Genomic DNA, 57671 nt, shown 5'->3' on the forward strand with positions numbered 1-57671 from the left:
CACAAACGGATCAACGAGGCCCTCGCTTCATGGCCTCCGAAGGTTTCGGACTTACTCATCTAGGGGTTGAAGCACTCTCTGCCGGAACGGTCGGCGGACGCGTAGTAGCAGGCGCGGAGGCGGGAGGGCTGAGGGGCGGCGATCATGGGTGTGGTGACGAGGTCCTCGACGGTGGAGTGCCGCGTCGCCGTGTTGCTGCGGGAGCGCTGGCCCGGAGAACTGATCTCGATGCGGAAGCCGTCGTGGGTGGGCCGGGCACGGATCCAGCCTGCCTGGCACCGGGGGCTGAGGCGCAGTTCGAGGCGGGTCCCGTCCGTCGCGGTGTAGGACGCCAGGGTCTTCGGGTCCTCGCACGCGGTGGTCCTGGGGTCACGGCCGGCACACGACGTCAGCCGGCAGATCGGCGGGAGGGGCGCCGTGGATGCCGGGGCGGCGTTGTGGGACGTGTGGTAGAGCGCGGCCGGAACGATCATCATGGCTGAAGCGAGGAGCACGCCGATCACCGTGACGACGGGGTGTGCGCCGATCCTTTCGGAGGCGGCCAGCAAGAGGGCGTGTACGGGTCCGGGCGTCTGCCGCGCTACCGGCTCCGGAACGGGGCCCGGTGCTCGGAGCGCGGCCTTGCTCGACACGTACCCGGCGGAGGCGGGGAAGACCTCTCCCGGCGCGGTGATGTCCAGGTCACGTCCGCTCCAGACCGCTTCGGCGCGCGCCCACCGTTCCAGGATGCCGGCGTCGGACGACCGCACTGCCAGGCGGAGGGCCTCGACGGCGTGCCGGGGCGGGAACTGCTTGCCGTTGAGGTAGCGCTCCCAGGAGGATTTGCTGATGGCGGTCAACTCGGCCAGTTCCGCCAGCGTCAGTCCGCTGCGGTCCTTCAGTTCCCGCAGCCCCTCGACCAGGCTCGCGCAGGCCTCCGGCAGAGTGGGGGGCAGCGGGCGCGGGCGTGTTCCCTTCGCGTACTTCTTCATCGTCGAAACCCCCGTTCCGGCTTTCCGGTCAGTGATCACCGCGCATGCCGCAGCAGGCGCCAGGTCTCCTCTCCCACGACGCCGTCGGCGGGTATGTGCCCCTGCCCTTGCAGCCGTTCGACCTGGGTCTGTGTGCGGGGCCCGAAGTACCCGTCGACATCGCCCGGGGACAGCTTGTGGCGGAGCAGCAGGCACTGCACCTCCGCGGCGTCCGGACCGGTGCTGTTGAGCATCACCCGACGGGACGACGTGGTGCTGTTCCCGCCGAACAGCAGATCGCCGCGCCGTGTGTAGTGGCACTCGTACTTTCCGGCACCGGAGCCGGACCCCCCTGCGGAACCGGGCGCCGGGCGGTGGGTGTCGAGGACCAGCGCCACGGAGACCACGGCGGAGAAGAGGACCGTTCCCACGGTCAGGGACAATGCCGCGACGCGCATCCGCGGGCCGCCGGTGACCGGGCCGTTCTTCGCCCGTTCCGGCTGGTGCCCGACGGCAGAAGTGCCGTCCTCAGCCGTCTTCCACGTCTTTTCCGCGGCGTCGCGCAACGCCAGCAAGGGACCGGCATCCTCGTCGGCGATCCGGGCCAGCGCCTCGACCGCCGCCGCGGGAGGAAAGGCCGTGCCGTTGAGATATCGGGCCCATGACGAGGCACTGAAATAGGTTTTCGCCTGGAGGGCTTTCAGCGTCAGCCCGCTGTGGTCCTTCAACTGCCGCAGCGTGCTGACGAACCGCCGCCCGTTGTCGTCCAATGACGGGGGCAGTGCTTTCCACCTCACCCTGCTCCTTCCCGCGGTGCCGCTCCTGCCGAGTATGGCCAGTGCCGGCGCTGGTGCGAGGGCTTCCGTAAGTGCACATTTGCGCGCGGACGGATTCCGGTCAGCGGCGGGCCCGGCGCGCCGGGGCGGGGGCCGAGCGCTCCTCGGTCACCGGCGAGAAGCCGAAGGGCTGTCCCGGGACTTCGCAGCGTCGGGCGAATCCGCAGGTGACCGGCCTGAGAAATCCCGGGACGCCGCTGGGTGCCCCATGCGCTGGTGGTGCGGCCATGCCGACGCCATGCTCGTTTCCGGCGCAGATCGCCGCAGACGCCGTGCTGACGTCCGCCGTGAAAGGGGACCTGATCCATGCGTGTTCCGACGCGCACCCGCAGGGCTGTCGTCTTCTCCGCGGCACCCGTCACGCTCAATTGCGCGGCGGACGGCTGTTCGAAGACCTGAAGCAATTCGACCGGTTCTGCCGCAGCGGTCCTTCCGCTGACGGAGTCGTCGGGCCCTACGGGCTGCGATGCGCAGCAGCCGGAAATCCAGTCGGCCGAAATCCAGTCAGCGGAAATCCATGGGAAAGGAATCGAAATCATGCTCACCACCACTCCGAGGCCCCGCCGGAGCCTGGCCGCGTCCGTGCTCCTCGCCACGGCCCTGGCCGCCGGCATCACGGCGGCCGACGTCACCACTGCCGCGGCGACGGCCTTGCCCGGCGCCGCGCGTGCGGGCTCCACCGCCGACACCGCCGTGCGGGCGTCCTGGCCGACGGTCAAGTCCGGCCAGCGCGGCGTGGACGTGGCCACGGTCCAACTGCTGCTGACCGCGCGGGGCTACACGCTCACCGCCGACGGGATCTTCGGTTCGGGTACCGCCGCGAAGGTCAAGGCCTTCCAGCGGGCGAAGCACCTCACCGCCGACGGCATCGTCGGACCCCACACCTGGACCAAGCTGGTCATGACGGTGAAGTCCGGTTCCAGGGGCGCGGGCGTGAAGGCCGTGCAGCGCCAGCTCACCGACAACGGCTACTCCGTCACTGTCGACGGGGTGTTCGGTTCAGGTACCGCCGCGAAGGTGAAGGCATTCCAGCGGGCGAAGCACCTCACCGCCAACGGCGTCGTCGACGTCCAGACCTGGGCCGCCCTGGTGAGGGGCGGAGGCGGCGCCGGTGGCGGCGGCAAGCTCAGTGACGCGCAGGCCGCGGCACGGCTGAGGGCGGCGGGCATCACCCGTTCTTCCTCGGGCAACTGCACCAACCGCCACAACAAGAACTGCACCAGCCTCCAGGACATCCGGGCCCGCACTGTCGACGGGGTCATCGCGCTGAAGCGGAAGAGCGGCTGCCGGATCGTCATCACCGGCGGCACCGAGGTCGGCCACGCGGGGGGTACGTACAGCCACTGGAACGGCTACAAGGTCGATGTGGCCCGCACCTCGTGCGTCACCGACTACATCCACGCGCACTCCAGGAAGCACCACAAGCGCGGTGACGGCGCCTGGGTGTGGCGCGTCACCTCCGGCGGCAGGACGGTCATCGACTACGCCGACGAGAACTGGGCCAACCACTGGGACATCACGTACTACTGATGCCTTCCCGAGGTGCCCGGCCTGCCCCGGATACCGGCCGGGCACCGCCTCTCCCGCCCCGGGCTCCACCCGCCCGCGCAGGCGGTCACCGGGACATTACCCACCACGGCGGCGGCCCCGCCGCCGGCTCCTGACCCCCGATCCGACGTGGAAAGGCATCCCATGAAACACCTCGCAACCGTCCTCCTCGGCACCGGAGCGCTGCTGGCCGGCGGCCTGGTCGCCGCGCCCTCCGCCTCCGCCGCGACCCATTGCCTCGGTTCCTCCTGCAACGGCCTGAACCCCGGCAAGACGACCTGCGCGGACGACGCCCGCACCGTGGCCGAGGGCACCGGTCCGGTCACGGCCATGGAGCTGCGCTACAGCCCCTCGTGCCGGGCCGCCTGGGGCCGCTTCAGGATCAGCGCCCCGTCCGGCTCCAAGATCGTGATCAAGAACAGCCGGGGGAAGCAGTACACGACGTACGGCAGCGGCCACTTCTACAGCGTCATGGTCAGCGACAAGAACGTGAAGGCCTGGGCGTGCGGTACGTGGAAGGCCCGGGGCTCCCACAACGTCGACTGCACCGGAAGCTACTGACGGGCGGCACCGGCCCGGCGGCGGTCCTGCCCGGGTGACTCGGGGTCTGCCCGTCCTGTGCCCCTGTCCCGTCACCGGGGGGCGAAGGCCGGATGCAGGTGCTGGCGGGCCAGCAGGTCCTGTGGACGGTCGCGGTCGCGGACCAGGTACGGGACGCCCTCGTGGACCAGGACCTCGGCAGGACAGCCGTGGCTGAGGAACAGGGTGGGCGAGGCGGTGGGCCCGTACGCGCCGGAACGCAGGATGCCTATGAGGTCCCCGGGGCGCAGGGCGGGCAGTTCCACGTTCTTGCCCAGCAGGTCGTTGGGCGTGCACAGCGGGCCGGTGATCTGCCAGCGTTCGGTGGGAGCGGGAGCCGCGCGGTTCAGCAGCCGCGTGGGGAAGTTCCGTTTGACGAACGATCCGATGCCCACCGCCGCCATGTGGTGGTGGGTGCCACCGTCGGTGACGGCGAAGTTCTCCCCCATGGAGGTCTTGGTGTAGCGGACCCGTGCCATGTAGGTCCCCGCCAGGGCGGTGAGGTAGCGGCCGAGTTCCATGATGACCCGGGTGCCGGTGTGAGCGGCCCGGAAGCGGTTGATGAGGGGCGCGAGGTCGAGTGTGGTCAGGTCCAGGTCGCGTTCGTTGTCGAAGTAGCCGACGCCCAGGCCGCCGCCGATGTCCACGATCTCCAGGGGGAAGCCCAGAGCGGACGCGATCCGGTCGGCCAGTTCCAGGATGCGCGCGGTGTTCTCGGCGACGACCTCCTCGCTCAGGATGCGGGTGCCCATGTAGACGTGGACGCCCATCAGCCGTACACCCGGGTACTTGGCGGCGAGGTCCGGATGGTCCAGGAGTTGCGCCTCGTCGAGGCCGAACTGGCGCGGACGGCCGCCCATCGTCAGCTTCGAACCCTTCACCGTGAAGGAGGGGTTGACGCGCAGGGCCACGTCCACCGTGGTGTTCCTGCGGCGGGCCAGCTCGTCGATCGCCTCCAGCTCGCCGAAGGACTCGCAGACGATGGCGCAGATCCCCGCTTCGACGCAGGCGTCCAGTTCCTCGGAGCTCTTGCCGGGCCCGAGGAAGATGATCTTCTCGGGTGGGATTCCGGCCCGGCGTGCGGTGTGGAGTTCCGTGAGCGAGGAGACCTCGGCGCCCGCGCCGGCGGACGCGAAGACGGCGCAGACCGAGATGTTGGGGTTGGCCTTCAGGGAGAAGAAGACCTCCGCCTCCTCGGGCAGGATTCCCCGGACCGCTGTGAAGTGGTCGGTGAGCACCCGGGAGTCGTAGACGTACAGGGGCGTCCCGAAGGTCTCGGCCAACTCCGTGAAGGCCACGCCCTGCACCGTCAGGCCCTCTGACATGTGAAACCCCTTCGTCCGCATCCGGTCGTCATCCGGTTGGCGACGGCTTGTCCTGGTCACGCGGCGCCGAGCTCGCGCGTGATGGTCGCGGCCAGCCCGGTGGGGGTGGCGTCCTCGAACACCACGGTCAGCAGCTCCGAACCGAGCTGATCGGCCTCGCCGGCGCCGCTGGGCCGGTACCGCTCCGTCAGTCGCGTGATCAGTTCCACGGCGCGCAACGAGTCGCCGCCCTCACGGAAGAAGTCGTCGAACGGTCCGAGCGGGCGGCAGGAGAGAAGCGCACCCATTTCCTCGGAGACGACGGAAACAACGTCCTTCTCTGTGTCACTCACAAAGATCCGAGCCCCTCTCCGGCATCGCCGTCGCGCAGTACACGGATTGCTTGTCATGGCTGACACGACCGGGCCCGCGCTGACCCTCGCTGCCGCTCCACGTGCCGGACCCGCAGCCGTGTGTACTCCAGCAGCCCCCAGTGGCCGTACTCGACGCCGACGCCGGACGATCGTGTTCCGCCGAAGGGGACGTCGTGCCGCAGTTCGCCGTGGGTGTTGACCCAGGTGGTCCCGCAGTCGAGCAGGGCCGCGACCTCGCACGCCGTGGTCTCGTCCCCCCACACCGAGCCACCGAGTCCGAACGGCGTGGCGTTGGCGCGGGCGACCGCCTCGGACACGTCGTCGTAGGCGATCACCGGGATGACGGGACCGAACTGCTCGTCAGCTTCGAGGCGCGTGCCCGCCGGCAGGTCCGTCAGGACGGTGGGTGCGTAGAAGTAGCCGGGCCGGTCGAGCGGGGTTCCGCCGGTGACGACCCGGGCGCCTGCCTGCCGTGCCTGGGTGACCAGCGCGGAGACGTGGTCGCGCTGCTCCCGGCTGACCACCGGGCCCAGGTCGGTGCCGGGCACCGAGCCGTCGCCGATGGTCAGTGCTTCGGCGGCGGCCACCAACGCCTCGACCAGCTGCCCCTGCTGCCGCCGTGACACGTACACCCGCTTGATCGCCGCGCAGAACTGTCCGGCGTTCACCATCGACCGGCGGAAGATCTGCCCGGCCACGGCGGCGAGGTCGGTGTCCGGCAGCACGACGCAGGCGTCGTTGCCGCCGAGTTCCAGCACGACGTGGGTGAAGGACGCGGCCGCGGTCCGCGCGATACGGCGGCCGGAGCCCACCGAGCCGGTGAACGAGACCATGCGCACGTCCCGGTGGCCGGTGAGCGCCGCGCCCACGTCGGCGCCGCCGGAGATGACGCTGAGGACACCGCCGGGCAGACAGGGGCCGATGACCTCCCCCATCCGCAGCGTGGACAGCGGGCACACCGGTGAGGGCTTGAGTACGACGGTGTTCCCGGCCAGCAGCGCGGGCGCGATCTTGACCACCGACAGGATGACCGGGAAGTTCGACGGGGCGACCGCCGCCACCACACCGCGCGGCACCCGTTCGACGACGACGTCGGCACCAGCGTCGTCGGCGGCCCGCTCCGGCGGACCGAGGGTCAGTGCCGCGGTGTGACGGAACCAGTCGCACGCCAACCGCACCTCCGCCGTGGCCTCGTTCAAGGGCTTGCCCTGCTCACGGGTCAGGAGCCCGGCGATCTCCGCGGCGTGCGCGCTCAACGCCGCGCCGCAGTCGCGCAGCAGCCCGCGGCGTGTGTCCTCGCTGAGCGCGCGCCAGGCCGGCCAGGCGGACGCCGCCGCGCCGACCACGGCATCCACTTCGTCAGGGGTGCAGGCCGGGGCGTCGGCGAAGACCTCGCCGAACGCCGGATTCTCCACCGGTATCCGCCCCGAGCCCGCGATCCGGCTGCCGGCCGTCGTCATCGTCACCGTCACCCGTCCAGTGTCGGCAGCCGTGGCCGGCCGGGGGAACTCCTCGTTGTGTCATGCCCTTAGGCGCGCTCGGTGGTGCCTTGCCCGGCGGCCGGGGCCCCGCCAAAGCTGGGGGCCCGGACGAGAAGGGGAGGTCATGTCGCTGCTCGACGCCCACACGGCGGAGGTCCTCGGGATCTCGCGGGGGGCCTGTCCCGGCCTGGTCGGGACCGCCGTCGACGCCCGGCAGGAGCGACGCCCGCACCGGCGCGTCCGCCACCCCGCCGGACCGTGCCCCGTCCGGCTCGTGGACCGTACGGCCGCGGGCACCTGGCACGTCCCACCCGGTCACCTGCTTCCGCGCGCCGTGCGGAGCGGTCGAGCGGGGCTCCGCGCGGACGGCCGGACGCACGCACTGGTGCGCGCGGCGGTGTCCGTCCGCCGTAGCCGGTGCCGTCGGTCCCCGGGCCTCGCCGCCGCGCGCACACCCCGGCACAGCCGCTGACGGCCCCCGTGTGCCAGGAGTTTGTCCAGGGAGCATCAACCGACGACCGGAGGCCGGGCCATGACCGAACGCGTACTGATCACTGGTGGTGCCGGATTCGTGGGACTGCATCTCGCGCGGCGCCTGCTCACGCAGGGCGCCGAGGTGGTCCTGCTCGATGACTTCTCCCGAGGGCGGCGGGACGACGAACTGCTCGCCCTCCAGCGGCACGTGACGGTCGTGGAGCACGATCTGTCCCGTCCGCTCCCTGACGACCTGCTGTCCGGGTCGTTCGACGGCGTCTATCACCTCGCCGGTGTCGTCGGCGTGGCACGTGCCACCCAGTACCCCGCCCAGGTGCTCAACGTGAACCTGCGCGCGGCGCTGCACGTCCTCGACTGGTGCCGCCGTCGGCAGCCGGGCGCCGTGTTCCTCAGCTCCACCAGCGAAGTCGCCGACGGAGCCGCCGCGTTGGGGCTGGTGGACTTCCCCACGTCGGAGGACGGACCCTTCGCGCTGGCCGCCCCGGCTCGGCCGCGTGCCTCGTACGCGTTGAGCAAACTGGTGGCGGAGGTGCTCTTCCGGCAGTGCGCACACGAGTTCCGGGTCAGGGTCGGGCGCTACCACAACATCTACGGCCCCCGCATGGGGTACGAGCACGTCATCCCCGAGTTCATCGAGCGCGGCCTCGGCCGGCTGGACCCCTTCCCCCTGTACGGCGCGACGCAGACCCGGGCGTTCTGCTACATCGACGACGCCGTGGAGGCGACCGTCGCCCTGATGCGGCTGGGCACGGACGAGGCGGTCGTCGCGAACATCGGCAACGACGAGGAGGAGATCGAGATCCGCCGCCTGGCCGACCGTGTCGTGGCACTGTGCGGCTACTCCCCCGCGATGCGGGTCTTCGACGCGCCCTCCGGCTCCCCCCAGCGCCGCCTGCCGGACCTGACGGTGCTCCGGGAGGCGACCGGATACCGGCCGAAGGTCCCCTTGGACGAAGGGCTCCGGCTCACCCACGCGTGGTACGCCGCACACCGGACGCCCGCGGAAGGCCGCCGGTGACCGGGTTCACCGTGCGGGACGGCCGGCTGTGGCGCGACGGGGAGCGGTTCGTCGCGGTGGGGGTGGACTACCACCCGTCGGGAGCGGGCTGCCGCATCTGGACCGACTGGGATCCCGCCGCGATCGAGCGGGACTTGAGGGAGATCGCCGACGCGGGCTTCTCGGCCGTCCGGTTCTTCGTGTTCTGGCGCGACTTCGAACCCGAGCCCGGCCGCTTGCTGCCCGAGGCACTGGCCAGGCTGCGGCACACCGTGGAGTGTGCCGCGAGCGCGGGGCTCGCCTGTGTCGTTTCGCTGTTCACGATCTGGATGAACGGCCAGCTCCTCGATCCCGCCTGGCGGCGCGGCCGGAGCCTGTTCCTGGACGCGGACATGCTCACCCGGCAGGAGGAGTTCGCCGCCGCGGTCGGACGCGAACTGCGCGGTACCACCGCCCTGCTGGCCATCGACCTCGGCGACGAGATCGGCAACGTGTCACCGGATCCGGCGCCGTCCGCGGCGGACGTCGCCGCCTGGCACCACCGACTGGCGGCCGTGCTCCGCCGGGAACTGCCGGGCGTGCTGGTGACACAGGCGAACGACGTCTCCGGTGTGCTCGGCCAGTCGGTGTTCGGGCCCGCCAACTCGGCCGCCCTCGACATGATCTCGGTACACGGGTTCCCGACCTGGTCACCCGGCTCGATCGAGTCGACCGCCGCGTACAAGGCGACGTCCCTCGCCCCCTTCCTCGTGCGCTTCGCCGCCGCGTACGGTGTGCCGTTCGTCGACGAGCTGGGCGCTTACGGCGTCGACGAGGAGGTGGCCGCGCACTACCTGCGAGCTGCCGCGGCCTCCAGCCTGGCGAACGGGGCGGCGGGCGTGCTCGCCTGGTGCTGGCAGGACATCGCGTCCGTCGTCGAGCCCTACTCGCGCCACCCCTCGGAGCGGTTCGTCGGGCTGCGCCACCTGGACGGCACGGCCAAGCCGGCGCTCACCGCGCTGCGGAAGGTGGCCGGGGCGGCGCGGGAGCTGAGCGACGTACGCCGCGGCCGGGCGAGGATCGCGCTCTACGTGCCGGAGCGCACCCGTGCGGGCGGCGCTTCCTACCTGGACCCCGAGCCGGGCACCCTGGCGACGTTCTACGCGCATCTGCTGCTCAAGCGCGCCCACCTCGACGCCGACATCGTCAGCGGCGACCTCGACGGCTACCGCCTGGTGGTGTGTCCGTCGGCCACCATGCTGACGATGACGGACCTGGAACGGCTGCGCCGCCATCTCGACTCGGGCGGGTTCCTCTTCTGCTCGATGGGTGACCGGTTGCACGGCTTCCCCGGCGAGGACATCGCCGGAGCACGACTCGTGGACTTCTCCCTCCTGCCGGACGGGAAGACCGGCTTCCGCTGGGGGGCGGACGCGTGGCCGGTCGACTGGGATGCCGGCCGGGCGCCCGCCGTCACCGTCCGCACGACGACGGGGACGTGCCTGGGGCGCTTCGGTGACGGCACACCGGCACTCGTCCTGAACGAGGTGGGCGAGGGCCGGGTGCTGTTCTGCGCGGCGCCGTTCGAGCGCCAGCTCGACCGGCCGGGCCGGCTCACCTCCGGCAACGCCGAACACCTCTACCGGCGCGTGGCCGAGCTGGCCGGGATCCCCGCGGACGTCGACTGCGCCGATCCGGACGTCGAGATCGTTCCTGACGGCACGGACCGCCCGCGACGCGCCGTCGTCATCAACCATGGCACCGCTCCCGCCCGAGTGGACCTGGTCTGGCGCGCGGGCCGGCAGCACGTACGCGTGCCGGTGAGCGTCGGCGCCAAGGACTGGTGCGTCGTGGACCGCCCGGCGACGGCCGGGTGACCCGGGGCGACCGGCTGCCCACCGTGCGGACCTCCCCGTCCGCACCTGAAGCGAGCACGTGAGTGAAAGGAGTGGTTCCCGTGCGGACACTGTCCGACCCCGTTCTTGCCGGGCTGCGGACCGCGCTCACCGGAGCGCCCGACCGGCCGCTCGTCCTGGTCGGGAACTTCGAGGTGGAGGAGCACTGGGGCGCCTCGGAGCCCGGCCTGCCCCACATGGCCATGAACGGCAGCCGCGCCATCGTCAACCACATGGACGAGCTGGCCCTGTCGCTCGCCGGAGCGGGCGACTACGTCCTGCTCAAGGCGGCACCCGACCCGGAGTTCCTGGCCTACCTGCACGACCTCGGCCTGGCCGTCCCCACCGTGCTGACGCCCCGCGCGCAGGACCCGGTGCGCACCGTCACGCAGGACGCGCTGGCAGACCCGGACCTGCTCGACACCCTGCGCGGCCTCGCCGCGGTCCGCGCCCATCTGTGGGCCCACGGCATCTCCGAGGACGAGGAGCGGCTGACCGTCGGCTGCGGGCTGCGGGCGGCCGGTCCGACGGCCGCTGTCTGCAAGCGCGTCAACAGCAAGATCTACAGCCGTCTCACCGCGGACCGCCTCGGGATACCCCAGCCGGCCGGGATGGTCTGCCGGGACGCGGACGAGTTCGACGCCGCGTGCGAACGGGCCGCCTCCTGGCTCGGTGCCGGCCGTCCCGTGGTGCTCAAGGACGCCTACGGGGTCTCCGGGAAGGGCCTCCTCGTGGTGCGGGACGAGGCCAGGCTCCGCCAGGTGCGGCGCCTGATCGCGCGGCGCGCGCAGCGCTCCGGCAACCGGCGCCTCGCACTGGTCATGGAGGAGTGGCTGCCCAAACGCACCGATCTCAACTACCAGTTCACCGTCGGACGCGACGGCTCCGTGCGGTACGACTTCGTCAAGGAGGCCCTGACCGAGGGCGGCGCCCACCAGGGCCACCGGATGCCGGTCCGGCTGACCGGGGCCCAGTCGGACGGAGTCCGCGAGGCGGCACACGCGCTGGGCGGGGCCCTGGCCGCCGACGGCTACTTCGGCGTCGTCGGCGTCGACGGCCTGATCACCGAGGACGACCGGCTGTACCCCGTGCTGGAGATCAACGCGCGCAACAACATGTCCACGTACCAGGAACGGCTCAGGGCGATGTTCTTCGACGCGGACCAGACCGCTCTCGCCAAGCGCTATCCGGTACGGCTTCGGCGCAGGCTGCCGTTCGGTGAGTTGCGCACCCTCCTGGACGGCCTCCTGCTCGTGGACGGGAGCGACGGCGGCGTGCTGATCAACTGCTTCGCCACGGTCAACGCGGGCGAGCCGGCCGGCAGGTCCGCGGCGGGAGAGACCTTCGAGGGGCGTCTGTACGCCGTCGTGGTGGCCGGCTCGCCGAGCCGGGCCGAGGCACTGGACCGGGAACTGGCGCGGCGACTCGGGACACTCGCCGGCAGCCCGGTGACCGGGTGAGGCGGGCAGCGGATGTGGGATGACGGTGACCTCCTCGCCGTCCGCGAGCGCCCGCCTTCCGCCCGCGAAGTGCACATCTGGACCATCGCCCCGGACGCACCGCCGGAGGTCGCCGCCCGGCTCGCCACCGTCCTGGACGCGGCGGCGCGCAGGCGCTGCTCCGGCCTCCCCGACCCGCGCCGTGCGCGGTCGTTCGTCGCCGTGCACGGCGCCGTGCGCGTGATCCTCGGCAGGTACCGGGGAACGGCTCCGGCCCGCTTGGGGCTGCGCGCCGGAAGGTGGGGCAAGCCGGAGCTGGTGGACGGCGGCGGGCTGCGGTTCAGCCTCACGCACTCGGGCGGCGCGGTGCTCCTCGCGGTCACCGGCGGTGGCCGGGACGTGGGCGTCGACATCGAGGGGGGACGTCCCGGCGGCGCGGCCGAAGCACTCGCCGCCCGCTACTTCCCGCCGTACGAGAGCGCGCTGGTGGCCTCGGCCGCGCCGGGGCGGCGACGGGACACCAGCCTCCGGTTGTGGACCCGGAAGGAGGCGTGCGTGAAGGCGGCGGGCGCCCGTCTCGCGCTGGGACTCGGCCTGCCGGTCGCGGGGGACGGCGACGTACGGCTCGTCGACGACCCCACCGGACGGCTGCCCGCGCCCTGGCTGGTACGCGACCTCGACGCCCCGGCCGGATACCGGGCCGCGGTCGCGATGGCCGGCCCCGAACCGTACGCCGTGCGCCGAAGGCGGTTGCGCCCCTCGGACCTCGCGTGCCACCTCGGCACAGCGCCAGGCCCGGCGGGCGGCGATCCGGGCCCGAGCGCCGCAAACCGCTTCGTCGACCTCACCGAAGGAGAGACCCAGCCTTGAATCCGCACAACGGACCGCGCCCATGACGCACGCGCCGACAGCCGTCTGTGAGCTGTACACCGCCCTGTGCCGGCACCGGGACGCGGCGCCGGACGCGGTCGCCCTGCGGACGGCGACGGCGAACGGCCGGCACCGGACGCTCACCCGGGCCGAGTTCTGCGCCGACGTGCTGTCCGTCGCCGCGGGCGGCCGGATCTCGGCGGACCGGTCACCGGTCGTCGTACGGGTGGACGGCAGCGCCGAGAGCATCGTGACCGTCGTCGGACTCGCCCTGACGGGGGCGGACCTCCTGCTGATCGAGGAGGAGAGTTCCTACCTCGCCGACCCGGGATCGGCGCTGCGCCGGCTCGCACCGTCGACCGTGGTGGGGCCCCCGGCCACGGCGCCGGACGTGCCCGACCCGAGCACGTACCTCACCTACGAGGAGTGCCGTGGCGAGTTCCGGCGCCTGGCCGCCGGCCGGGACGGCGAGATCCTCCAGATGACGTCCGGTTCGACCGGCGAACCACGGGTCGTACGGCAGCCGTTGCGCCATGTGCTGCGGGGTGCCCGCACCTACGGGGACGTCCTGCGGCTCGGCCCCGGGGACACCCTGCTCACGGCTGTGCCGGCGGCCCACTCCTTCGGCCTCGTCGGGGGGCTGATGGCCTCCCTGGTGTCGGGAGCCGGCCTCTGGGCGCTGCCCCGGTTCGGGCTCCGGCCGCTGCTGGAGGGGCTCGACGCGGGTGCCACGGTGCTGCTGGGCACGCCGCTGGTCTACGAGTTGCTGATCCGTGTGCTCCGGACGCGGAACCGGCCCCCGGCGCTCCGGGTCGCGCTGTCCTCGGGGGGACCGCTCGCCCCGACGGTGGCGGCCGAGGCCGCGAGCGGCCTCGGAGTGCCGGTCCGGCAGATCTACGGGAGCACGGAGACCGGACTCATCGCCGTCCAGCCCGGCCACACCGAGGCCTGGCCCGCGAACGCCGTGGGCGTGGCCGCGCCCGGGGTCGGCCTGCGCGTCGAGCCGCCCGGCGGTGAGGGTGAGCTCCTGGTGCGGACGCCGACGCTCCTGTCGGGCTATGCGGCGGAACCGGGAGGCCCCCCGCTCACCGAGGACGGCTTCTACCGGACCGGCGACGTGGCGAGGATCGACGCCGATGGACGCGTCTTCCTGATCGGACGCAAGAGCACCTTCGTCAACGTCGGGGGCAGGAAGGTCAACCCCCGGCGCATCGAGCGGATCCTCGCCGAACACCCCGCCGTACGGGAGGTCTACGTCCACGGAGTGGCCGCGCCGGGGGCGGAGGAACACATGGAGGCGGTGGTCGTACCCGACCCGGGGACGACGGTCGCGGACCTCGCCCGGTTCTGCCGTACGCGCGGGCTGCTGCCCTACGAGGTCCCGCACCGTTTCCACGTCGTGGACCGGCTGCCGCGTACCTCGATGGGCAAGGTCGACCGCCGCCGCGTGCGCGCCGCGACCGCCGGCACCGCGACCGACGCAGCCACCGGCCCCACCACGTCCGTACCGGCCGCACAGGGCCGGACAACCGAGCCCAGCGGGAGCGAGGACCAAGACCATGAGTGACTCAAGCGCGCGGCGGGACACCCCCCTTGTCGCCGTCATCGGACTGGGATACGTCGGACTGACACTGGCGGTGTCCCTGGCCCGTGCCGGGGCGCGGGTCGTGGGCGTCGAGACGAACCCGCGGGTACGCACGGCGCTCGCCGCGAAACAGCCCCCGCTGTTCGAGCCGGGAGTGGCCGAACTGCTCCGCACGCTGCCGGAGGACCGTTTCAGGGTGGTCGACGCCCTCCCCGACGGCGGCCCGGACGCCGTCGTCATCTGCGTGGGCACCGCCGTCGACCCGGAGACCAAACGCCCCGACCTGCGCCATCTGGAGGCGGCCGTCGAACACACCGTGGCCCATGTCGCGGAGGACACCTTGGTGGTCGTGCGCAGCACGGTGCCGGTGGGCACCTGCCGGCAGCACGTCCTCCCGCGTTTGCGCGAGCGGGTGCGCCGACCGCTCCTGGCCTTCTGCCCGGAGCGGACGATCCAGGGCCGGGCGCTCGAAGAGCTCTCCTCGCTGCCCCAGGTGATCGGCGGCGTCGACGAGCGTTCCGCGGCCCGCGCGGAAGAGTTGTTCGCCCTCGTCTCCGCGGACCGGGTGGTCGTCTCGGCCCTTGAGCCGGCGGAGATGGTGAAGCTGGTGTGCAACGCGCACACCGACCTCATCTACGGTTTCGGGAACGAGATCGCCCTGATGGCCGACGCCCTCGGTGTCGACGGCAACGAGGTAGTCGCCGCGGCGAACCTGCGCTATCCCCGCCCCGACCTGTCCCGGCCCGGGACCGTGGGGGGAAGTTGTCTCACCAAGGACCCCTACCTGCTGATCCACGGCGCGCAGGCGGCCGGGTACCACCCGCCGATGGTGCGGGCCGCCCGTGCCGTCAACGAGCGTGTGCCGCAGTTCGTCGCCGATCACGTGTTGAAGGCCCTGGCCGAGAAGGGCCGACCGCCGAAGGAGGCCAAGGTCTTCGTCTGCGGCATGGCGTACAAGGGCCGGCCCGAGACCGACGACGTACGGGGAACGGCGGCGGTCGAGATCGCCCGGGCCCTGCGCGGCCGGGTCGGCGCCCTGACCGGCCACGACTTCGTCGTCAGCGAGGAGAGGACCGCGGGGCTCGGGTTCGAACCGGTCGGTGTCCCCGAGGGACTGGACGGCGCGGACGCGCTGGTGCTCCTCGTGGATCATCCCCGCTACGCGGAGCGGATCGGCATCGACGCGATCAGGGCCGGTATGCGCGCGCCGGCCCTGGTCTTCGACGTGTGGGGGGTACTGGCCCCGGCGCTCCAGGACGCCGAGGGCGTCGCGTACAAGAGGTTCGGGAGCGGCTGAGGCGGCGGGGCGGGGGCCGTCTGCCGCCGGGAGGTGTCCCGGCGGCAGACGGCCCCCGCCGTCCGTGGACAGAGTCCACCGGGCCGTTCAGGAGGCGCACTCCAGCACCACTTTGAAGGCCCGGTGCCGGTCGAAGAGCCGGTACGCCTCGGCGGCTGCCTCCAGCGGGAGGCGGTGGGTGACGATGCCGCCGGGGTCGACGCCCGCGCGGATCACCCCGAGCACCCGGTCGCGCAGGGCGATCGGGTTGCCCACGGTGAAGCGTACCGACAGCTCGCGGGCGAAGGCCTGCCCGGTGGGGAAGGGCATCGCCGTCGAGTGGTGGGCGCCCAGCGCGACGACGGTGCCGCACGGGCCCGTGGCGTCCAGCGCGCAGGCCAGCGCGGTATCACTGCCGACGGCCTCGATCACCGCGTCGGCGCCGCGACCGCCGGTGGCCGCGCGCAGCGCCGCGGCGAAGTCCGCGGGGGCGACGGCACGCACGCCGAACTCGGCGGCCTGCTCACGTCGTCGCGCGTCGGGCTCGGCGACGACGACCTCCGCGGCCCCGGCCAGGGCGCCGCACCGTGCGGCGAGCACCCCGACGGGCCCCGCCCCCACGACGCCCAGCACGTCACCCGGCTCGCACCGGGCCGCGCGGACGCCGGCGTACGCGGTGGTGAGGACGTCACCGACGAACAGTGCCTGCTCGTCGGTCACCGAGTCCGGGGTGTGGGCGAGCACGACGTCGGCGAAGGGCACGCGGACGTACTGCGCCTGCCCGCCGTCCACCGAGGGGCCGGCCACGTCCGCATACCCGAACAGGGATCCGGCACCGCACTGGTAGTGCCGGCCGCGCAGGCAGTCGGAGCAGCGCCCGCACGCGATGACGTCGGACGCGAAGACCCTCTCGCCGACCGCGAACGGCACCTCGGGACCGGCTTCGTGGACGCGTCCGGCGAACTCGTGGCCCAGCACCGTCCCCGCCGGGAAGCCGGGCAGCTCGCCGCGGTAGGGGTGCAGGTCGGTCCCGCAGACGGCGGCGCGCGTGACGCGGACGACCGCGTCGCGGGGACCGAGCGGACGGGGCACCGGCACGTCCTGGACCTCGACCTTCCCCGGCCCCCTGTAGACCACGGCTCTCATCGCTTCACCGCCTCGGTGAGCCGCCCCGCCACGTACGCCACGTCGTCGGCGGTCATCCGTGCGTGCAAGGGCAGCGACAGCAGGGTGCCCGCCAGCGCCTCGGTCACCGGAAGCCGTTGCTCGGGCGTCGCCGGGTCGCGGCGGCCGGCGACGACGTCCCGGTAGTACGACAGCAGATGGGTGGGCGGGTAGTGCACGGACGTCTGGATCCCCGCCGCCTTGAGGAGCTCCTGCACCTTGGGGCGCGGCACCCCGGGCGGCAGTACGACCGCCATGAGGTGGTGGGCCGTGTCCGCCTGGTGCGTGGCGAACGGCACGGTCAGTCCCGGCACCCCCTGGAGCATCTCGTGGTAGCGGCGCGCCAGTTCGCGGCGGATACGGCGGTCGTCGGGGAGCCGGGCGAGCTGGACCCGGCCGATGGCGGAGGCCATCTCGGTGGGGCGGTAGTTGAGGCCGAGGCCCGGTACGTCGTAGTCGGAGGTCCCGGTGCGCATACGGTCCCAGGTGGAGCGGGTCAGGCAGTGGGCGCGCGCCGACCGGACCCGTTCCAGGACGTCGGGGTCCCGCGCCACGACCATGCCGCCCTCCCCCGTCGTCATGTTCTTGGAGGCGAAGAAGCTGAAACAGCCGATGTCGCCGATGGTGCCCAGCGCTCCGTCCGGGGTCCGGACCACGGGGGCGTGGGCCGCGTCCTCGACGACCGGGACGCCGTGTGCACGGGCGAGGTCGGTGATCTCCCGGGTCCGGGCCGGGTATCCGCCGTAGTGCATCACCACGACGGCCTTGGTCCGCTCGGTCATCAGCCGGGCCACGTCGTCCGGGGCGAGGGTGGGTTCGCCGGGCGAGAGCACATCGGCGAAGACGGGAACACCGCCCTGCAACGTGACCATGGCGGCCGAGGCGACGAAGGTGAGCGAGGGGACGATCACCTCGTCCCCCGGTCCGATGCCGAGGGCCGACAGGGCGAGGTGCAGTGCCGCGGTGCCGCTGCTCACGGCCACGGCGTCGGGAGCGTCCAGGGCGGCTGCGAACCGCCGCTCGAAGTCCCGGGTCACCGGTCCCGCGGACAGCCAGCCTGAGCTGAGCACGTCGGTGACGGCTGCGATCTCCTGCGCGCTCACCGTGTTGTCGGCCAAGTCGACCCGGTGGGGAGCTGGTGTGTCTGCGGTGGTCACGGGTCGGTTCCTCCGTTGCTGGTCAGGGAGAGGGGACGGATGACGGGTAGCCGCGCTCCACTGCGCGCACGACCTGGTCCCACGACATCTCGGCCCGCACACGGCGCAGACCGGCGGTGCCGAGGGTGCGGCGGGCGGTGCCGTCGGTCAGCAGCCTCAGCAGCGCGTCGGCGACGGCCGCCGGGCGGGCATCGGTCACGATCCCGTCCACACCGTCGCGCACCACCTCGCCGACACCGGGGAACCGGCCCGTCACCACGGGCTTGCCGCAGGCCCACGCCTCGGCGAACACGAGCGGGAACACGTCGGCGCTGGTGGGCAGGCACAGCACGGAGCAGGCGGCCAGCGCGTCGTGTTTCTCCTGGTCGGGCAGCAGGCCGACGTCGACGACACGGGCGTCGAGCGGGCCCCGGAAGGCTCGGGCCGCCTGGGCGTCGCCGACCGGGCCGGCGAAGACGAAGAGGGTGTCCGGCAGGTGTTGCCACACCCGTGGCGCGGCGTCGAGGAGCACCTGGTACCCCTTGGAGGCGATCCGCCGGCCGAGGAACAGGACGAGGTCGCCGGACAGTTCGCGCCGTGTGCGGAAGGCGTCCGGGTCCGGGGTGCCGACCAGGTCGGGCGCCTGCGGAAGGGCGCGCACACGGGTGCCGGACACGCCCATGGCCTCCAGGGCGGCCGTTTCCGCCTGCGTCAGGGTGTAGACGACCCGGGCCTCGCGGCACAGCGCCGCGCCCAGATCCCGGTCGGGCCACACGTCGGGCGTGGAGGCCGGGGTGAGGACGAACGAGGCGTTCCAGCGACGGGCCAGCTCATGGGCTTGGGCCACGGCTCGGGGAAGCGCGACGTCGTAGGCGTGCACCACGTCGGGGCGCGGCCAGGGGCGGGCGGACAGCAGCTCCGCCACGGACCGGAAGACCGGGCAGTGCGCGGTACGCAGGTCGTCGGGGGGCGGCGCGTCGGTGAGCGTGGCCACCTGGTGCCCGCGGCGCGCGAGGGCCGACGTGGTGCGCCAGGCCATCCGTTCGGCCCCTGACGTCCGGCCCTGCCCCGAGCCGCCGAAGACCGTGAGGACGCGGCTCATGCGGGACGCGCGTTCTGGACGGGGTCCGGGTCCGCCGTGACGTAGCCGCCGGGGTCGGCGAGGAACGCGCGCGCGGCGGTGTGATAGCTGCCCAGGGTTCCGATGTCGTGCCACGATCCGAGGACCCGGTGCCCCCGCACGCGTTCGCCCCGGTCGATGACCGCGCCGATCAGGGTGGGCATGTCCATGTGGTGACCGGCCGGGATGTACGCGCGTACCGCGGGGTCGATCACGTACATCCCCGACGAGAAGTCGACGTCGATGCGCGGCTTCTCCCGTATGCGCGCCACCCGGCCGTCCTCGTCCAGGTCGAGTACCCCGTAGGCGACGGGGATCTGGGTGCGGCGGACGGCCACCGTCATGATCGGCCGGTGCTGCTGGTGGGCCGCGAACAGGTCGCCGAAGTCGGTCGAGGTCAGAATGTCGCCGTTCATCACCAGGGCGGGGGACGTCCAGTCCGGCACCAGGCGGAGGGGTGCGGCGGTGCCGAGCGGAACGCGGTCCCAGCAGTAGTCGATCGCCACGCCGAACCGCTCGCCGTTGCCGAAGTCGCGTTCCACGAGTTCGCCGAAGTGCGACACGCAGAAGGTCAGCCGGTCGAATCCGGCACGGCGCAACTGCTGGGTGATGATGCCGAGGATCGAGTCGTCGCCCATCTTCATCAGGGGCTTCGGGAGGTTTCGCGTCAACGCGCCGAGACGGGAACCCTTTCCGCCCGCCATGACAATCGCATGCATGTTCGCTTCTCCGGGTGGTCGCGATTCCGGGATGCCGCCGGGCGCGCTCACTCTGCCGAATTCCCCGGTGACCCACCAACACCCGATGGTCGCCCCCTTGAGGTAACCGGATCGGCATACCTGAAAAAGGCCCGCCAAGGAGGGTCGTAGTCGGTGGGGTCGGCGGAGATATTGGTGACCGCGACAAGCGTGCCGTTCGACCACTCGCCGCCATCGGAGGTTGCCTTGGTGTCCCTTGAGGCCGTGTCGAGCCACATCCCGAGCCGGCGCGTCCGAGTCTCCGAGTACCTGCGGCGCTACGGCTTCAACGAGAAGCGCATCGACATGCACATCCGCTACTTCGGGTTCGGGGAGGTCCCGTGCGACCCCGACGAAGGACCCGTGGAACAACTCGTCGCGGCGGCGGCCGGACTGGCGCTGCGCGGCCGGGAGCACCGGGTGCGTTACGTGCTGCACGCGCGCACGATGCCGGTGACCGCCCCGTACCCGGTCAATCCGCTCCAAAGGGTGTGCGAGGAACTCGGCTTGGCGGACAGCACCGCGTTCACCCTCACCCAGCACGCCTGCGCCTCCAGCCTGCTCGCCGTCCAACTGGCCGGGCAGTTGCTCGCCGACGACGGCGACCCGGACGCCCGCGCACTCGTCCTCGCCGGGGAGAAGACGTTCACCTCCGCCGCCCAGGTCATCGCCGACACCGGAGTCATGGGCGAGGGCGCGGCGGCGATCCTGGTCGCCCCGCAGGGCGGGCGCGACCGCGTGCTCGGCTACGCCACGCACACCCTGGGCGAGTTCCACAGCGCGCCGTGGTCGGACGAGGCCACCAGCGCCCGGTTCAACCAGATCTACCCGAAGGCGCTCGCCGAGGTGATGCTCGCCGCGGTCGAGACGGCCGGCCTGACCCTGGACGACATCACCCTGGTGCTGCCGCACAACGTCAACCGGATGTCCTGGCTCGGGGTGTTGCGCCACCTCGGGATCCAGGGGAGCGGCCGGCTGTTCCTCGACAACCTGGCGACGCTCGGCCACTGCTTCGGGGCCGACGCCTTCATCAACCTCCAGTCGGCCCGCGCGCAGGGGCGCCTGCGGACGGGCGACCGCTCCATCATGACGGCCGTGGGGTTGGGAGCCACGTTCTCCGCCATGGTCCTCCAGCACTGAAAGCCACCGCACACCACCGAAGAAGGGCAGCCATGGAGACCTCGAACGTCAGCACCTCGACCCCTCAGCTGACCAGCACGGTGATCGGGACCGTCGCGCGCATGGTGTCGCGCGAGCCCCGGTCGATCTCACCGGAGACCCGGTTCCTGGACGACCTCAACTTCGACTCGACCATGGTCCTGGAACTGCTGATGAATCTGGAGACCGACCTCGACACCGAATTCGACCCGGAGACGCTGGAGCCCAGTGACTTCGACACGGTGGGCACCCTGGTCGCCTACCTGACCCGGCAGTTCGAGGCGTAGCCGGTGTACGTCGCCACACCGCCGGAGTGCGCCGGGGCACGGCCGGGCACGGAGCGGACCGCCCTGGGACTCGCCCGGGTCGAGTACCAGGAGTTCGACGGCGGCGGCGGCTTCCAGCCGCAGGACCGCATCTACTTCTCCGATCTCATGGCGGCGTACGGCCGCACCGTGCGACCGGGGTACTTCGACGGGACCCGGGTCACCTTCCGGGACATGGCCGAAGGGATGCTGCCGCGGTTGCTGCCGCACCACGACCGGTTCGACCTCGCGCTGCTCGCCTCCGTCACCTCCGACGCGGAGGCGGGCCGGCCGTTGTGCTACCTCGCCCACACCCTGTCGCACATCGGCCTGGCCTACGGGGTGGCCGACCAGGGCGCGGGCGCGGCCTTCACGGCACTGCGCATGGCGGCGACCGGCGTCCGGCAGGACGGGGCGCGCAGCGTGCTGCTGCTGCTGATGGACCAGGCCGCCGTGCCGCACGCCGACCCCGTGCCGGGGCGGCTGGCAGCGGACCGGAACGCGGTGGTGGCTCTCGTGCTGGGCACCGAGGGCGACCTCGCCTCGCTGACGCCGCACCCGGCCGTCCGCGTGGCACCGGACGGGGCCGGCGAGCGACTCCGCGGCACGCTGGCCTCCCTGCGCGCGGACGGCCGGCCCCTGACCCTGATCGCGGGGCCCGGCCTGACGCCCCATCTGCCGGACCACCCGGCGGACGAGGTGGTCACGGCACCCGGGGGCGGGCCGTGCACCGCGGCGTGGTCGCTGCTCGCGCGGGGGCTGCCTGCCTGGCGGGCGGTGGGGCGCCGGGTCGTACTGGCCGACTACGACCCGGACTTCAGCCGGCTGAGCATGTGCACGGTCGACACCGCGCGCAACGGCACCGGCCCCTGACCGCTCCGGGCCGGCCGCGGGCCACGGCGGGCACCGGACGCCGGTGGCCCGCGGCCATCACACCAGGCCGGCCTTCTGGGCGGTGACCACGGCCCCGGTCCGGTTGGGCGCGCCCAGCTTGAGCAGGATCGAGCCGACCAGGCGCTTGGCGCCGTGGATGGAGATGCCGAGCTTGCGCGCGATCTGTTTGTTGCTCAGGCCGTCGGCGAGCAGGGAGAGCGCCTCGGATTCACGCGAGGTCAAGGACACCGAACGGACCGCGGAACCCGAGATGCGCACCTTGTTCGCGGTCAGCAGGCGACGGGCGAGCGCCGGCGGCATCGGCATCTGGCCGGTGACGGTGCGCAACAGGGATTCCCCGGCCGATTGCGCCGAGAGCTTCTGGAGGGAGAGGAACCCGTCCACGGGAAGCGCGGCGAACAGTTCACCCGACCACTCATAGGGCTCGTCGCCGAGGACGAGCAGGTGGGGAAGGCGGGTGTGCGTGCCTTCGGTGCTCTCGGCCAGTACGCGCCACTCGTCGAAGGTGATGATGAGGATGTCCGGCGGGGCGTCCAGCAGGACGTCCAGGCAGCCGGGTTCGTACGTCTCGACACGCCCCACGCAGGCCAGATCCCGCAGTATCCCCTCCATGCCGATACGTATGATCTGGCTCTCGATCATGAGAGCAACGCTCCAGGTGGCGGTTGCCGTTTGGGTAGTCACAGATGTGCACCTCGCGATACCTCGTGGATTGATGGCCGCTGCGCGTGCGTGTACCGGGCATGGTCACGAGTCCCCGCGTGACCATGCGTGAGGGTCCTCAGTCCGAGTACTGCTCGATGACGTCCAGCATCGCCTTCGGCTTCTGCCAGATGTCGCGCTCCTTGTGCGCCCAGGCGGAGGCGGCCCGCCCGAGTGCCCGCGCCTCGTCGCGGTGGTCGGCGACCCAGCGCAGGTGCCGGGCGACCTCGGCCACGTCCGGGACGCCGCGCACCCCGCAGTGGCCCAGGTGCGACTCGTACACGCCCTCCCAGCGGGACGGGGCAACCGGCAGCACGAGGTCGCCCGCGTCCGCGCAGACGTCGCCCTGTCCCTCGGAGGACAGCGCGATGACGGGCAGGCCGGTGGCCATGCCCTCGACCAGGGGCAGACCGAAACCCTCACTGCCGAGCGCGAGCAGCACGTCCGCCTGCTCGTACCAGTGCAGGATGCCGCGGGTCGGCTCGTTCTCGTCCACGATGGTGACCCGGGCGTCCCGCGAGGTCAGGCCCGCGCGCCCCTCGGCACCGAACCGGGCCTTGATCACCAGCCGTGCGGCGGGGTCGTCCGCGAAGGCCAGGTTCCAGGCCGCGACGGCCTCGGAGACATGCTTGCGCGGTACCACGGTGCCGACCACGAGCGTGGTGATCCCCTCCCGCTCGGGCCGCGTGACGTACGGGTACACATCGGCGTCGACGCCGTCCGGGGTGACCTCGACGGGCACGGTGATCCCGCTGTCCCGGAACATGCGGGCCACGAACCGGGTCGGCACCATCAGGGCCCGCGCCCGGTTCAACGGACCGATCCAGCTCGCGGGCAGCCTGCTCGACTCCCACATGGTGTGCACCAGGTGCGGACGCCCGGCGAAACGGTCGAGTTCCGGGCGGACCCACGAGTTGAACACCAGCGGGCCGGGCACGAACGGCCCGGCGGCGGCCACGATGTCGAGCATCTCCGGGGAGAGGCCGGCCGGCTCCAGTTTGAACGGGATCAGGTTGACCCGGATCCCGAGCCTGCTCAGGCCGACGACGATGTACTCGGAGATGCCCGCGTACCCGTCGTGCACGTAGAACTCCCCGGCCAGGTTGACCGACTCGATCATCAGGCCGCCGCCGCGAGTCCGGTCTCGCGCACCCAGGCGACGACCTCGTCCACCATGGCCTCGATCGGTGTGTCGGCCACGAAGCCGAGCACCTCGGCGGCCTTGCGCGTGTCGGGCCTGCGGACGCGTACGTCGTCCGGGAAGGCCGGCTCGTGACGGATCGAGAACGGCACACCGGGGTTGACCCGGTCCCAGACGAGCCGGGCCAGTTCGGAGATCGTGCAGCCCTGGTTGCCCGAGAGGTTGAAATCCTCGTTCCACGCGGCCTCGGACTCCATGGCCAGGACGACGCCGCGCGCCAGGTCCCGGGCATGGGTGAACGTGCGGAACTGCCGGCCGTCGCCGAGGACACGGAACGGGTTCTCGCGGCGCAGCGCGCGTTCCACGAAGTCGGGGATGACGTGCCCGCGTACCAGGCGCTGCTGCTCCTCGGAGGAGGTACTGGTGTGGGGGGCGTGCCGTTCACCGGCGCCCACGCAGTTGAAGGGGCGGACGATGGTGTACGGCAGTCCGTACTGGGACCAGGCGGCGCGGGCGTAGTACTCGACCGCCAGCTTCTGGAAGCCGTACGCGGTGGCCGGAGGGGCGGTCTCCCGTTCGTCCCCCTCACGGAAACCGACGCCCGGGTGGCGCTCGTACACCATCGAGGAGCTGACGTAGGTGACCTTGCGGAGCCCCTCGCGGTGGCGGCTGACGCCCACCTCGGCTGCCGCGCCGGCCAGCCTGTTGTTGGTGGACAGGATGTCGTAGGCGAGGTCCTTCATGTACCGCACGCCGCCGATCAGGGCGGCGCCCGCGATGAAGTGCGCGCATCCCTCGCTGAGTTCGTACAGCAGGTCCTTGTCCGCGGCGTCGCCCACCACGCTCGTGAAGCGCTCGTGCTCGGGCAGCCCGCGGGCCGGCTGTCGGTACTTGGAGAGGTTGTCCAGGCCGACGACCGTGTACCCGCGGTCGATGAGCTCCTCGGCGATGTACCCGCCGAGAAAACCGGCCGCACCCGTCACCAGCACCTTCACGCCGTCCCCCGTCCGCCGCACCGCCGGCCGTCCCTGCTCGTCCGCTTGCTTCCGCCCGCTCGCCCCCGTCACGCCGTCCACGCCAACCGCCCTTCGCCGAAGGCGAGGTACTCCACCCCGCCGCCCAGCGAGGCGGCGTGCCGGGTGTGCAGGCCCCAGGCGTCGTACACGAGGCCCGGACTCGCCATCCTGTCGGTGACCCAGTGCAGTTCGAGTTCCGCGTACGACGCGTGATCGGTTCCGAGGATGACCAGGTTGGCGCCGTCGACGGCGTCCTTGGCCTCTGCGCACGGCCGGTACCCGAGGGCCTGCTGTCTGACGAGGGGCACCAGCGGGTCGTGCGAGCGCACGGTCATGTCTCCGTAGCGCTCCCGCAGCCGGGCCACGATCTCGACCGCCGGCGAGGACCGTTCGTCATCGGTCTCCGGGTGGCCCTTGAAGGCGACGCCGAGCAGGGCCACGACCGGGGGGACGGAACCGGTCAGGCGCGCCATGCGGTCGGTCACCCGGTCGGCGACCCGGACCGGAGTCGCACGGTGGGCTCCGGCGACGCCGTCGAGAAGCGCGGAGGCCGGTGAACCGTGGTCCGCGAAGGCCCGGGAGAGTATCGCCGTGTCCTTGGGGAGGCAGGCCCCGCCCACCGGCCCCGCACCGGGCATCGCCGCTCGGCTGTACCCGGCCACGGCGGCCTGGCGCACCTCGCGGGAACTCACGCCCACGCTTTCGCAGAGCCGGGCGATCTCGTTGGCGAAGGCGAAGACCGTGTAGCGGTAGGCGTTGCAGGCCAGCTTGGCGATCTCCGCCGTCTCCAGGTCGGACACCTCGACGATGTCCGGTGTGAGTGTGCGGAACAGGGCGGCGGCCCGCTCCCCCGCACGCCGGCTGCCGGCGCCGACGATCTGCGGCAGGCTGCGCAACTCCTGCGCGGCGATGCCCTGGACGGTGCGCTCCGGGCAGAAGGCCAGCTCGATGTCCCGGCGGGAGCGGAGTTCGCCGAGCAGCCTGCGGGAGGTGCCCACCGGCACGGTGGAGCGCAGGATCACCAGGCACCCGTCGGCCGCCTGTTCGGCCACTGCCCGGACGGCGCCTTCCACCTGGGTCAGGTCGGGGCGGCCGGACTCGTCCACGGGTGTGCCGACACACACGATGTACGTGTCGACCGTTCGGCCCGACGGCACATCGCCGGTCACGGTGAACCGGCCGCTGTCCACGGCGCCCGCGAGGTCCAGGCCGGCCTCGTGGATGTGGGGCTGTCTGCGGGCCAGTTGCTCGCGGATCGCCCGGTCGCGTTCCACTCCGACGACCGCGCGTCCCTGGGCGGCGAGGGTGACGGCGAGGGTGAGCCCGACGTAACCGAGGCCGATCACGCACACGGCGCCCGGGGCTCGGGCCGTCGTCCCCTCGGTGCCTGCGTCCCGCGCGTCCCGCGCGTTCCCCGTGTGCGGTGCGTTGCGTGTGTCTCCGCTGTCTCCGTGCATACAGGCATTGCCTTTCTGATCGGGCGGCCGACGTGCGCTGGTCACCTCACCCGGAGTCGCCGCGGCGGCCGCATGTGGGTCTCCATGACGTCGAGCAGGGCGGGGCCCTTGTTCCAGAGGTTGCGGTTGCGGTGCACCCACCGCGACGCGGCGGCCCCCATGGAGGCCGCCTCCTCGCGGTGGCGAGCCACCCAGGTCAGCTGTTCGGCGACCTTGGGCACGTCGGGGACCCCCCGTACTCCGCAGCGCCCGTAGCCCGGTTCGTCCGCCGTCTCCCAGCCGCCGGGCGGCACGGACAGCACGAGGTCGCCCGCGTCCGCGCAGACGTCGCCCTGCCCCTCGGAGGACAGCGCGATGACGGGCAGGCCGGTCGCCATGCCCTCGACCAGGGGCAGACCGAACCCCTCGCTGCCCAGCGCGAGCAGCACGTCGGCCTGTTCGTACCAGTGCAGGATGCCGCGGACCATCTCCTCGTCGTCGATCACGGTGATGCGCGGGTCGTCGGCGGTCAGGCCGTACGTCCGCGCCGTCCGGAACCGGGACTTGATGATCAGCCGGGCGTCCGGGTCGCCGTCGAAGGCCAGGTGCCACGCCTCGATGGCCTGGGCGACGTGCTTGCGCGGCAGCACGGTACCGACGACCAGAGTCGTCATGCCCTGCCGGGCGGGACGCTCGATCCACGGGTAGAGATCCGGGTCGACCCCCTCGGGGACGACCTCGACGGGGGCGGTGACGCCGCTCGACCGGCAGACGTCGGCGACGAACCGGGTGGGCACGATCACCGCTCGGGTGCGGTTCAGCCTGTCCGGCCAGTCGGCGGGCAGCCGGCTCGACTCCCACATCGTGTGGACGAAGTGCTCGGTGTCGGCGTACTGCTCCAGCTCGGGTTCGAGAGCGGCCGAGAACAGGACCGGCCCTTCCCGGTAGGGCGTGGATTTCTCCAGGAGTTCGAGGACGGCCGGGGCCAGCCCTTCCCGAAATACCTTGATGGGGAGGAGGTTGACCCGAGCGCCTTCTCTCGCCATTCCCATGGCGGCGTATTCGGCCAGACTTCCGTATCCGTCTGCGACCAGAAAGTGCGCTACGAAATTAACGGGTAAGGTAGCTGATTCCTTCACCATATGTCCGTTCTGCCCTGACATCCAGCAGCCCACATCGGCGCAGGTCCGCGGCGAGACAACGGGACGCTAAGCAACTAAAGCGAATTAGTCAACAGTAGTATCAGAGGCAGATTGCCACCACAGTACACACCTTTTCTTTGCGGAATGCACTCTTGACGCTGTTCATACAACCGCCCTACGATGAAGATCACGATCACGCGGAAGACGGCCGTATTACGACCGTTGCGGTGTGTCCGGACGAAGGCGAAATCGGGCGACCAAAGAAGGATCGGTGGAACGTTCGTGAACGGGAGAACAGCCGTCGTGACCGGGGCCGCCGGCGGAATCGGATCGGCCACAGCCCGCCGTATGGCCCGCGAGGGCGCCGCGGTCACCGTCGCCGACATCGATGTCGGCGGCGTCGAGGAACTCGCCGCGCAGATCACCGCCGAGGGCGGCAGGGCGCTGCCCGTGGCGTGCGACGTCACCGACCCGGACCAGGTCACAGCGATGGTCCGGGCCACGGCCGAGCGGTTCGACACGGTGCACATCCTGGTCAACAACGCGGGTGTGATCCGCGACAGCGCCCTGTACACCATGTCCGAACGGGCCTGGGACTCCGTCCACGCGGTGCATCTGCGAGGGGCCTTCCTGTGCGCCCGCGCCGTGCAGAAGCACATGGCACGCGCCCGCTGGGGCAGAATCCTCAACCTGTCCAGCATCTCCGCGCTGGGCAGTCACGGCCAGGCCAACTACGCAGCGGCGAAAGCCGGGTTGGAGGGTCTGACCCGCGCACTGGCCGTGGAACTCGGCCCGTTCGGCATCACGGTCAACGCCGTCGCCCCCGGGTACATCGAGACCCCGATGACCCACCGCGCCGACGGCCTCGGGGCCGTCAAGGCGGCGTCCGTCGCCGACGCCGCCCCGGTACGCCGGACCGGACGCCCGGACGACGTCGCCTCGGCGCTCGCCTTCCTCGCCGGGGACGACGCCTCGTACATCACCGGGCAGACGATCCACGTGGACGGCGGGCTGCCCATGGGCCGGCTCCAGGCCGGCGACGGACGGTGGACGCCGGGCGTGGACCCTGCCCGGGCCAAGGGACCTGAGGTGCTGGGTTGATGCATCCGCCTCCCCTTTCCTCACTTACGGTGCCACACATGTCACCGGCACCGCCGCCCTGACTTGTGAGCTGCCCGCGTGGCCATATCCGTTGTGCTACGCACCGCGCCGACGAAAGACGAGCATTCCGGACATGCGGAGGCCGCGGGGCCGCTTCGGGCCACCCGGTACGCGCAGACGGTGCTGCCGGGCTCCCCGCCGGCATCGAGGACCGTCCCGCACAGCAGTGGGCCACGCCCGGGGAGACGGCTGCGCGGACCACGAGGGCCGGACAGGCCACGAAGGAGGAGGACGCTGATGACAGGGCACAGTGACGCGAGGGGTTTACCGGACGCGCCGCCGACGCGGGTGTCGCGGAAGATCGGGCGCCTGGCCGTCCCCATGGTGCTCGGCGATCTCCTCGGCTATCTCACCATGCTGACCCTGGTCGCCATGGTCGGGCGGATGGGAGACCAGGCACTGTACGTGCGTTCGCTCTTCCTGCCGCTGGGCATGGTGTTCAGCGCGATCAACGCCGCGCTCGCGGTCAGCACCCAGGTCGCCTGCTCGCTCAGCAAGGGCCGTGAGAAGCCCGAGGACGTCTTCCCGCTCACGGTGAGCATGACGAAGGTGTGGGTGGTCCTCGGGGCGTCGCTCACCCTCGTGCTGTCGCTGGGCGCACCCGGCTTCGCCCACCTCTTCGACGTGTCCGACACGGCGCGATCGGAGTTCGTGTGGTTCCTGCGCTGGATGTCCGTCGTCAGCCTGCTCGGTTTCGGGCCCGCGCTGTGCGCGTCCGCGCTGCGTGGCTTCGGGTTCGCCCGGCAGGGACTCATGCTGACCCTGGTCAGCTCCTTCACCGAAGTCGCTCTGGTCGCCTGGCTCGGCCTGGGCACCGGCCTCGGCATCGACAGCCTGCCCGTCGCAGCCGCCGTCTGCGCCTTGGCCGGTACCTCCGCGGGCCTGTGGCTGATGCGCCGGGCGGGGCTCTGGCGGCCGGGACAACGCGCGCCCTGGCGACGCGAAGTGCTCGGCCACGTCCGGTCCGTGGGCGTTCCGGTGGGCGCGACGCTCGGCCTCATCTCCTTCTACAGCCTCGCCCTGCTCTGGGTCCTCGGGCCGTACGGCGAGGCGACCGTCGCCGGATTCTCCACCGCGTCGTCCGTGCAGAGCCTGATCCTCATGCCCGGGATCGTGCTGGGTTCGGCCACCGCGATCATCTTCAACCAGCTGCGCGGCGCGGGTGCGTACGGGTCGCTGGGGGTGACGTACCGCAGCGGCATCGTGCTGTCGTTCGCCGTCTTCGCCGCCATCGCCGTGGTGACGTTCTTCGCCCGCGACGCCATCGCCCAGGTGATGACCGGCGACACCGACGCCGCCGCGGTGGCGAGCGAGTACCTGGGCATCGTGGCCTTGACCTACGCGGTGCAGGGCCCGGTCCTGGTCGCCCTGACGCTCCTGGAACACATCGGCGGCGGGCGGCTCGCGGTCCTGCTGAACGCCGTCTACTTCGGCGGGAACGTGGTCGTGGGCGCCTGGGTCTGCGCCGCGACCGACAGCCCCCACGGCATGTACTGGACGGTGGCCGTCTTCAACGTGGTCGGCGCCAACGTCCTGGTGGCCGCGGCGGCCTTCGTCAACAAGCAGGTGCGGCAGAACACCCTGGCCGAGGCGGCACCCCTGTGAACGCCGGCGCACCCCGGCACCCCGCACCGGGAGCGGCGGCGGGCCGGGAGACCCCGACGCCGGAGCGGGCCGGCACCCGTTGGGCGCCGATGCTCTGGAGCCAGGAGCACTACTGGTTCCTCTACTTCGACGTGCCCGCCTACGGCGCCATCCGGGACTGCGTGAAGATCAGCCGTTCGTGGCGGTTCGACTCCGGCGTCCCCGACACGGCCGTCCTCGCGGCGCTCACCGCCCTGGTGGCCCGCTACGAGTCGCTGCGCAGCAACTTCCTCCTCGACGACGCCGGCACACCCGTCCAGGTGGTCCGTCCGCCCTGGCCGGTCACCTTCGACCTGCGGCTGCGGGCGAGCGCCGCGGACCTCCCCGCGGTGACCGAGCGCCTCGGCGCGCGTCCCTTCGACCCCGCCCGGGACCGGCCGGTGCGCTTCGCCCTGATCGCGGGGGACGCGGGGGACTCCTGGGTGCTGATGACGGCGATCCACTGCGTGATCGACGGGCAGAGCTGGATCGCGCTGGAGAACGCCTTCCGCTCCCTGCTCGCGGCCGGGCACGACGACGTACCGCTGCCCGAGACACGACAGCCCCGGGAACAGGCCGAGTTGGACCACTCCCCGGAGCGGGCCCGCTACCGGGAACGGGTGCGCGCCTACTGGCGCGACCGTTACCGCTCGATCCCGCAGGGCATGTTCCCCGACTACCGGCCGGCACCCGTGGGGCACTTCGCGGGCTTCACCCCGCCGAGCCCGTACGAGCGCGTGACGCTGACGTCCCGGCGGCTCGTGCACGCCGCCGAACTCGTCGCCGCGGAGCGTGGGATCGGCCCCGGCGTGGTCTACCTGACGGCGTTCGGCACCGTGCTGTCGGCGCTGTCGGGCAACGACCGGTGCGTCGTCTCCATGGACACCGCCAACCGGGCCGACCCGATGCTGTCGTCCGCCGTGGGCTGCTTCTTCCAGCCCGCGCTGGTCGTCTTCGACGTGGCTCCCCAGGACACCGCCGCGTCCCTGCTGAACAAGGTCTTCAGCGCCACTGTCATGGCCCAGCGCTATGCCCGCTACTCCTCGCTGGAGATGGCCGAGGAACGGGTTCGCGCCGGTCACGAGCGCGGCATGAACCTGCGGACCGGGGTCACCTACAACTATTTCGCCCGCAGGAGTCCGGGGGCCGGCGCCCCGGCCCCGGACGGCACGGGCGACGCCGGCAGCACCACGGACGACTTCGTCGTCGAGAAGGCCCCCATCGACTGGCAGGACAACAGCGCCGACCTGTACTTCGCCGTGGAGGCGGGCGAGGACGGCGTCACCCTGTCGATGCACGGCCATGTCTCCGTGACGGACGGCGACCGCATCGGGCAGGCCCTGCGCGGCATCGGCGCACTCATCGGCGGCTGGGCCGACGGCACCCTCCCGATGGACCTGCCGCTCGACGGCGTGCAGGACGAACTCGCGCTGCCGAGACGCCGGTTCGGGCCCGGATGGGTCCACGTGGACCACGCCTGGGCCGACACGCGGGCGTGCACCGCGCTGCTCGCCCGGCTGCCCGGCGTCGTCGAGGCCGCCGTCCTCACCGAGGGCACCGACGACGGCGGGACCCGGCTCGTCGCCTACGTGGCCGGTGACACCACGCCGGAGCGACTGCGCCACGGGCTGTCGGCCGCGCTGGTCACCCACCCGTGCCTGGTGCTGCCGCACCGGTTCGTGGTGTGCGCCGACGCGCCGGAACACAGCACACCGCGGGCCTGGGCCACGGCCGTGGTGACCGCCGAGGGCGACGGATTCCCGAGCCGTCCCGTGCCTCCGTACACCCCTGAGGAACGGGCGCTGGCGACCGCACTCGCCGCCCGGTGCCCCGCACTTACCGTCGACATGGCCACGCCGTACCTCCCGGCGGGAGGCAGGGCGGCGCTCGCCCCCTCGGTCGTCGACCACCTGGAGGACGCCGGATTCACCGGCATCATCCCGGCCGACCTGCTGGGGCCGCTGCCCCTGGGCGCCGTGGCCGCGAAACTCTCACCGACCCCCGACGCCAGGAAGTGACGATGCCCGACGCCGCCCGGCGGACCCCCGCTGCCGCCCACCCGGACCGGCAACCCCACGACCTGCCCGGCCTCCCGCTGACCCGGGAGTGCCCCTACCACCCGCCACGGGCCTACGAGGACCTGCGCGGCCGTGGCCCCGTGACGAGGATCAGGCTCTACGACGGGCGGGATGCCTGGGCGGTCACCGGCCATGCCGCGTTCCGGTCACTGCTCACCGACGAACGGCTCACCGTCGACCGCGACAAGGCGGAGTTCCCCGACCTGGTGCGCGTGCTGGCGCTCGCCCGGCCGGGGCGCCACCACGCGATGCGAGCGCTGCTGCGCACCGACCCGCCCCTGCACACCGAGCAGCGCCGCGCCATGCTCCCCAGCCTCGCACTCAAACGCGTCCAGAGCCGACGGCCGGCACTCCAAGCAGCCGCGAACCGGCTCCTGGACGGCCTCGCGGCGCGGCCACGCACGGAACCCGCCGAGCTGATCAGCGCCTACGTCCGGCCCCTGGTCGCCACCGGAATGACCGAGATCCTCGGCCTGCACGGGCCCGACGGCAGCGCACTGCACGACCTCCTGCACCGCCACTTCGACCTCGTACCGCCCCTCGACGACTTCCTGCGCTCCCTCCTCGCGCGCATGCCGGACCGGCCCGGCGGCGACGGCCTCCTCGACGACCTCGCCGCCCAGGTGCGGGACGGACGGCTGACGACCGAGCAGTTCGTGCACTACGGCACGGTCCTCGTCGTCGCGGGGCAGGACGTCACCATCAGCACCATCGCCCTCGCCGTGCTGACCCTGCTCGTCCACGGGGACGAACTCGACCGGCTGCGTGCGGGCGAGGTGCCCTGGTCACGCGCGGTCGAGGAACTGCTGCGCTTCCTGTCCGTCACCAGTGGTCTGGTCCGTGTCGCCATCGCCGACATCGAGACGTCGGGCGTCGTCATCCGAGCCGGCGACGGCGTGGTGCTCCTCAACCCCGCCGCCAACCGCGACCCCGGCGTTTTCGAGGATGCCGACCGGCTCGACCTGCGGCGGCGCCACGGCAACCACGTGTCGTTCGGCTTCGGTGTCCACCAGTGCATCGGCCAGAACCTGGCCCGCCTGGACGTCGAGGTCGCCCTCAGCAGGCTCTTCGAGCGCTTCCCGAGGCTGCGGCTCGCCGCCCCGGTGGACGAGGTGCCGGTCCGTCAGGGCCTGGTCTTCGGCCTCGGCGCCCTTCCGGTGCGGTGGTGAGGACCACGGTGCGCATCACGGCGGACCGCTCGCGCTGCGTGGGTTCGGGCAACTGCGTCCGCACCGCACCGGGCGTCTTCGACCAGGCGGACGACGGCCTGGTACGTCTGGTCGGCGGCACCCTGTCCGGCGAGGACGCGCGGAACGCCGCCGAGGCCGTCTCGCTGTGTCCCGCGGCGGCCATCTCCCTGGCAGCCCAGGAGGATTGACGTGGGCCGCGCCGCTCCGGTGCGCGGTCAGCCGACCGGGGCTCCCGGGTCGAGCGTGCCACGCGTCAGGGCACCGGCGACGGCGAGGCGCTGGACGTTCTGACTGCCCTCCATGAACTCGAAGGCCAGGGCGTCCCGGGCGTACTTGTCGAGCAGCGGGTGCTCGATGCGCCCGCCGGCCCCGAAGAAGGCCGGCGCCGCCCGGGTCACCGAGACGGCCAGGCGCGCCGCCCGCAGTTTCGCCACCGAGGCCAGGTGTCCGTTCTCCTGGTTCCGGTCCACCGCCGCCGCGGCGCTCAGGGTGAGATGCCTGACGGCATCGATCTCGTGTGCCATCCGCGCGAGCCGGGCGGCGTCCTCGCGGCTCGGCTCCGCGCGGTGCTCACACACGTATTCGTACGCGGCCCGGGCAAGCCCGACGGCCATGGCGGCTACGGTGGGCCGGAGCACGTCGAGCACGCGGCTCCAGCCCCACAGCCCTCTTCTGAGGCTGGACAGGCCGGATCCCAGCATGTGTTCCTCACTCAGTTCCACCGACTCCAGTGTCACCGCACCGAGTTGGGCGGCCCGCACACCGATGGTGGGGATCGGCTCGGCGTGGTAGCCGGGGAGCGAGGTGTCCACGAGGGCCGCACGGATGTGGTACGGACCCGGGCCCGTGCGGGCGAAGACCGCGCCGAAGCGTGCCCGCACCGCGTTGCTGACGAACCGCTTCGTCCCGTCGAGCCTGATGCCGCCGGTGTCCGACCGGGAGAAGGTGCTGCCCAGCGATGCGGGGTCGGAGCCGGTGTGCGGTTCGGTCAGAGCGAACATCGTCCAGGTCGGGCGCTCCAGCAGATCCCCGTAGAAGCGCCTCTTCTGCGCCTCGCTGCCCAGTGCCTCCACCAGGACCCCGCACATCGACGCACCCGGCGAGGCCAGGCCGATCCCCAGGTCGCCCCAGGCCACCTCCTCGCACCAGACGGCGCGTTCCAGTGCGCCGGTGACGTGGAAGACCTCGCCCTTGATGGAGAGGGGCCGGTCGTTGTAGGGGGGCGGGATCTGCACCCTGGACGCGAGCGCGACCGTGGGCAGGTGCAGGAGCCCGGTGGCCAGGCTCGGATCCCGGTCCACTTCCAGGGCGAACGGCCGCACCTCGGCCGCCCATTCCCGTACCTGGTGCCGCAACAGCGCGAGACGCTCCTCGGACGTGGTCAGCAAGGCTCCGTGCCCTCCTGCGCGATGGTGAAGTAGGTGTCCACGAGCAGTTCCGACGCGTGGGCCACGCTGCCCGGGCCCCCGGTGGTGAAGCCGCTCGCGCCCAAGAGGGGAAGGAGGATGCGGTCGGCCTGGGTGACCATCGCGTTCAGGCCGGCCGAGAGGGGCCGGGGAACGTCGCCGGGAGCGTGCGCGTCGAGCACCGAGCGAACCTGTAGCTGGAGGGCGACCGCGTCGGCGAGCGCGCCCTTGATCAACTGCCGTGACAGCAGCGGCGATCCGCCCGTGACCCGGTCGCGGAGGTATCCGAGGGCCTCGTCGAGGATCCTCACCGACAGCCCCAGCCGCAGCCAGGTCAGCACCTCGGCCCAGGCGGCGGGACCGATGGGGCCGCCCTCCGGTTCCGGTTCGCGCGCCGGTGCGTCGGGCGCGGTCGGGCCGCGCAGCGGGAGCAGGCCGAGGCCGTCGATCCCGGGGAGCACGGTGGTGTCCGCGGCATCGTGCCGGACACCCTCGGGGACGAGTGCGTGTCCGCCGGGCCCCCGCGAAGGGGTGTCCCGGCCGATGGCCTCGTACAGTGCCGACAAGGCGGCCGTAGGCCCTGCGCGCCGTGCCGTGTCGTGCACCGCCCGCTGGACGCTGCGGGTCAGAGCGGGTCGCTCTCCGGACGTCATGGCTCGCCTCCTCGCTCCCGGCGTCTGAACCGGCCCCCTGGGACTTTCGCGCCGCGCCCGTCCCTCACCAAGGGGAGATCGGGCGCGCCTCAAGGCTGATGACACGGGCATAGCCCATCGAGGAGCTTCCTTCCCGCGCTGTCCATGACAGAGCATGTAGCGCCGCACTGGTCGGCCGCGGCGGAGCACTGCGGGCGCCGCGCGATGCGGGGGTTCCGGTCGTGAACGGGGCCCCGGCACCGATGACCCTCGACGAGAGGAGTTTTTGGTGGACGAGATGTCCGAACGGCAACTCAGAAACCTCCTGGTGCGGGCCAACCGCGCCATCCGCCAGAACCGTCCGCCCTTCCCGGAATACACCAACTCTCGTCTGAGGACCTACACGGCCGCGACCGGCCACGCCCGCGAAACCGTCCGCATGTACCAGTTCTGGTTCCGCACCCGCGGCTGCACGTACGACCGGGCCGGACAGTGCAGCATGTGCAACTACGGCATCGGCCCCGAGGTCGATCCCCGCCGGATCGTCCGCTCGGTCCGGCGCAGACTCGCCGAGGTGCCCGAGGGCGCGCACATCTACCTCTCCCCTTCCGGCAGCCTCCTCGACGACCTTGAAGTCTCTCCCGAGCTGCGCGAACAGCTGCTGCGGCAGGTGGCGGAACGGCGACCGGCCCTCTTCGCCTTCGAGTCACGGCCCGAGGTGTTCACCGAGGAGAAACTCGACGTGCTCCGCACGCTCCTGCCGGACACCCAGATCGTCGGACAGGTCGGCGTGGAGTCATGGAACCCCGAGGTCCGTTCCCTCTGCCATCTGAAACCCACGCCCCAGAAGGCATATCTGAACGCGGCGGGAATGCTCCGGGAAGCCGGCTTCGCGTCGATCGCCAACCTCACCCTCGGGGCCATGGGCCTGTCCCAGAAGGAGGCCTACGACGACACGCTCGCCGGCATCCGGGACGCCCGCGCCGCGGGCTACACCACGCAAATGGTGTTCCCCCTGAGCGCCAAGTCCGGAACCCTGCTGGGCTGGGCGCACGAGCAGGGGATGTGGGAACCCCCCACCCTGTGGATGCTCGTACGGCTCCTCGCGCGGACCGCGGACGACAAGGCCCGCGACGGCGAGGCCGGGGATCTCTCGATCTCGTGGTTCGCTCCCGTGATCGACGAGGTGGTGCGTTCCCGGCCCGACGGGTGCGACCGCTGCCGGCCGGCCGTGTACGAGGCGCTCAACGAGTTCCGTGACTACCCGCGCGCGGAGAAGCTCGCGGAGATCGCCGGGTGGGACGGCTGCGACTGCCCCCGCCGGACCGCCGAACTGCTGAGCGGTGACTCGGACGCACAGCGGGACTTCCGGAGCAGACTGCGGCGGATAGCCGCCCGCTGGACCGAACTGCACGTGAGCGCCACACCCGTCGCTTCACCGTCCTGACGGTCGGGAACGCTTCGCCGGCCGGGGGTGGGGACCACGGCGGCGCGGCCCCGCCCGACTGCCCGACTCCGCTGCGGAAACCGGCGGGAACCGGCGGCCACAAGCTGGCATCATGCCCAGCGAGGACCGAGCCGGGCAGGGGAGTTGGGGGATCCATGACGGGGCCGTCGGGTGTGGTCGAGCGCCTCTACTTCGGGCGGGAGGACGCCGAGCGGGACATGTCCGACGGCCTGCTGCGCGAGGGGTTCCTGCGGACCGCCGCCTACGACGCGGCCGTGTCCGGCCGCAAGATGCTCATCATCGGCCGCAAGGGCTCCGGCAAGAGCGCCATCTGCATGCGTCTGACCGCCGACGGCGTCCACCCCGGCGGCACCGCCCTGATCACCCCCGACGACGCGGCGGGCGACGAGATACGCCGGTTCGAACTGCAAGGGCTCACCGGTGACACGGCCAAGTCGCTGATCTGGCGCTACGTCTTCGCCGTCCAAGCCGCGCGACACATCGTCGCCCACGCCAAGCGGGTCCACGGGCTGCGGCGACTGCCCCGCCCGGTCAGGACACTGCGGCGGTTCCTCCGCGCGAATGGCGAGTCCGCGGACGAGCCCCGTCTCTACGACCGGCTGCTCCGCGGCGTGACCGGGCTACAGACGTCGCTGTCCCTCGAAGCGTTCGGCGTCAAGGCGGCGGTGGATGTGGGCGGTGCCCCGCCGGCCTCCGAAGGCGCCCGCGCCGCACGTCAGCTGGAGGTCGTCGAGCGGGGCGTGGCGGAGGCGTTCGCCGATCTGGACTGCGCGGGCTCGCACGCCCCGCTCCTGCTGCTCGTGGACCAGCTGGAGCAGATCTGGTCGAGCGACCCGGACAGCAACGCCATGGTCATCGGGCTGCTGCTGGCGGCCAAGCACGTCTCGGGCGCGTACGGCAAGGCGCTGCGCTGTCTGCTCTTCCTGCGCGCCGACATCTACGACACCCTCAACTTCAGCGAGGGCGACAAGTTCCACAGCGAGGAGCTGCGCATCCAGTGGACCGCCACCGGCCTGCGGGACCTCGCTCTCGCCCGGGCCCGCGCGTCGGCCGGCGCCGAGCTGACCGGCGACCGGCTGTGGCGGGAGGTCTTCCCGCCGGCCGTGGGCGGCGAGGACACCGCCGACTTCCTCTTCGGCCGCGCCCTGCCCCGCCCGCGCGACGCGATCCAGTACCTCAACGCGTGCCGGGACACCGCCGTCGAGCGGGAGCACGAGAGCATCCACGAGAGCGACGTCCTGCTCGCCACCCGGCAGTTCTCGGAGTGGAAGCTACAGGACCTGGCGAAGGAGTACCTGGTCACCCACCCCTTCCTGGCACAGCTGTTCGTGATGTTCCAGAACACCGGCTACGTGGTGATGCGCAGCGCGCTGGAGGCCCGCTTCGACACCGTCGCCGAGACCCTCCACCGGCAGTACCCCGCGTACGCCGAGGGGCTCACCGCGCCCGGCGTGGTCGACACGCTGTACGGCGTCGGCTTCCTGGGGGTGCGGCGCGGCAACGACGTGGTCTACACGGGCGGGGCCCACGTGCCCGTACAGCCGCACGAGGCGGAGTTCCACATCCATCCGTGCTTCCGGCCCGCGCTGGGTGCCACCCACGCCATCGACCTGCACCGGTACGAGCCGCGGGCGCTCACCCACCTGCTGCTGCGGAGCAGTTCCTACCCCTCGGCGGGGGTCGGCCCCGCGGTCCGCCGTGACTTCACGCTGCTGGAGGAGCTGGAGCGGTCCTGCAACAGCATCCAACGACAGGTGGGGCGGGCGGTGGGGCTGCCCACCGAGACCCGCGCGCAGCTCTCGCAGCAGGTCGTCCGGGTGATGAGCGACGCTTCCCAGGCACTGCTGCGGCTGCGCGACGGCGAGGCCGTCGACGCCCACGGCCATGTGCTGGCCGCCGCGCAGTACTTCACCACCGTCGCCGCGCAGTTGCTGGCCAGCGGGGTGGACGACGGCAGCGGCGGCAGCGTGGTGCGCAGGATCGAGGACGAGGCCCGGCGGCTGACCCGTACGGCGGGCGGCAGTCACACGGGAGGCGGGGGTTCCTCCAACTCCTGATCCCCCGCCGCCTGTTGCGGGGCACTGTCTTCCGTCCCCCCGCGCTGCTACGGTCCGTTCCATGGCCGTCATGATGTGTTCCCGGCGGGGCTGTGATCGCCTGCTGTCGGTGTCGCGCGTTCCGGGGGGCAACCCGGTCGCCAGGAACGACCCGGAGCACTGGGCCGTGGTCTTCTGGCACTGTGCGAGCTGCCGCGCCTACTTCTGCGACCGGTGCGTGACCCGGCGTGTGCTGCGCAGGCCGGTCTGCGTCAGCTGCGCGGGCGTCCTCGCCAAGCCCGATATCGATGCCTTGCTGAACTGAGCAGCCCCGTCGGCTCCCGCCGCGGTGCGGGCAGCGGACGCGGACCCTGCCACGCCGCGGCCATCCGCTCCAGCTCCGCCCGCACGCCGGCCGCCCGCAGCCACCCGTATCCGGCCCGTGCGAGGTGACGCAGCAGCAGGTCCGCGTCGGCCTCGGACCACACCGGCTGTCCGTGCCGGGCCAGCCGCGGGTCGTACGACACCGACTGGAGGCCGTGCGACGCGGGCCGCCCGAACGGCGTGTGCGCGGCGAGGAACGCCTCCAGGTGCGGGCGGGCGCCCTCGTCCCAGTCCGCCGGCTCCCTGGCCTCCAGCTCCCAGTCGAGCTCCCACCGGCGCAGGGTCCCGTCCGTCCCGGTGGAGACCGCGTAACGCCCGTCGGCGCTCAGGTGGACCGACTGCACCCAGCGCCGGTGCCCGCCCAGGGTGCGCAGGCAGCGTCCGGCCCGCAGATCCAGCAGCCGCACGGTCGTGTCCCAGTTGGCGGCCAGCGCGAAGCGGCCGTCCGTGCTCAGGGACACCGACGTCATGGGCTCCGCGTGCCCGTCGCTCCCGACGTGCTCCTCGAAGACGTGCAGACGCCGCCCGCCCGCCACGTCCCACAGCGCCACCCGCCCGTCGCCGTTGGCGGTCACCGCGTGCCGTCCGTCCGCGGTGAGCTGGGCCGAGTGCAGCAAGCCCAGCAGCGGCGAGTCCGTCACGGCGTCCCGGCTCAGGTCCTCGAAGGTCCGCACCCGGTGGCCGGAGTCCAGCTCCCACAGCCGCGCCCTGCTGCCCTCGCCGCAGGAGAGAAGGAACCGCCCGTCGGCGCTGGGGCACACCGAGTCCACCTTGTGCCGTCCGTACGCGTAGGCCCGCAGCATCCGTCCGGCCGCCGGTTCCCACCAGCGCACGGACCCGTCCTCCCCGCCGGAGAAGGCGAAGCGCCCATCGCCGCTGAACCTCACCGAGCGGACCGTCGCCCCGTGCCCCGCGAGCACGCTCAGGCAGCGACCGGTGCGGACGTCCCACAGGCGGACCGTCCCGTCCTCCCCGCCCGACAGGGCGAGGCGTTCGTCGGCGCTGAGGCAGACGGCCCGGACCGCTCCGTCGTGCCCGTCGAAGGTGCGCACGCACCGGCCACCGTCCTCGAAGTCCCACAGACGCAGGGTGTCCAGGTCCGCGCACAGGGCGCGCCGGCCGTCCGCGGTGGCGTGGGCCTGCGTACCGGACGTGGGCAGCTCGACGGTCCCGGCGGCCCAGGCGCCGCGCACCCCCGTCCGGACGGTGACCAGCGAGAGCCGGTGCCAGGCCGCCAGGGCCCGGGTGTCCCGCTCGTGCCCCGGCAGGGCGCGTGCCTCGGCCACCAGGGCGAGCGCGTCCGCGTACCGCTGCCGTCCCGCGGACGACTCGGCGTCGTCCAGCAGCGCGGCGACCCGGTCGTCGTACCGGGTGAGTTCGGTGTGGGAGCGGGGGCGGCAGATCCGGAAGGGCGCGGTGTACGCGTCGGGGGCGGGCAGCTGCCACAGTCGTACCCGGTGGTCGCCCCCGGTCAGCACCCGCCGGCCGTCCCCGCTCAGGCTCACCGAGGTCACCTGGGAGAAGTGCGCGTCGTAGGTGCGCAGACAGCGCCCGGTGGCGGGCTCCCACCAGCGCAGCGTGCCGCCGATGGCCCCTGACACCGCGAACCGCCCGTCGGCGCTCAGCTCTGCCGCCCAGGGGGGCCGGGCGTCCGCCCGCAGGGTGCGCAGGGACCGGCCGGTCGCCAGGTCCCGCCACACCAGAGCCCGGTCGCCCCCGCCGGTCAGCGCGTGCCGCCGGTCGTGGCTCAGCGCGGCCGGCCAGATCGTGCCGCGGTCCAGGGTCCGCACGCGGCGGTCGTCCACCAGGTCCCAGAGTACGGTCCGACCGCCCACGAACAGGGCGAGCCGACCGTCGGCGCTCAGGCAGGCGGCGTTGACCTCGCGGCCCGCCCCGCCCGGCCCCTCAGGGGAGTCGACGACCCGCAGACAGCGGCCGGTGGCCACGTCCCACCAGCGCAGGGTGCCGTCCCAGCCGCCGGTCAGGGCGGTGCTCCCGTCGGGGGCGAGGCGGACGGCGCGGACCGAGCCGGTGTGGCCGGAGAGCCTGCGCAGGCAGCGGCCGGTCGCGGTGTCCCACAGCCGTACGTCGCCGTCGTGCCCACCCGTCAGGGCGAGACGGCCGTCCGGGCTCAGCGACACCGCGTGCACGGCGGCCCGATGTCCCTTGAGGGCGCGCGGGCGGCCGGTGGCCGTGTCCCACAGCCGTACGTCCCCGGCGTCGTCACCGGACAGCGCGCGGCTGCCGTCCGCGCTGAGACTCACCGCGTGCACGACCGCCCGGTGCCCGGTGAAGGTGGCGAGCAGGCGCCCGCCGGCGGCGTGTTCGCGCTCGGCGTGCGCGAGCGCGTCGCGCAGGGCCGTGCCGGCGTCCGCGTCCGCGGTCGCCTCCGCGGTCGCGGACGCCGCGCGCAGGAGGGGCAGGGCGGACTCGTGATCGCCGCGTTCGAGGTGCACCTGGGCGAGGAGGTGGTCGGCGGGCGAGGGCCCTTCCGCGCTCGCCCTCGCCGACTCCATCCGGTCCACCAGCGCGTCGTCCGCGAGCGTGCCGGACCGCCACCTCAGCAGCCCGAGGTTGTACGTGGCCTGCGGGTGCTGCGGGTCGGCGGCGTGCGCCTCGGCGAGCGCGGCCTCCGCCTCCCGCGTCCGGCCGAGGTCGAGCAGGGACATCGCCCGGTTGTTCAGCCCGTCGGCCCGGTGCACGGCGGCGTTCTCCGCCCGGCGCGGATACGGGCGGGCAACCTCCCGTGCGTACACCTCGGCCAACTCCCCGGCCACCGCCGCCAGGTCGTCGGGCCGCTCCTCGACGCGCTCGCGCAGACAGCGTTCCAGCAGGTCCGCGAGTGCTCCCGGCATCGAGGCCACCGGGGCGTCGGGCGGCGGGCTCAGCCGGTACGCGGCGAGCGCGGCCCCGGCGGCGGACCCCACGCCCCACGTCACCGTCCCGGTGAACATCTCCAGCACGCTGACCGCGAAGCTCCACACATCGGTGCGACGGCTCAGGGGCGCGCCCCGCACCTGCTCGGGCGAGGCGTACGCGGGCGTCATCCCGCCGTGCGTGACCAGAAGCGTGGGTGCTGCCCGGCCGGGTGCTGCCCCGTCGGCCACTCGGCCCGAGGGCGTCGGCCGGGTGCCGAAGTGCCGGGCCCGCGCGAGCCCGAAGTCGGTGATCTTCGCGGTGCCCTGCCGGTCGAGCAGCACGTTGCCCGGCTTGACGTCCTGGTGCACCACCCCGCTGAGGTGGGCGTGCGCCAGCCCGCGCGCCACCTGGACGGCGATGTCCAGGATCCGGCCCACCACCTCGTCGCGTGCTCCCCGGTAGAGCCGGCCCTCGTCGATCGACTCGCGCAGGCTTCCGCCGTCCACGTACTCCGCGAACACCCGCGGCACCCCGCCGATCGTGCGCACGTAGTGACATCCGCACAGGTGCGGATGGAGTTCCAGCCCCACCCACGTCTCCGCCTCGCGGACGAACCGTTCCTGGTCCGCCTCGTCCCGGAAGAGCTCCGCACGCGGACTCTTGACGGCGAGATCGGTGCCCCACCCCAGGTGCCGCACCCGGTGCACGCGCCCCATGCCGCCCTGACCGAGAGCACCGGTCACCTCGTACACCCCGAGGACCCGGTCACCGACCCGCCAGTCCCGCCCCTGCCCCGCCGCTGCCGCCGCCCCCTGCCGCATGGACTCAGAGTAATGCGCCGGGCACGGCGTGGACCCATGAACGAGCCCCGGGGCCCACGCGTCCGGAATCTCCATGCCCGATCCCCGCGCAGGCTACTGCTCGACGCCCTGCGCTTCGACGACACACTGCTCACGGACGCCGAGGTCGCGACAACCCAGACCCGGGCCGCCTCGGCTGGGCCCTCGTGGACGTCGGCCCTCACCTGTTCAAGATCCCTCAGCCGAGACCCGGCTCACCCGTCCACAACCTCCCCGGACAGAACAACTAGCGCGCCACGCGGTGGCGGAGGTAGACGACTCTGGAGCTGAAGGTGCGGGTCTCGACGAGTTCGAGGTCCACCCGGCGCTCGTGCCGGGGGAAGAAGGGGGTTCCACCGCCCACCAGCACCGGGTGGACCTTGGCCCGGTACTCGTCGATCAAGCCCGACGCGGCGGCCTCGGCGGCGAGAGTCGCGCCGCCGACCGCGATGTCACCCTCTCCCGGTTCGGCCCGCAACCGCTCGACCTCCGCCGCCAGGCCGCCGGAGGCCAGGCGGGCGTTGCCCCGGACCGCCGACAGCGTGGTGGAGAACACCACCTTGGGCAGCGACTTCCAGACCGCGGCGAACTCAACCGTCGAGAAGTCGACCGACGGATTCTGATCGACGGTCTCCCAGTACAGCATCGTCTCGTACAGCCGTCGTCCCATCAGGTAGACGCCGACCTCTCGCACCTCGTCGGTGGTGAACCGGAAGACCTCCTCGTCGGGCACCGTCCAGTCGAAGCCGCCGTCCGGCCCGACGATGTAACCGTCAAGTGAGACGTTCATCGAATAGGTCACGCTGCGCATCCGAAGTCCTCCTTGATGACGGGTTCGACAGTACGACCGCCGGACCCCTCGGAACTCATCGCGACGCGCAGGACCCAGAGCTTGTGATCGAGGCCGACAAACTGAACTGCCGTGGCGAGGATCGCGGGCTCACGGGCGAACCTGGCCGCGATCCAGGTGGCGCACCGACCCGGCTCGGCGGCGACGGCGACCGCCTCGGCGTCGCGGCGTGCTGCTGGGATTGCAGCGCCGCCCTTCCCCGGCTCCGTTCCGCGGGCGGTCCGTGACCTGCACAAGCTCTTCGTACGCGACGCCCATGCGTACCGCGCCACTTCACGGGACGGGCAGAGGGGTCCTCCCGTGCTCTCCCCCACCGCTCCGCACCGGACCGGCGGCAGGCGGGCTGAGCCCAAGACGGGCCCTCGTACACATGACTGACAAGAAGCTGTCACACACGGACCGGAATGCGGCTCCGACCGGCGCCCGTTCTGACTGACATGACTGTTGGAGTAGCGCTCAACGCGTCCGACGCGCCGAACCAGGTCGACGCCACCGTTCAACTGGCCCGGGAGGCAGCGGAGTTCGGTCTCGCGTCGGCCTGGTTCGGCCAGACCTTCGGCGCGGACTCGCCCCAGCTCGCGGCGATCGTCGGGCGGGAAGTGCCCGGACTGCACGTCGGCACCTCCGCGATCCCCGTCTTCGGCCGGCACCCGCTGCTGGTCTCCAGCCAGGCCCAGACCGCCCAGGCCGCCACGCACGGCCGCTACCACCTCGGTCTGGCCCTGGGCACGAAACTCCTGACGGAGGCCGGCTTCGGCCTGCCCTTCGAACGCCCCATCGCCCGCCTGCGTGAATTCCTCACCGCGCTGCGTCAGTTGACCGAGACGGGCACGGCCGACTTCCACGGTGAACTGCTCACCGCCGCCACCCCGGTCCCGGCGCGGGTACCGGGCGCCGAGGACGGCGTCCCCCTGCTGGTCGCCGCGATGGGGCCGCAGGCGCTGCGGGTCAGCGGTGAGCTGGCGGACGGGATCCTGCCCTACCTGGCGGGACCACGCGCCCTGGCCGACCACATCGTCCCCGCCCTGACCGCCGCCGCCGAGGCCGCCGGCCGCCCCGCGCCCCGGATCGTGGCCCTCGTGCCCGGTGTGGTCACCGACGACGTCGACGCGGTGCGGGCCAAGGCCACCGAGGACCTCGCGTTCTACGAACAGATCCCGTCCTACGCCCGGGTCATCGAACTCTCCGGCGGCCGACGGGCCGCCGACCTGGCCGTGATCGGCGACGAGAAGACCGTCGAGGCCGAGGTACGCCGTTACCGCGACGCCGGCGCCACCGAGGTCGTGTTCTCGGGCACCGAGATCGCCGGAGAGGCCGACCGCCGACGCACCTGGCGACTCCTCGGCGACCTGGCCCGCTGAGCACGCCGGTCGCGCCGACGGTCCTGCCGGTCCCCCGCACCCCCGTGACGAAGGAGAGCCCATGACCACCGAAGCCACCACAACCGACCGCGACGCCTTCACCGAGAACTGGCTGGACTGGTACCGCGCCCAAGAGGCCCGGCTCGCCGCCCCGCACGGGTTCCTGGCGATCACCGGCCTGCACTGGCTCGACGACCGGCCGCAGCGCTTCCCCGACGCACCCGGTACGTGGCGCACCGGCCCCGAGGGCGTCGTCGTGGACCTCGACGACGGCGAGGAACTGGTCGTCGACGGAACGCCGGTGCGCGGTACGCACCACTTCGGCGTGCTTCCCGAGCGCGGCGGCGTCGACGCCGTCTGGGCAGACGCCGTCATCGAGGTCGCCAGGCGCGGGGGCCACGACATCGTGCGCCCCCGGCATCCGGACGCACCGCTGCGCACCGCCTTCACCGGAACGCCCGCCTACTCCCCCGACCCGCGCTGGGCGGTGACGGGCCGCTACATCCCCTTCGACACGCCACGGCCGACCACCGTGGGCGCCGCGGTCGAGGGCCTTGAGCACGTGTACGACGCCCCGGGCAGGGTCGAGTTCGAGCTGGACGGGCGCCCGCTGTCGCTGACCGCGTTCCCCGGCCGTGGTGCGGGCCGGCTGATGGTGCTGTTCACCGACGCGACCTCCGGGGTCACCACCTACGCCGCCAACCGGTCCCTGACACTGGAGCCGCCCGCCGCCGACGGTACGGTCGTCCTGGACTTCAACCGTGCCGCGAACCTGCCGTGCGCCTACACGGACCTGGCCACCTGCCCGCTGCCCCCGGCCGAGAACCGGCTGCCGGTGGCGATCGAGGCCGGCCAGAAGATCCCCCGCGAGCGCGGCGGTTCCTGAGCCTGACCGCGCCCGACACGCACGAGCACCCCTCCCACGCGCGCGGTGGGGTGCTCCGGGCGAAGGCCCGGCGATCACGAGCGATCTCGGAGACTCGGGCGCAGTGCGCCTACGGCAGCCGGACCCGCGGCCTCGCCGCCCGAGTCCGACGGGTGCGGGTCCCGCGTGGCCGCCCCACCGCGCCGGTCAGCTCGCGGAGCCAGGGCCGGGCGGGATGTGGACTGTCATGATCAGCTGGCAGGTCCCGGTGCCCGCGCCACGGTAGGTGTGAGGGGCGTCGCCGTCGAAGGTGGCCGTCTGCCCCGCCTCGACGGCATGCTCGGTGCCGTCGACCACGAGCACCATCCGACCGGCGGTGACGCTGACCGTCTCCACGACGCCGGGCTGGTGCGGATGGCTGGGGTACTCCTCCCCCGGTTCCAGTCGCCAGCGCCAGACCTCGACCGGCGCCGGTCCCGAGGTGGTGAGCATGAGCCGCGCCTCGCCGCCCTTCTCCCCGGCCCACAGGGGCATGACGGCGTCGGCGGACACGATCCGGACACGGCCTTCCGCAGGACCTTCCATCAGCGCGGACACCGAGATGCCGAGGGTGTCGGCGAGGCGGACCAGGGTGGCGAAGTTCGGATTGCCCTGGGCCTTCTCCAGGGCGACCAGGGCGCCCTTGCTGACCTTGGCACGTCGGCCGAGTTCGTCCAGGGACAGCCCGGCGCGGGTACGGGCCGCGCGGACGTTGTGCGCGAGCGTCCGCAACGCCGCCTCGGTCTCGGCCATCGTCATCACCCTTCCGGCAGTGGATCAGTGCACTGCACCGCGCGGTCGTTCGGTTGACGAATCCCGGTCGGTGCACTGTACGGTGTAGTCGTTCCACTGATAGTAAGGGATGTACCCGTGATCGCTCTGCTGCTGGCCCTGGGCAGCTCCCTGGCCTACGGGTGCGCCGACTTCCTCGGCGGGCTCGGCGCCCGCAAGGCCCACGTCCTGCGCACCGTGATGATCGCCGCCCCGGCCTCCCTCACGGTGGAGCTCCTGCTGTGGCCCTTCCTCGGCGCCTCCTTCGCTCCCGCCACCCTCGCCTGGGGCGCGGCCTCCGGCGTCGCATCGGCGGTCGCGTTCGCCCTGCTCTACCGCACGCTGGCGATCGGCCCGATGAACGTCCTGTCCCCGGTCACCGCGCTGGTCTCGGCGATGCTGCCGGTCGGCGTCGGGCTGTCGCAGGGCGAGCACCCGGGGCCGGCCGGACTGATCGGCCTGCCACTGGCGCTGGCGTCCGTGGTGCTGGTCAGCGCGGGACACGGCGCCGGCGGCGCCCGCCCCTCGCGCACCGCGCTGCTGCTGGCCTTCGGCGCCGGGGCCGCCATCGCCCTGCAACTGGTCTTCCTGCACCAGGCGCCCTCCGACAGCGGCGTCGGCCCCCTGATCACCGGCCGCGCCGTGTCCTCCGCCGTCACCCTGGCCGCGGTCGGGCTGCTGTTCCGGCGGCTGGGGCCGGAGAAGCCGGCGTACGCGATGTCGGCGACGGCCGGCGTGCTCGACTCGATCGCCAACCTGCTGTTCCTGCTCGCCGCCCGCAGCGGTGACCTCGCCGTCGTCGCCGTGATCACCGCCCTGTACCCGGCCGGCACCGTCCTGCTCGCCCGCACCGTCCTCGCCGAGCGGATCCACCGCGGGCAGCTGATCGGCCTGGGCACCGCAGCCGTCGCCGTCGGCCTCCTCGCCCTCACCTGACCTCCCGCACCTCCGCCCCGAAGGACCCGCGCATGTTCATCCACCCCTGGGACGCCGCCCTGGACGACGCCGAGTGGCAGACCTGGATCGCCGACGGCCACGACTTCGGCCTCCTCAGCGTCAACGGCCCGCCCGGCCAGGCGCCCGTCGTCGTGCCCACCCACTTCGCCGTCGACGGCAGCACCTTGCTGGTCCACCTCGCCCGGCCCAACCCGGTCTGGAAGGCGATCGAGGCCGACCCGAACGTCACCTTCACCGTCACCGGCGACTACGCCTTCGTCCCCGGCCCCTGGCGCGCCCAGCCCGGCATCCCGCCCACCGACGGCGTTCCGACCAGCTACTACGCGGCCGTCCAGTTCACCTGCCGGGCCACGATCATCGAGGACCCCGAGGCCAAGGCCGAGCTGCTGCGCCGCCAGATGGCCCACTTCCAGCCCGAGGGAGACCACGCCCCCATCGACCCCGACCAGCCGCCCTACGGACGGATGCTGTCCGGCATCCGCGGCCTGCGCCTGGACGTCACCGAGGTCCGCGCAAAGTTCAAGTACGACGACCACAAACCCGTCGAGCAGCGCACCGGCACCGCCCGCCGGCTCACCGAGCGCGGCACCGGCCTGGACGCGTCCACCGCGGCCCAGCAGCGGCGCCGCCTGAACCGTATCGGCCCCTGGAAATCCTGACCCCGCCGTACCCGCCCGCCCTTCCGGAACGGATCCCTCACGATGACCACCTTCCGCCTCGGCCCCGCCGTGGCCGACGCCTTCCCCGACACCCTCATCGCCGTCGTCACCGCCACCGGACTGCGCTGCCGCGAACCCTGGCCCGCGACCGCCGCCGCCCTTGAGGAGCTGGAGCGACAGCTCGCCGACGGCGCCTGGCAGCCCGCCGACGAGAGCGACCCGCGCATCGAGGCGTGGCACACCGCCTACCGCTCCTTCGGCACCAACCCGCGCCGTGTCCGGCCCAGCGTCGACGCCCTCGGACGCCGGTTCGCCAAGAAGGGCACGCTGCCTCGGATCAACCCGGCCGTCGACTCCTACAACGCCGTCTCCGTCCGCCACGGCCTGCCCGCCGGCGCCTTCGACCTCGACCACGTCACCGGCGACGTCGACATCCGCTACGCCGACGGCAGCGAGACCTTCACCCCGCTCGGCGAACCCGACACCACCGAACACCCCAAGGCCGGCGAGATCGTCTACACCGACACCACCGACGTACTGACCCGCCACTGGAACCACCGGGACGCCCACCGCACCCGCGTCACCGAAGACTCCACCCGCGTCGCCTTCGTCCTCGAAACCCTCCACGCCACCCGCGACGGACACCTCCTCAAGACCGCCGCCGTCGAACTGCGGGACCTGCTGGCCTCGCACACCGACCGGACCCAGGTGCACCACCTCACCCGCGAACACCCTCGGGCCACCGCCTGACGTGGGGTCGGTCATGGTGTACCAGAGCAAGGAGCACGGCACCTCGCCGCCCTGTTCGGCGCCGGACCCGCCCGCGCCCGACCCACGACACGAGAGGACACCCGTACATGACCCCGGAGCAGTGGGAGACCATCGGCCGCCTGGTCGACTGGCTCGACAGGGAGAACGGCCGCGACGAGCACGAGCGGGCGCTGCGCCTGATCAAGCTCACGGAGGAGGTTGGCGAGGTCGGGCAGGCGTACGTCGGTCTGACCGGGCAGAACCCCCGCAAGGGCGTGACCCACACGTCGGCCGATGTGGCCGACGAGCTGTGCGACGTGATCGTCACCGCCGCCGTGGCGCTGCACAGCTTCAGCCGCGACCCGGCCGCCACGTTCGCCGCGAAGCTGGACGCGATCACCGCCCGCACCTTCGGCCCCCCGTCCACCACGCAGTGACTCCTCCGGCGAGGGGCCCGGCCGGGAGCACTTCCGCCCCCTCCGGGTCCACCCCGAGACCGTCTCCCGGTGGATCACCGCCCCCATGTGCTGTTCAGGGGCGGGCAGCCGCGTAGAGGACGTCGCGCAGTTCGGGCAGGGTCTCGCGGTCCTTGCGCCACACGAGGCGCAGGCTGAGGTCGGGCACGGGGAGGGCCAACTGGACGAGGGTGCCGGTACGGAGGCTGTCGGTGACGGCGAAGCGGGGCAGCAGGGTGACACCGAGGCCGTGTTCGGCCCAGGCGCGCATCACGGGGACACCACCGGCTCGGACGCGTCGGGGACCCGTGCCGAGGAGGTGCTGTCCGGCCAGCCAGAAGGAGCATTCCGGCACGTTGACCAGGAGCCGCTCGCCGTCGAGGTCGGCGGGGGTCAACGCGGGGCGGGTGGCCAGAGCGTGGGTCGGGGCCGCGACGAGGGCCAGGGGCACCGGGTCGAGATCGAGGAAGGCCAGGGGTTCGGCGGGGGCGGGGAAGCCGAGCCCGCCGAGGGCTTCCCCGGCGTCCAGGAGGAGGGCCGCGTCCAGGCGCCCGTCCACGACGTCCGTGAGCAGCCCTTGGCGGGTGCGGTCGGAGCGGACGTCGACCGTGATGTCGGGGCGGCGTTCGGCCAGCCGGGCGAGGACGAGGGGAACGTGGGAGCCCGCGAGGGTCTCCAGGGCGCCGAGCCGTAACCGCAGGCGCTCGCCACGGACATCGTGGACGGCTCGTTCGGCGGTGTCGAGCAGCGTGCGTGCCCAGCCGCGCAGCCGCTCCCCGGCGGGGGTCGGGTCCATGCCTCCGGGACCGCGCGTGAACAAGGAGACGCCGAGGCCGGCTTCGAGGGTGCGGATCTGCTGCGAGACGGAGGAGGGGGCGAGACCGAGGGCGACGGCGGCGTCCGTGACCGTCCGGTGCCGGATCACGGCCTCGAAGGTGACGAGTTGGCGTAGTTCCACGTAGGCGCCCAACACCGCCTGAGCATACGGAAATTCCGAACGCGGCGTGCGGCTGCGCCGGTGGAGCGCCCCGCCCGGTCGGACCGAAGGTGGACGGCGTGACCGATCTCGCTGCTCACCGGAGGCTTCCTCTTCCATGACTGTGGTGAATTCCATGACCGCGGTGCACCCTGGCGCGCCCACGCCGCCCGCGCCGTCCCGGGCGAGGCGCGCGGGCGCGCTGACCGGCGTGTCGCTGGGCTATTTCATGGTGCTGCTCGACACCACCGTGCTGTCCGTCGCCGAACCCGATCTGGCCGCTTCGCTGCATACGTCGATGGCCGGCCTCCAGTGGGCCACCACCGGGTACACCGTGGTGTTCGCGGCCCTGCTGCTGTCGGCGGGGGCGGCGGCCGACCGGTTCGGCGCCGACCGGGTGTTCCGTACCGGCACGGCCCTGTTCGCGCTCGCGTCCCTGCTCAGCTCCCTGGCCCCGGACCTGGGTGCGCTGCTGGTCCTGCGGGCGGTGTCCGGGGCGGCGGCGGCCGCCTGTGTTCCGGCCTCGATGGCACTGATCGCCCGTCTCCACCCGCAGCCCGCGGCACGGGCCCGCGCGATCTCGGTGTGGGCCGCGGTCAGCGGGGCGGCCGTCGCGGCCGGCCCGATCGCCGGCGGCGCCCTGGTGGAGGCGGCCGGATGGCGGGCGGTGTTCCTGGTCAACGTGCCCCTCGGGCTGCTGGTGCTGGCCCTGACCTGGGGACGGGCGGTGCGCTGCCCGCGCGGCGCCCACCGCGTCGACTGGTCGGCCCAGGCCGCGGCCGTCGTGGTGCTGGCGCTGCTCACGGACGTCCTGATCGCCGCCGGCGCGGGCGCATGGATCCACACCGCGTGGTCGGCGGGCGGACTCGGCATCGCGGTGACGGTGTTCGCCCTGCTCGAACGACGCAGCCAGGCCCCGGTGGTGAACCGGACGCTGCTGCGGTCGGCACCGGTACGGGCCGGGCTGATGGCGGGCGCAGTCACCAACTTCGCCCTGTCCGGCGCCCTGTTCGTGCTGCCTCTGCTGCTCCAGCGCGAACGTCACCTGAGCGCCCTGGAGACGGGCCTGGCCTTCCTGCCGCTGACCGTCCCCTTCGCGGCGAATCCGCCACTGACCGGCAGGATCGTCGCCCGCACCGGCCCACGGCCCCCGATCGTGGCCGGCCTGGCACTCCTGACCGCCGGAGGCACGGTCCTGGCCGGCACGGTCTTCGCCGAAGGCGCCTACGGCTGGCTCGCGGCGGGCCTGCTCCTCACCGGCTTCGGTATCTCCTTCATCCTGCCAGCCCTCGTCGCGGCCGTCATCGGCGCCGCCCCGCCCGGTACGGCCGGCTCGGTCGGCGGCCTGCTCAGCGCCGTCCGCCAGATCGGCGCCACCCTCGGTGTCGCCCTCATGGGCGCCGCCGCGACCGCCGGCACGGGATGGGCACTGCTGCTGTCGGGCGGCCTGTGCGCGCTCGCCTGGCCGGTCTTCGCGCTGACACCCGGGGGCACGACCCGGTGATCAGCGGCCACGACGAGCGCGTCACCCCCTCCGCCCCGTTGGTCGTCGGTCCGGCAGCTCGTCCGGCGTGGGCGGTCCCCGCGCTCGCAGCGGCCGGAATACGCACCAGCCGCCGCCGGTTGCAGCGGAACATGCCCCATCCTCAGGAGCCGCCCAGCGGCATCCACCCGCTGCTCGCCGGGCGCTTCAGCCCCTACCGGTTCGACCCGTCCGCGGTTGTCGACGACCACGCGCTCGGGCTGCTGCTGGAAGCCGCGCGGTGGGCACCATCGGCGGGGAACTCCCAGCCGTGGGGCTTCTTCGTCGGCAGGCCGGGTGAGCCGGAGCACGACCGGCTGCTCCCCCACCTCGCGCCGAGCTCGGCCCGCTGGGCGACGGATGCGGGCCTGCTCGTCGTCACGCTGACGCGCCGGCACGTCGATGACACGGGGTTGCTCTACTCGGAGTTCGCGGACCACGACCTCGGTCAGGCCGTCGCCCACATGACTGTGCAGGCCCAGGCCATGGGACTGGCCGCACACCAGTTCCGGGCCTTCGACCTGGAAGGGCTCACCAAGGAACTGGACCCGAACCCGGGCTGGGCGATCGTCTCCATGGTCGCGATCGGCGAGGCGGCCGGCGGACCTCCGCTGGGCCGGGAACGGCGCGGCGTCGCGGACTTGCGCTCCGCCCCCTGGTCACCGGCGGAGTAACAGCCGGGGCGTGGTTCGTTCCGGCCCGCGCCGGTGCCGCCCCGGGCCATGAGCCGACCGCGATCAGCCGAACAGCTGGGAACCGAGCGGGCGTTGCCGGTCGAAGCCGGGGAGGATCAGAAACGTCGCGCTCGCGGTCGTGGTGGTGAAGGACAGCAGCGCGTCGGAGGTTTCCATGTGCGTGAGGGTGGCGGTGAAGGTCCGCAGGTCGTTCTGGAAGCTGATGAAGAGCAGGCCGGGGGCGGGCTGGTCGGTGCTGTAGGAGCGGCGGAGCATGAGGCCGACCCCGACCACGGTGGCGTGCGCCCTGCGCACGTGGGCGTCCGCGGGGACGAGATAGCGCCCGTCCGGTGTCTTGGCCCCGAGTTCCGGGCCCGAGGCAGCGGTGCCGCCGGAGAGGGGGACGCCGCTGGCCCGGCGCCGCCCGAAGACCGCTTCCTGTTCGGCCACGGACAGGGCGGCGAACCGCGTCAGGTCGAGTTCCATACGCCGCAGTACGGCCAGGGTGCCGCCGGCGACCGCGGGCGGCCCGGCCAGCCACAGGTCGCGTTCCTGTTCGGCGGTCGTGTGCGGACCCACGATGCCGTCGATGAAACCGAGCGGGTTGCGTGGCGCGGTGAGGCCGTTGCCGACGGACACGTTCGTCCCGCGGCGTGCGGACTGCCGCCAGCGTTCGCGGACGCGGTCACCGGCGTGGTCCAGGAGCGCGGCGGCGACGACCGGCAGGAGCAGCGGGTCGCCGGCGCAGATCTGGATCAGCAGGTCACCGCCGCGTGCGTGCGGGGCGATCCGCTCGCGGGAGAATCGCGGGAGATCGGCCGCGCCGGGCAGCGAGGCACCGGCCGTGCGCACCAGCCGGGGGCCCACGCCGACGGTCACGGTGAGGTCGCCCGGAGACAGGCCCAGCAGCCGCGGGTCGGTCCCCGCCGTGAGTGCGCGGATGGCCTGGCCGAGTTCGGCCAGCAACGGGCCGGGAGCCGCGGTGTCGTCGACGTCGGCCACCACGGCGAGCAGGTTGGGCTGGGCCTGCCGGGGAAGTGCGATGCCTGCCTGATGGCGGCCCGTCGCCGGAACCGGCATCGGCGTGGCCCCCGGGCCAGGGGCGTGCCGGTCCGGCCGGGCGGAGTCCGATGTGCACCCGGCGGTCAGACCGGCGGCCATCATGGCGCCGGTGACGTCGAGGAACGTGCGGCGTGACGGGTGGTGATCGGCTCGGCGCATGGGGTGCAGAGTGCCACACCTCGGATCGTGCGTGCCGGTCAACCTCATGATTCTGGCGTGGAATTGGGCGTCATGCCAGACTGGGATCATGCCTCGATTAGCTCTTCGCGTGTTGGCGGCGGTAGCGGGCGCGCTGACACTGGTGGCAGGCTGCGGCGGCGATGGCGGATCAAGCAAGGGCCGGCGTCCGGCCGGTGCGCATGTGACGATCCGCGTGCCGGCCGATGCCCCGACGATCTCCGATGCGGTGTCCTTGGCCCGGCCCGGTGACCTGGTGCTGGTCGCGCCGGGCGTGTACCACGAGTCGGTGAAGATCGACACGGAGCGCATCACTCTTCGCGGTCTGTCCCGGGACAAGGTCGTCATCGACGGGCGGTTGCGGCAGCCGAACGGCGTCGTCGTCTCGGCGCCCGGGGTGGCCGTGGAGAACCTGACCGTGAGGAACAACACGCAGAACGGGGTCCTGGTCACCGGTTCGGCGAAGGCCGCCGCCGGTCTGCCGGGGGGAAGCGGCGGCTACGACACCGGCGACGAGCCCGTCACCTTCCTGAAGTCGTTCCTGGTCTCCCACGTGACCGCGACCCGCAACGGTCTGTACGGCATCTACGCGTTCTCCGCCCAGAACGGTGTCATCGAGCACTCGTACGCGTCGGGTGGCGCCGACTCGGGGATCTACGTCGGCCAGTGCAAGCCCTGCAACATCGTGGTGCGGGACAACGTCGCCGAACTCAACGCGGTCGGTTACGAAGGCACCAACGCCAGCGAGCACATGTACGTGGTCGGCAACCGCCTGGTCGGCAACCGGGTCGGAATGACCACCAACTCCGACCACCAGGAGAAACTGCTCCCGCAGAAGGGCTCCGTCATCGCGGGGAACCTGATCGCCGCCAACCAGCAGACGGCCACCCCCGAGCAGGCCGACGGCGGGTGGGGCACCGGCGTCGGCATCGACGGCGGCAGCGACAACCGGTTCATCCGCAACCGCATCGCCGACAACAGCAACGCCGGGCTGGTCATCACCGCGACCGCCGACCTCCCTCCGGTCGGCAACCAGGTCGTGGACAACACGTTCACCGGCAACGGCGTCGACGTCGGCTGGACGTTCCCCACCGCCACGCGGGGACGGGCCAACTGCCTGCGGGGCAACGATCTGCGCACCACCGTGCCCGCCCGGCTAGCGACGACCGCGGCCTGCCCGTCTCCGGCCGGGTCGTCCTCGCCGGCCGGCAGGTGGGCGGCGCCGACGGCGCCCGGTGGCATCCCGTTCACCGAGGTCGCGGCGCCCGCTCCGCAGCCGCAGTTCCCCGGCGCCGCCACCGCGGGCGCCACCGTCGTCCCTCCCGTCCCGGCCCTGCCGAGGACGGAGGGCATCCGGGTGCCGCCGACGTCCCTGCTCGCCGCGAACGCGCGGGTGCGGACGTCCTGAACGGCGGTTACCGGGCCGGGGTGGTCCCGGGGACCGGCTTGACCGGAACGTACGGGTGGGTGTCGAAGTCGATGACCACCGGCTCCGGCTGCGACCCCACGCTGACGCGGACCCGGTACATGGTGCCGTCGGAGCCGATCCAGTAGCGCACGTTGCCCGCCGTACCGGAGCGGTCGGGCGAGGACGGCCCGGTCATGACGTCGGCCCGGTGCCCGTCCACCTGCTCCCGCCCCCACCAGGCGGCGCCGTTCTGCGGCAGCAGTTCGGCGTTGTCCGGCCGGTCGCCGCCGAGACCGAGCGCGATGGACAGGGATGTGTCCAGCGCGCTGCCGGACGCCAGCAGCCCACGGTCGTACCAGCCGGAACGGGGCGGCGACGCGGGTGCGTGCGCCGGGGCGTCCGTCATCGGGCGGACGTGCACCGAGGTGGGCGTCCACTGGATCAGCCCGTCGCTGGACCTGTCGCGCCCGGTGCCGTGCACCACGCCGTACCCCACCTTGTGCCGGTAGTCGACGGACCCGGTGACGGTCAGCCCGCCGGCAGTGCCCGGCACGGTGATGGTCACCGCGCGGCCCTTGGCCTGGTAGTTACGGAATCGCGTGATCGCCAGCCGGCTCGCCTCGTCCGTCGTCAGCGAGCGCGGACCCTCGGCGCCGGAGCCGCCGTCCGCGATCAGGAACGCGGCCACAGCGGCCACGGCGAGGGCCACGACGCCTATGACGGCCGCGCCCCGGCGCGACCGCGGCCATCGGCGCCGGCCGGCCGGCCGGCCCGGTGGGGCGTGCCGGGTCCTCGCGCTCCGCACGCGGTTCGACGCTGACACTCTCCGCTTCATCCTTTCCCTCACCAGCGGTCCGGCCGCCGCGGGCTCGCGGCGGCACTCGGCAGTCCGGTGGCGGACCACGCCAAGGCCGGCCCTCGTGGACCGGCCGAGGCGTGATCTGCCCGTCCGCGCCGTCCGGATCGCGGACGGGCGGATCACTGTGGTGCGGTTGTTCAGTGCTGCCGGGCGCGACGATGCCGGGCCACGAACGCGATGACCACGCCCGCACCCACCAGCAGACCGACGAGGCCGATCATCTCCGCCAGCCCGGACGCACCGGTGTTCGCCATCGAACCCCCGCCCCCACCGGCCGGGGCCGGGTGGTTGGCAGGCGGCGCGGGCGACGGAGGCGTGGAAGCCCCGGGCGGCGTCGGAGTCGGGCTCGAGGTGGACGTCGGCGTCGGAGTGGGAGTCGGCGTCGGGGTCGGGGTCGGCGCCTTCTTCCAGATGTACACCCCGGCGTCGATCGTGTGATCGACCCCGCCCGGCTTCTCCGGCGCCGTGACGGGCGCGTAGCCGTTGCACAACGGTCCGCTGGTCGGCGGGGTCACGTTGGAGTCGTGCGCACGGTCGGCACCGGCCCGCGGGAGCGTGAACCTCAGTCGGTTCGCCGGGGGCTGCTCGGGCACCTGGCTGGTGTCCGCGGTGCACACGTCGAACTGCACCGTGTACTTCGCGCCCGGTGTGAGCTCGTACGCGGCGCCGACACCACCGAAGTAGTACTCGCCGGCGGCATTGGTCTTCGTCGTGGCGACCTGCTTGCCGTCCTTGTCGAGCAGGTTGATCGTCGCCCCCGGCAGCAGCACGTGCCCCGGGTCCTGGATCCCGTTGTGGTCGCCGTCGAACCACACGACGTTGCCGATCTGGATCGGCGCGTTCGCCGCGGCGTACGCGATGTCACCGAGCCCGCCGGCCTTGCCGAACCCGCCTTGCGCCTGGCTGACGAACTGGAAGCCGTTGGCGGTCGGGTTGTTGCCCGGGCCCTCACCGGTCGTGATGTCGTGGTACCCGGTCCCCGAGGTCGCGACGTTGACGACCGGGTCGAACTCCGTGCTGACGACCCACTGCTGCTGCGGGATGTAGGCCA

50 protein-coding genes and 1 pseudogene (1 of these 51 running past the window's edge) are annotated in these 57671 nt (G+C 72.6%); 28 read left to right on the forward strand and 23 right to left on the reverse strand.

Going from position 1 to position 57671, the window contains the following annotated elements:
- Positions 1-59: 59 nt before the first annotated feature.
- On the reverse strand, positions 60-971 hold the full coding sequence (locus tag IE294_RS32410; RefSeq protein WP_189892019.1) for a helix-turn-helix domain-containing protein: 912 nt from the start codon (positions 969-971) through the stop codon (positions 60-62).
- Positions 972-1006: 35 nt separating this feature from the next.
- Positions 1007-1747 carry a peptidoglycan-binding protein gene (locus tag IE294_RS32415; RefSeq protein WP_189892021.1) on the reverse strand — a complete coding sequence of 247 codons (741 nt, stop codon included), beginning with the start codon at positions 1745-1747 and terminating at the stop codon, positions 1007-1009.
- 576 nt (positions 1748-2323) lie between these two features.
- On the opposite strand from IE294_RS32415, the gene IE294_RS32420 reads away from it, so the two are divergent.
- Together IE294_RS32420 and IE294_RS32425 are read left to right on the forward strand one after the other, a co-directional pair.
- Positions 2324-3316 (forward strand): peptidoglycan-binding domain-containing protein, encoded by a 993-nt coding sequence (locus IE294_RS32420; RefSeq protein ID WP_229917481.1) that lies wholly within the window; start codon positions 2324-2326, stop codon positions 3314-3316.
- A gap of 162 nt (positions 3317-3478) precedes the next feature.
- The gene (locus IE294_RS32425) at positions 3479-3895 is read left to right on the forward strand and encodes a DUF2690 domain-containing protein (RefSeq protein ID WP_189892023.1); all 417 of its coding nucleotides are present in this window, start codon (positions 3479-3481) and stop codon (positions 3893-3895) included.
- Between the two features lie 71 nt (positions 3896-3966).
- Here IE294_RS32425 and IE294_RS32430 read toward each other — a convergent pair whose 3' ends face one another.
- The 3 genes from IE294_RS32430 to IE294_RS32440 are packed head-to-tail and all read right to left on the reverse strand — an operon-like array spanning position 3967 to position 7063.
- Positions 3967-5238 carry a type III PLP-dependent enzyme gene (locus IE294_RS32430; RefSeq protein WP_189892025.1) on the reverse strand — a complete coding sequence of 424 codons (1272 nt, stop codon included), beginning with the start codon at positions 5236-5238 and terminating at the stop codon, positions 3967-3969.
- 56 nt (positions 5239-5294) lie between these two features.
- Complete coding sequence (locus tag IE294_RS32435) at positions 5295-5627, reverse strand: acyl carrier protein (RefSeq protein ID WP_189892027.1); 333 nt, start codon at positions 5625-5627, stop codon at positions 5295-5297.
- Entirely contained in the window at positions 5624-7063 is a 1440-nt protein-coding gene (locus tag IE294_RS32440; protein ID WP_229917483.1) for an aldehyde dehydrogenase family protein, read from the reverse strand. The genes IE294_RS32435 and IE294_RS32440 overlap by 4 nt, the downstream gene beginning before the upstream one ends.
- Before the next feature lie 133 nt (positions 7064-7196).
- Between IE294_RS32440 and IE294_RS32445 the strand changes: the two genes are divergently transcribed.
- From IE294_RS32445 to IE294_RS32475, 7 genes are all read left to right on the forward strand, one after another.
- Positions 7197-7544, forward strand: coding sequence for a hypothetical protein (locus tag IE294_RS32445; RefSeq protein WP_189892029.1), 348 nt, complete (start codon positions 7197-7199; stop codon positions 7542-7544).
- Positions 7545-7604: 60 nt separating this feature from the next.
- Positions 7605-8585 (forward strand): NAD-dependent epimerase/dehydratase family protein, encoded by a 981-nt coding sequence (locus IE294_RS32450; RefSeq protein WP_189892031.1) that lies wholly within the window; start codon positions 7605-7607, stop codon positions 8583-8585.
- Entirely contained in the window at positions 8582-10420 is a 1839-nt protein-coding gene (locus tag IE294_RS32455) for a beta-galactosidase trimerization domain-containing protein (RefSeq protein WP_189892032.1), read from the forward strand. The genes IE294_RS32450 and IE294_RS32455 overlap by 4 nt, the downstream gene beginning before the upstream one ends.
- 80 nt (positions 10421-10500) lie before the next feature.
- Positions 10501-11898, forward strand: coding sequence for a preATP grasp domain-containing protein (locus IE294_RS32460; protein ID WP_229917484.1), 1398 nt, complete (start codon positions 10501-10503; stop codon positions 11896-11898).
- A gap of 12 nt (positions 11899-11910) precedes the next feature.
- Positions 11911-12747: a 4'-phosphopantetheinyl transferase family protein gene (locus IE294_RS32465; protein WP_189892034.1), complete on the forward strand. Its 837-nt coding sequence runs from the start codon at positions 11911-11913 to the stop codon at positions 12745-12747.
- A 22-nt stretch (positions 12748-12769) separates the two neighbouring features.
- Positions 12770-14314, forward strand: coding sequence for a class I adenylate-forming enzyme family protein (locus IE294_RS32470; RefSeq protein WP_189892036.1), 1545 nt, complete (start codon positions 12770-12772; stop codon positions 14312-14314).
- Complete coding sequence (locus IE294_RS32475; RefSeq protein ID WP_189892038.1) at positions 14307-15629, forward strand: nucleotide sugar dehydrogenase; 1323 nt, start codon at positions 14307-14309, stop codon at positions 15627-15629. Before IE294_RS32470 ends, IE294_RS32475 begins: the two co-directional genes overlap by 8 nt.
- An 87-nt stretch (positions 15630-15716) precedes the next feature.
- On the opposite strand, the gene IE294_RS32480 is transcribed toward IE294_RS32475, so the two are convergent.
- Genes IE294_RS32480 through IE294_RS32495 form a run of 4 tightly spaced genes read right to left on the reverse strand, consistent with a single transcriptional unit; the run spans position 15717 to position 19747 of the window.
- Positions 15717-16754: an alcohol dehydrogenase catalytic domain-containing protein gene (locus IE294_RS32480; RefSeq protein ID WP_189892040.1), complete on the reverse strand. Its 1038-nt coding sequence runs from the start codon at positions 16752-16754 to the stop codon at positions 15717-15719.
- Entirely contained in the window at positions 16751-17929 is a 1179-nt protein-coding gene (locus tag IE294_RS32485) for a DegT/DnrJ/EryC1/StrS family aminotransferase (protein WP_189892041.1), read from the reverse strand. Before IE294_RS32485 ends, IE294_RS32480 begins: the two co-directional genes overlap by 4 nt.
- Before the next feature lie 22 nt (positions 17930-17951).
- On the reverse strand, positions 17952-19010 hold the full coding sequence (locus tag IE294_RS32490) for a glycosyltransferase family 4 protein (RefSeq protein WP_189892043.1): 1059 nt from the start codon (positions 19008-19010) through the stop codon (positions 17952-17954).
- Entirely contained in the window at positions 19007-19747 is a 741-nt protein-coding gene (locus IE294_RS32495; protein WP_189892045.1) for a sugar phosphate nucleotidyltransferase, read from the reverse strand. Before IE294_RS32495 ends, IE294_RS32490 begins: the two co-directional genes overlap by 4 nt.
- A 228-nt stretch (positions 19748-19975) precedes the next feature.
- Between IE294_RS32495 and IE294_RS32500 the strand changes: the two genes are divergently transcribed.
- From IE294_RS32500 to IE294_RS32510, 3 genes are read left to right on the forward strand one after another with little or no spacing between them, the layout of a single operon-like run.
- On the forward strand, positions 19976-20905 hold the full coding sequence (locus IE294_RS32500) for a 3-oxoacyl-[acyl-carrier-protein] synthase III C-terminal domain-containing protein (protein WP_229917486.1): 930 nt from the start codon (positions 19976-19978) through the stop codon (positions 20903-20905).
- Between the two features lie 32 nt (positions 20906-20937).
- Positions 20938-21210, forward strand: coding sequence for an acyl carrier protein (locus IE294_RS32505; RefSeq protein WP_189818320.1), 273 nt, complete (start codon positions 20938-20940; stop codon positions 21208-21210).
- A gap of 3 nt (positions 21211-21213) precedes the next feature.
- Positions 21214-22101: a hypothetical protein gene (locus IE294_RS32510; RefSeq protein ID WP_189892047.1), complete on the forward strand. Its 888-nt coding sequence runs from the start codon at positions 21214-21216 to the stop codon at positions 22099-22101.
- Between the two features lie 57 nt (positions 22102-22158).
- Here IE294_RS32510 and IE294_RS32515 read toward each other — a convergent pair whose 3' ends face one another.
- From IE294_RS32515 to IE294_RS32535, 5 genes are all read right to left on the reverse strand, one after another.
- Complete coding sequence (locus tag IE294_RS32515; protein ID WP_189892049.1) at positions 22159-22764, reverse strand: response regulator transcription factor; 606 nt, start codon at positions 22762-22764, stop codon at positions 22159-22161.
- Between the two features lie 139 nt (positions 22765-22903).
- Positions 22904-23944 (reverse strand): glycosyltransferase family 4 protein, encoded by a 1041-nt coding sequence (locus IE294_RS32520; protein WP_189892051.1) that lies wholly within the window; start codon positions 23942-23944, stop codon positions 22904-22906.
- Entirely contained in the window at positions 23944-25041 is a 1098-nt protein-coding gene (locus IE294_RS32525; RefSeq protein WP_229917488.1) for an NAD-dependent epimerase/dehydratase family protein, read from the reverse strand. Before IE294_RS32525 ends, IE294_RS32520 begins: the two co-directional genes overlap by 1 nt.
- Positions 25029-26438, reverse strand: coding sequence for a nucleotide sugar dehydrogenase (locus IE294_RS32530; RefSeq protein ID WP_229917490.1), 1410 nt, complete (start codon positions 26436-26438; stop codon positions 25029-25031). The genes IE294_RS32525 and IE294_RS32530 overlap by 13 nt, the downstream gene beginning before the upstream one ends.
- A gap of 41 nt (positions 26439-26479) precedes the next feature.
- Positions 26480-27469 carry a glycosyltransferase family 4 protein gene (locus tag IE294_RS32535; protein ID WP_189892052.1) on the reverse strand — a complete coding sequence of 330 codons (990 nt, stop codon included), beginning with the start codon at positions 27467-27469 and terminating at the stop codon, positions 26480-26482.
- Positions 27470-27841: 372 nt separating this feature from the next.
- On the opposite strand from IE294_RS32535, the pseudogene IE294_RS32540 reads away from it, so the two are divergent.
- The 5 genes and pseudogenes from IE294_RS32540 to IE294_RS32560 form a co-directional block, all read left to right on the forward strand.
- Positions 27842-28570, forward strand: a pseudogene (locus IE294_RS32540) (SDR family NAD(P)-dependent oxidoreductase); the annotation flags it as partial.
- Positions 28571-28957: 387 nt separating this feature from the next.
- Positions 28958-30325 carry an MATE family efflux transporter gene (locus IE294_RS32545; RefSeq protein ID WP_229917492.1) on the forward strand — a complete coding sequence of 456 codons (1368 nt, stop codon included), beginning with the start codon at positions 28958-28960 and terminating at the stop codon, positions 30323-30325.
- The gene (locus IE294_RS32550) at positions 30322-32361 is read left to right on the forward strand and encodes a condensation domain-containing protein (RefSeq protein ID WP_189892056.1); all 2040 of its coding nucleotides are present in this window, start codon (positions 30322-30324) and stop codon (positions 32359-32361) included. The genes IE294_RS32545 and IE294_RS32550 overlap by 4 nt, the downstream gene beginning before the upstream one ends.
- Positions 32362-32363: 2 nt before the next feature.
- A complete protein-coding gene (locus IE294_RS32555; protein WP_189892058.1) occupies positions 32364-33590 on the forward strand; it encodes a cytochrome P450 in 1227 nt (408 codons plus the stop codon).
- Positions 33587-33799, forward strand: a complete 213-nt coding sequence (locus IE294_RS32560; RefSeq protein WP_189892060.1) for a ferredoxin — start codon at positions 33587-33589, stop codon at positions 33797-33799. Before IE294_RS32555 ends, IE294_RS32560 begins: the two co-directional genes overlap by 4 nt.
- A gap of 27 nt (positions 33800-33826) precedes the next feature.
- Here the strand turns inward: IE294_RS32560 and IE294_RS32565 are convergent, their stop codons facing one another.
- Positions 33827-34999: an acyl-CoA dehydrogenase family protein gene (locus IE294_RS32565; protein WP_229917494.1), complete on the reverse strand. Its 1173-nt coding sequence runs from the start codon at positions 34997-34999 to the stop codon at positions 33827-33829.
- The gene (locus tag IE294_RS32570) at positions 34993-35670 is read right to left on the reverse strand and encodes an acyl-CoA dehydrogenase family protein (RefSeq protein ID WP_189892062.1); all 678 of its coding nucleotides are present in this window, start codon (positions 35668-35670) and stop codon (positions 34993-34995) included. The genes IE294_RS32565 and IE294_RS32570 overlap by 7 nt, the downstream gene beginning before the upstream one ends.
- 268 nt (positions 35671-35938) lie before the next feature.
- Here IE294_RS32570 and IE294_RS32575 point away from each other — a divergent pair, with 268 nt between their 5' ends.
- On the forward strand, positions 35939-37096 hold the full coding sequence (locus IE294_RS32575; protein WP_189892065.1) for a hypothetical protein: 1158 nt from the start codon (positions 35939-35941) through the stop codon (positions 37094-37096).
- A gap of 155 nt (positions 37097-37251) precedes the next feature.
- Entirely contained in the window at positions 37252-39174 is a 1923-nt protein-coding gene (locus IE294_RS32580; RefSeq protein WP_189892067.1) for a P-loop ATPase, Sll1717 family, read from the forward strand.
- Between the two features lie 251 nt (positions 39175-39425).
- Here IE294_RS32580 and IE294_RS32585 read toward each other — a convergent pair whose 3' ends face one another.
- Positions 39426-43217: a serine/threonine-protein kinase gene (locus tag IE294_RS32585; protein ID WP_189892069.1), complete on the reverse strand. Its 3792-nt coding sequence runs from the start codon at positions 43215-43217 to the stop codon at positions 39426-39428.
- A 265-nt stretch (positions 43218-43482) separates the two neighbouring features.
- A complete protein-coding gene (locus IE294_RS32590) occupies positions 43483-44046 on the reverse strand; it encodes a dihydrofolate reductase family protein (protein ID WP_189892070.1) in 564 nt (187 codons plus the stop codon).
- Between the two features lie 476 nt (positions 44047-44522).
- Here IE294_RS32590 and IE294_RS32595 point away from each other — a divergent pair, with 476 nt between their 5' ends.
- Both IE294_RS32595 and IE294_RS32600 read left to right on the forward strand, forming a co-directional pair.
- Positions 44523-45446, forward strand: coding sequence for an LLM class F420-dependent oxidoreductase (locus tag IE294_RS32595; protein ID WP_189892072.1), 924 nt, complete (start codon positions 44523-44525; stop codon positions 45444-45446).
- A gap of 61 nt (positions 45447-45507) precedes the next feature.
- The gene (locus tag IE294_RS32600; protein WP_189892074.1) at positions 45508-46332 is read left to right on the forward strand and encodes a DUF1684 domain-containing protein; all 825 of its coding nucleotides are present in this window, start codon (positions 45508-45510) and stop codon (positions 46330-46332) included.
- Positions 46333-46518: 186 nt separating this feature from the next.
- On the opposite strand, the gene IE294_RS32605 is transcribed toward IE294_RS32600, so the two are convergent.
- Positions 46519-47103: a helix-turn-helix domain-containing protein gene (locus tag IE294_RS32605; protein ID WP_189892076.1), complete on the reverse strand. Its 585-nt coding sequence runs from the start codon at positions 47101-47103 to the stop codon at positions 46519-46521.
- Positions 47104-47220: 117 nt separating this feature from the next.
- Between IE294_RS32605 and IE294_RS32610 the strand changes: the two genes are divergently transcribed.
- The 4 genes from IE294_RS32610 (at position 47221) to IE294_RS32625 (ending at position 49924) form a co-directional block, all read left to right on the forward strand.
- Positions 47221-48057 (forward strand): EamA family transporter, encoded by an 837-nt coding sequence (locus IE294_RS32610; protein ID WP_189892078.1) that lies wholly within the window; start codon positions 47221-47223, stop codon positions 48055-48057.
- Between the two features lie 32 nt (positions 48058-48089).
- Positions 48090-48737, forward strand: a complete 648-nt coding sequence (locus IE294_RS32615) for an FMN-binding negative transcriptional regulator (RefSeq protein WP_189892080.1) — start codon at positions 48090-48092, stop codon at positions 48735-48737.
- 42 nt (positions 48738-48779) lie between these two features.
- Entirely contained in the window at positions 48780-49487 is a 708-nt protein-coding gene (locus IE294_RS32620; protein WP_189892082.1) for a B3/B4 domain-containing protein, read from the forward strand.
- Between the two features lie 107 nt (positions 49488-49594).
- The gene (locus tag IE294_RS32625) at positions 49595-49924 is read left to right on the forward strand and encodes a MazG-like family protein (RefSeq protein ID WP_189892084.1); all 330 of its coding nucleotides are present in this window, start codon (positions 49595-49597) and stop codon (positions 49922-49924) included.
- Positions 49925-50018: 94 nt separating this feature from the next.
- On the opposite strand, the gene IE294_RS32630 is transcribed toward IE294_RS32625, so the two are convergent.
- The gene (locus IE294_RS32630; protein ID WP_229917496.1) at positions 50019-50915 is read right to left on the reverse strand and encodes a LysR family transcriptional regulator; all 897 of its coding nucleotides are present in this window, start codon (positions 50913-50915) and stop codon (positions 50019-50021) included.
- Positions 50916-51054: 139 nt separating this feature from the next.
- Between IE294_RS32630 and IE294_RS32635 the strand changes: the two genes are divergently transcribed.
- Both IE294_RS32635 and IE294_RS32640 read left to right on the forward strand, forming a co-directional pair.
- Positions 51055-52422: an MFS transporter gene (locus tag IE294_RS32635; protein WP_229917497.1), complete on the forward strand. Its 1368-nt coding sequence runs from the start codon at positions 51055-51057 to the stop codon at positions 52420-52422.
- Between the two features lie 131 nt (positions 52423-52553).
- A complete protein-coding gene (locus tag IE294_RS32640) occupies positions 52554-53114 on the forward strand; it encodes a nitroreductase family protein (RefSeq protein ID WP_189892087.1) in 561 nt (186 codons plus the stop codon).
- A 63-nt stretch (positions 53115-53177) separates the two neighbouring features.
- Here the strand turns inward: IE294_RS32640 and IE294_RS32645 are convergent, their stop codons facing one another.
- A complete protein-coding gene (locus tag IE294_RS32645) occupies positions 53178-54335 on the reverse strand; it encodes a Dyp-type peroxidase (protein ID WP_189892089.1) in 1158 nt (385 codons plus the stop codon).
- A 214-nt stretch (positions 54336-54549) separates the two neighbouring features.
- Here IE294_RS32645 and IE294_RS32650 point away from each other — a divergent pair, with 214 nt between their 5' ends.
- Positions 54550-55761, forward strand: a complete 1212-nt coding sequence (locus IE294_RS32650; RefSeq protein ID WP_189892185.1) for a right-handed parallel beta-helix repeat-containing protein — start codon at positions 54550-54552, stop codon at positions 55759-55761.
- Positions 55762-55768: 7 nt separating this feature from the next.
- Here the strand turns inward: IE294_RS32650 and IE294_RS32655 are convergent, their stop codons facing one another.
- Together IE294_RS32655 and IE294_RS32660 are read right to left on the reverse strand one after the other, a co-directional pair.
- Positions 55769-56449: a hypothetical protein gene (locus IE294_RS32655; RefSeq protein WP_189892187.1), complete on the reverse strand. Its 681-nt coding sequence runs from the start codon at positions 56447-56449 to the stop codon at positions 55769-55771.
- 308 nt (positions 56450-56757) lie between these two features.
- Positions 56758-57671: the 3' end of an SdrD B-like domain-containing protein gene (locus IE294_RS32660; RefSeq protein WP_189892091.1), read on the reverse strand. The gene runs 1534 nt beyond the window's last position; the window shows 914 of its 2448 coding nt (coding positions 1535-2448); its start codon lies off the right edge, out of view; its stop codon occupies positions 56758-56760.

Origin of the sequence: Streptomyces canarius (assembly GCF_014650735.1) — a bacterium.
In the GTDB taxonomy this organism is placed as follows: domain Bacteria; phylum Actinomycetota; class Actinomycetes; order Streptomycetales; family Streptomycetaceae; genus Streptomyces; species Streptomyces olivaceoviridis.

What these genes read in the sequence shown, in the direction of transcription:
- IE294_RS32410 (WP_189892019.1), bottom strand. Translation starts at nt 971, where the DNA reads ATGAAGAAGTACGCGAAGGGAACACGCCCGCGCCCGCTGCCCCCCACT.
- IE294_RS32420 (WP_229917481.1), top strand. Translation starts at nt 2,324, where the DNA reads ATGCTCACCACCACTCCGAGGCCCCGCCGGAGCCTGGCCGCGTCCGTG.
- IE294_RS32425 (WP_189892023.1), top strand. Translation starts at nt 3,479, where the DNA reads ATGAAACACCTCGCAACCGTCCTCCTCGGCACCGGAGCGCTGCTGGCC.
- IE294_RS32430 (WP_189892025.1), bottom strand. Translation starts at nt 5,238, where the DNA reads ATGTCAGAGGGCCTGACGGTGCAGGGCGTGGCCTTCACGGAGTTGGCC.
- IE294_RS32435 (WP_189892027.1), bottom strand. Translation starts at nt 5,627, where the DNA reads ATGACAAGCAATCCGTGTACTGCGCGACGGCGATGCCGGAGAGGGGCT.
- IE294_RS32445 (WP_189892029.1), top strand. Translation starts at nt 7,197, where the DNA reads ATGTCGCTGCTCGACGCCCACACGGCGGAGGTCCTCGGGATCTCGCGG.
- IE294_RS32450 (WP_189892031.1), top strand. Translation starts at nt 7,605, where the DNA reads ATGACCGAACGCGTACTGATCACTGGTGGTGCCGGATTCGTGGGACTG.
- IE294_RS32465 (WP_189892034.1), top strand. Translation starts at nt 11,911, where the DNA reads ATGTGGGATGACGGTGACCTCCTCGCCGTCCGCGAGCGCCCGCCTTCC.
- IE294_RS32470 (WP_189892036.1), top strand. Translation starts at nt 12,770, where the DNA reads ATGACGCACGCGCCGACAGCCGTCTGTGAGCTGTACACCGCCCTGTGC.
- IE294_RS32475 (WP_189892038.1), top strand. Translation starts at nt 14,307, where the DNA reads ATGAGTGACTCAAGCGCGCGGCGGGACACCCCCCTTGTCGCCGTCATC.
- IE294_RS32480 (WP_189892040.1), bottom strand. Translation starts at nt 16,754, where the DNA reads ATGAGAGCCGTGGTCTACAGGGGGCCGGGGAAGGTCGAGGTCCAGGAC.
- IE294_RS32490 (WP_189892043.1), bottom strand. Translation starts at nt 19,010, where the DNA reads ATGAGCCGCGTCCTCACGGTCTTCGGCGGCTCGGGGCAGGGCCGGACG.
- IE294_RS32495 (WP_189892045.1), bottom strand. Translation starts at nt 19,747, where the DNA reads ATGCATGCGATTGTCATGGCGGGCGGAAAGGGTTCCCGTCTCGGCGCG.
- IE294_RS32505 (WP_189818320.1), top strand. Translation starts at nt 20,938, where the DNA reads ATGGAGACCTCGAACGTCAGCACCTCGACCCCTCAGCTGACCAGCACG.
- IE294_RS32515 (WP_189892049.1), bottom strand. Translation starts at nt 22,764, where the DNA reads ATGATCGAGAGCCAGATCATACGTATCGGCATGGAGGGGATACTGCGG.
- IE294_RS32520 (WP_189892051.1), bottom strand. Translation starts at nt 23,944, where the DNA reads ATGATCGAGTCGGTCAACCTGGCCGGGGAGTTCTACGTGCACGACGGG.
- IE294_RS32530 (WP_229917490.1), bottom strand. Translation starts at nt 26,438, where the DNA reads ATGCACGGAGACAGCGGAGACACACGCAACGCACCGCACACGGGGAAC.
- IE294_RS32535 (WP_189892052.1), bottom strand. Translation starts at nt 27,469, where the DNA reads ATGGGAATGGCGAGAGAAGGCGCTCGGGTCAACCTCCTCCCCATCAAG.
- IE294_RS32545 (WP_229917492.1), top strand. Translation starts at nt 28,958, where the DNA reads ATGACAGGGCACAGTGACGCGAGGGGTTTACCGGACGCGCCGCCGACG.
- IE294_RS32555 (WP_189892058.1), top strand. Translation starts at nt 32,364, where the DNA reads ATGCCCGACGCCGCCCGGCGGACCCCCGCTGCCGCCCACCCGGACCGG.
- IE294_RS32570 (WP_189892062.1), bottom strand. Translation starts at nt 35,670, where the DNA reads ATGACGTCCGGAGAGCGACCCGCTCTGACCCGCAGCGTCCAGCGGGCG.
- IE294_RS32580 (WP_189892067.1), top strand. Translation starts at nt 37,252, where the DNA reads ATGACGGGGCCGTCGGGTGTGGTCGAGCGCCTCTACTTCGGGCGGGAG.
- IE294_RS32585 (WP_189892069.1), bottom strand. Translation starts at nt 43,217, where the DNA reads ATGCGGCAGGGGGCGGCGGCAGCGGCGGGGCAGGGGCGGGACTGGCGG.
- IE294_RS32590 (WP_189892070.1), bottom strand. Translation starts at nt 44,046, where the DNA reads ATGCGCAGCGTGACCTATTCGATGAACGTCTCACTTGACGGTTACATC.
- IE294_RS32595 (WP_189892072.1), top strand. Translation starts at nt 44,523, where the DNA reads ATGACTGTTGGAGTAGCGCTCAACGCGTCCGACGCGCCGAACCAGGTC.
- IE294_RS32600 (WP_189892074.1), top strand. Translation starts at nt 45,508, where the DNA reads ATGACCACCGAAGCCACCACAACCGACCGCGACGCCTTCACCGAGAAC.
- IE294_RS32605 (WP_189892076.1), bottom strand. Translation starts at nt 47,103, where the DNA reads ATGGCCGAGACCGAGGCGGCGTTGCGGACGCTCGCGCACAACGTCCGC.
- IE294_RS32615 (WP_189892080.1), top strand. Translation starts at nt 48,090, where the DNA reads ATGTTCATCCACCCCTGGGACGCCGCCCTGGACGACGCCGAGTGGCAG.
- IE294_RS32620 (WP_189892082.1), top strand. Translation starts at nt 48,780, where the DNA reads ATGACCACCTTCCGCCTCGGCCCCGCCGTGGCCGACGCCTTCCCCGAC.
- IE294_RS32625 (WP_189892084.1), top strand. Translation starts at nt 49,595, where the DNA reads ATGACCCCGGAGCAGTGGGAGACCATCGGCCGCCTGGTCGACTGGCTC.
- IE294_RS32635 (WP_229917497.1), top strand. Translation starts at nt 51,055, where the DNA reads ATGACCGCGGTGCACCCTGGCGCGCCCACGCCGCCCGCGCCGTCCCGG.
- IE294_RS32640 (WP_189892087.1), top strand. Translation starts at nt 52,554, where the DNA reads ATGCCCCATCCTCAGGAGCCGCCCAGCGGCATCCACCCGCTGCTCGCC.
- IE294_RS32645 (WP_189892089.1), bottom strand. Translation starts at nt 54,335, where the DNA reads ATGCGCCGAGCCGATCACCACCCGTCACGCCGCACGTTCCTCGACGTC.